Genomic DNA, 51,428 nt, shown 5'->3' with positions numbered 1-51,428 from the left:
ATAAATCTGCCTCGGATAAATCTACCCGAGATAAATTCGCTCCCTGTAGAGAGGTTCCAGCGAGTGAATGCAGAACCTCTTCCTCTAGTCCGGGCAAATGCAAATTGATATATGGCAGGTACAGATTGGGTAATACTTCCGGGTGGCGGGTCAAATGAATGCCGCCGTCTGCAAAAATGGCTTCCGTTAGGGCAACGGCTAAGGGGCTTTTAGCCAAATTTTTTTGCCGTTTTATATCCTGCTCATGGGGCTTGAACAATGCCAGCCAGGCACTGGTTAATAGGTTTAAAGCCGGTTTGCGGAATGCCTCGCCATGATGGCCGCAATAAAAGGGACGCAGCATTTGAACGGCGGCAATCTGCAAACCCACCGCGCCATCCTGACGGCTAAAGGTAGGCAAATGTTGCTTGGGATTTAATTGGCTAAACTCTCTAATCCTTTCATATTCATTTGGTTTGTCCCCATTACCCTCCCCATGATCTTCTCCCTCTTTTGAATTTGAATATTTCTCTTTTTCGGTGATTTTTTCTTCAACCAAATGCATGCCGCTGACCCATTCGGCAATTTTATGAAACTCTTTTAAGTTAACGTCTTTCCGTTGATTTTCTAACTGTTGAAGAGCGTTTTCATCACGAAACTTCCAAATAAAAAATGCAATGGGTGCGGAAATCATCAACACAACCAAGGTCCAAATGCCATTACCTTTAAAAATTGCTTTCCACGTTTCTTGTTCATGTAGAAACGCTAAGTCATTTATGAAAATTGGAATGAGTATAGACATTTCTAATAAGGCGACTAATAGGATAAGCCTTCCTCTAGATTCATATAGCCACGCAATAAATCTATTTTGATTTTTTGTTGATTCTGAAGGTTGTTTTTTGCTCATCGTATACTCTAATTGATTTAGTGTGATTAAGCGTTAGATCGGATTCTTGAATCCGATATTTTGCACCCTGCGCAGTATCGTAGTTCGAGCATTAATGCCCGACCTACCACCTCAATGCGCCTCTTCCCAATTCTCCCCCACGCCCACTTCGGCCACCAGCGGCACGTTTAATTGTCCACCGGCCACGCCTGCCATAATCTCAGGCAGTTTCTGTTTCACCAATTCCAGTTCCGATTCAACTACTTCCAACACCAATTCGTCGTGCACCTGCATAATCAGTTTGCTTTGCAGGCCGTCTGAAACGAGCCAGTTGCGCACGTCTATCATGGCGCGTTTGATCAGGTCGGAGGCGGTGCCCTGCATGGGGGCGTTGATGGCGGCGCGCTCGGCGCCGGCGCGTTGGTTGGCGTTGGCGGCGCGGATGTCGGGCAGGTAGAGGCGGCGGCCGAACAGGGTTTCGACATAACCTTGCGCGGCGGCCTGTTCTTTGGTGCGCTGCATATAGTCGGCCACGCCGGGGTAGCGGGAGAAGTAGCGGTCGATAAAGTTTTTGGCGGATAGGTTGTCGATGCCCAACGATTTGGCGAGGCCATATTGCCCCATGCCGTAGATCAGGCCGAAGTTGATGGTTTTGGCGTAGCGGCGCTGTTCGCTGCTGACGCTTTCGGGGGCGACGCCAAACACTTCGGCGGCGGTGCGGCGGTGTACGTCTTCGCCGTTTTGGAAGGCGGCGAGCAGGGTTTTGTCGCCGGAGAGGTGCGCCATAATGCGCAGTTCGATTTGCGAATAGTCGGCGGATACGATCACGCTGCCGGCGGGGGCGGTGAAGGCGCGGCGCACGCGGCGGCCTTCGGCGGTGCGGATGGGGATGTTTTGCAGGTTGGGGTTGTTGCTGGCAAGACGGCCGGTGATGGCGACGGCTTGGGCGTAGGTGGTGTGCACGCGGCCGGTTTGCGGGTTGATCATCTCGGGCAGTTTGTCGGTGTAGGTGGATTTGAGTTTGGCCAGGCCGCGGTTTTGCAGGATGATGTTGGGCAGCGGGTAGTCTGGCGCGAGCTGTTCGAGCACGGCTTCGTTGGTGGAAATGCCGCCGGAAGCGGTTTTTTTCAGCCCTTTGGTGGGGATGCCCATTTTGTCGAACAGGATTTCCTGCAATTGTTTGGGCGAGTTGAGGTTAAACGGCTGGCCGGCGATTTGGTAGGCCTGCTGCTCAAGCTGCAACAGTTCGCTGCCCAATTCGTGGCTTTGGCGGGCGAGTTCGTTTTTGTCGATTAATACACCGGTGCGCTCCATTTCAAACAGCACTTGGGCCACGGGCAGCTCCATGTTTTGATACATTTCCAGCTGTTTGGCGTCCATGCGCGCTTTAAGCCAGCTTTCGATGCGCAGGGCGAAATCGGCGTCTTGCGCGGCGTATTCGGTGGCCTGCTCCAGCGCCACGTCGGCAAAACTGATTTGCTTGGCGCCTTTGCCGCACAGGGATTCGTAGGTGATGGTGGGCAGAGCGAGCCAGCGTTCGGCTAATTCGTCGAGGCCGTGCCCCAAGTGGCTTTCGAGAATATACGAGGCGAGCATGGCGTCGCCGGCAATGCCGTTTAAGGCAATATCGTAATTGGCGAAAATGTGTTGGTCGTATTTGAGGTTTTGGCCGATTTTTTTCAGACAGGCATTTTCCAAATGCGGTTTCAGACGGCCTAATACTTCGTTTAAATCAAGCTGTTCGGGCGCGGCGGTGGGGGTGTGGCCGAGCGGGATATACACGGCATCGCCCGCGGCAAAGGCGATGCTGATGCCCACCAGCCGCGCTTCCATCGGGTTGAGCGAGGTGGTTTCGGTGTCGATGCCGACGGCTTCGGCTTGAGATAATCTCTCCAGCAGCGCGGCGAACTGCGCTTCGGTGGTAACCGCTTGGTAATTCAGCGCGGCGGGAGCGGGGGCGGTTTGCGGCAGGCCGTCTGAAACATTGTTCCCAAAGGGACTTCCTGCGGTCGCAGACAGGCTTTGTTCGGCCAATGCTGCCTGTTCGCCAATGTGCGCGGCGCCGAACAAATCGCCGTTGCCTTCATGCATGCGTTCTTCGGCTTCTTTCAGCCAGGTGCGGAAATTCAGGCGCTTGAATTCCACCGCCAGCTGCGACCATTTCGGCGTGCTGCGGCGCAGGCTTTCGAGGCCGTCTGAAAGTTCAGCGTGCAAATCGACATCGGTTTTAATGGTCACCAGTTGGTAAGACAAGGGCAGTTGAGGCAGCGCGGCTTGCAGGTTTTCGCCTACCTTGCCTTTGATTTCGCCCGCGTGTTCGATCACACCCTGCAAGGTGCCGTATTGTTCCAGCCATTTCACTGCGGTTTTCGGGCCGCATTTTTCCACGCCCGGTACGTTGTCCACTTTGTCGCCCATCAGCGTGAGGTAGTCGATGATTTGGTCGGGGCGCACGCCGAACTTGGCTTTTACGCCGTCGATATCGAGCTTTTCGTTGCTCATGGTGTTCACCAGCGTAACGTGCTCGCTCACCAGTTGCGCCATGTCTTTGTCGCCGGTGGACACCACCACGTTCCAGCCCGCCGCTTCGCCCTGTTTGGCCAGCGTGCCGATCACGTCGTCCGCTTCCACGTCGGGCACCACCAACACCGGCCAGCCCATCAGCCGCACCATTTCCGGCAGCATTTCCGCCTGCGGGCGCAAGTCGTCGGGCATCGGCGGGCGGGTGGCTTTGTAGTCGGGAAACATTTGGTGGCGGAAGTTTTTGCCTTTGGCGTCAAACACCACCGCGCAATAGTCGTGCACATAATCGGCGCGCAGGCGGCGCAGCATATTGAGCACGCCGTAAAGCGCACCGGTGGGCGTGCCGTCGGGCGCGGTTAAGGGCGCCATGGCGTGAAAAGCGCGGTAGAGATAGGAAGAGCCGTCAACGAGGAGCAGGGTTTGGGACATGGGAATGCCTGTCTGAAAACTGATTGGAGATGACGGGATTATAACGGGATAAGGCGGGCGGGGCATCTTTGGGCTAGGCCGGTGAGTTTGCGGTTGCGGCAAAGATGGCAAGATACTCGGGTCAAGCCCGAGTATGACAGGCATTGGGACGTAGGTCGGGCATTTATGCCCGACCTACCGTTGTTCTTTCACAATCAATATTTGCTTAATTTAGAAGAATGCCTGTCTGAAAAACAGATGGGCGGTTTTCAGACAGGCATTGAATGCGCTTTAAAACACCCGGGTTTCAAATACCTGCGGATTCGGTTCGTTCAAATCCATGTCGAAGTCGTCTACCGTAATCGCGATTTTGATGAGGCGGCGGGCTTGGCGCAGTTGCGCGGCTTCGTCTTCGCTGATCAGGTTCATCTCAACGGCTTCGCTGATGCGGGCGGCGGGGGTTTCTGCCGTCAGCTGCCCTTTGGCTTCGGCTTTGCGCAACAGTTGCTCCAGCTTGCCGGTTTGCCGCGCGGCTTCCAGCGCGGGTTTTAAAACGGCCAGCGGCTCGTATAAGTCGTCGGCTTCGGCTTGTGGTTTGAAGTGGAAGCGGGTGAGGCGCTCGAGTGTTTCATCGTGCCGCTGCATGTCGGCGGCCACTTGGTGCGCCAGTTTGTCGCTCGGTGCAGCTTCGCGTTTGCCGAGCGGGAACACGATCAGCCGCAAGAGGGCGGCCGCCCAGCGGTTGGGCAGGTTGGCAATCAGGCCGGAAAGTGAGGTTTCGGTTTCATGCAACGCCATGCGCACCGCATATTCGGCCAACGGCAAATCGGCACTTTGGCTGCTTTCGCGCTCGAAGCGTTTCAGACAGGCCGTGGCGATATAGAGGTTGGAAAAGGCATCGGCCAACCGGCCGGAGAGGCTTTCGCGCCGTTTCAAGTCGCCGCCCAGGCTGAGCATGGCGACGTCGGCGGCGAAGGCGAAAGCGGCGCTTAAACGGTTGAGCTTTTTATAGGCAAAAGCCAGTTTGCCGCGGGGGGCTTGGCCGCCGCCGTTGGTGATGCCGAAGACGAAGCTGCGGGCGGCATTGCCGGCGCTTTGGCGCAGGTGGCTGCAAAAGGCGCGGTCGAACGCCGCTATGTCATCGGCTTCCAGTGCGCGGATTTCCGACAAGACGTGATGGTGGCAGCGGAAAGCACCTTGTCCGAAAATCATCAGGCTGCGGGTTAAGATGTTGGCACCTTCCACCGTGATGCCGATGGGGATGGCGTTGTACATGGCCGCCAGATAGTTGCGCGGCCCGGTTACCACGGCGCGCCCGCCGTGGATATCCATCGCATCGTTGATGACTTTGCGCAGCCGCTCGGTATTGTTGAATTTCACCATGGCGGAGATCACCGAAGGGTTTTCACCCAGATCCAAGCCGGTTAAGGCCAAATCCTGCGTGGCTTCCATTTGGTAGGTATGGCCGCCGATGCGGGCCAGTGCGTCGGCCACGCCTTCGAATTTGCCGATGGGCAGGCCGAACTGCTGGCGGATGCCCGCCCAGGCGGAGGTGGTCCAGGCGGCGTGTTTGGCGTTGCCCACCGATTGCGAGGGCAGAGAGATGCAGCGGCCGATCGACAGGCATTCCATCAGCATCCGCCAGCCCTGGCCGGCATAGTCGCGCCCGCCGATAATCCATTCGAGCGGAAAGAAAATATCTTTGCCCCACACCGGGCCGTTCCAAAACGGCGTGCCGTTCGGATAATGCCGGCGGCGGTGGTGCAGCCCTTCCATGGCGGTCGGTAAGAGGGCGCAGGTGATGCCGATGTCGGTCTCACCGCCGAGCAGCCCTTCGGGGTCGCGCAGTTTGAACGCCAAGCCGATAACGGTGGCGATCGGCGCCATAGTGATCCAGCGCTTTTCAAAACTGACGCGTATGCCCAATACGTTTTCGTGAAAACTGCCGTCGCGCGGATCGGTATAGCTGCCGTAACACACGATGCCGGTATCCGGAATGGCGCCGGCGTCGGAACCCGCCCAAGGGCTGGTGAGCGCAAAACAGGGCATGTCTATGCCTTTGGCCAGGCGCGGCAGGTAGTAATCTTTTTGTTCGGCGGTGCCGTAATGTTGGATGAGTTCGGCCGGTCCCAGCGAATTGGGCAGCATGATCATGTAGGCTGCGGCCGGGCTGCGGCTGGCGATTTTGGTGGCGACTTTGGCATGGGCGTAATGCGAAAATGCCAGCCCGCCGTATGATTTTTCGATAATCATCGCGATAAAGCCTTTGTCTTTAACGTATTGCCACACTTCGGGCGGCAGGTCTTTATCGTGTTGGCTAAAGCGCCAGTCGTTGAGCATCTGGCAGAGGGTTTCGGTTTCGTTGTCCAGAAACGATTGCTCTTCGGGCGTGAGCTCTGGGTCGCGGTATTGCGACAGTTTCTGCCAATCCGGCCGTCCGTTGAAAATCTCGGCGTCCCACCAAACCGTACCGGCATCGATGGCGGCCTGCTCGGTGGCGGAGAGCGGCGGCAGAATGTTTTTAAACAGCCTGAACGCCGGCTGGCTCAGGAATTTGAGGCGCAGGGAATCGACGGCAAACAGCAGGCACAGCGCGGCCCACAATAAGCCCAGCCACCAAGGGAAAATTCCCGCAAGCGTTAATAAAGCGGCTAAGGCCAGCCAGAACGGCCAGGCGGCGCCGAAAAAAGCCAGTAATAAGAGGCCGGCCAAGGCGGCGATGATTGCCCACATAAGTTTTCTCCTTGTTGTTCTGGTTATATAGTGGCTTAAATTCAAAATGGTACAGCGTTGCCTTGCCTTGCCGTACTATCTGTACTGTCTGCGGCTCGTCGCCTTGTCCTATTTTTAATTTAAACCACTATAGTTGTGATGAATCATGCCTGTCTGAAAACGGTGGGAGCGGGGTTTCAGACAGGCATGGTTTTGACTTTATCCGCGCTGATTCAGGTTATCCAGCAGGCGCTGCAAGGTGGAGCGGAGCATCATGACATTCTCCGGCAGCAGCCCGACCAGCATCGTCCGTTCGAAAGCCTCGGCCTCGGCCATGCAGCGCTGGTAAACGGCCAAACCGGTTTCGGTTAAATCAATCAAGACCATTCTGCCGTGGTTGGGATCGTTTTGTTTGCTGACCCAGCCGTGCAGGATCATGGTGTTCACAATCTGGTTGGCGGCTTGCGGCGAAATAAACGAACGGGCGGCCAGCGAGGCGTTGGCCGTAGCGCCGCGCCGCGCCAGATGCGAGAGCATCGTAAACTGCGGCAGGCTGACCCCCAGCGGCTTGAGCGCCTCGCTCAGGTGCTGGCTGACCAATCGGTCCAAGCGCCCGAGGCTGTAGCTGACGGTAGGCAGATCGTTGTTGGCAAGCACCGTGTGCTCCATATTTTCCCTTTCGTTATTGGCTTTTCGTGCGGCTAAAGCGCAGCACCAATGTAAATGCGCTGATAAAGGCGATGGCGATCACCGGAATGGCGGCGGTAATCACGGCGCCGCTGGATTGGCCGGCGCCCAGAATCAAACCGGCCAGAATCGGGCCGGCGAAAGAGCCGGCGCAGCCGACGGCCACGGCGGTGCCGACGCCGGTGCCGCGGATGGCGGCAGGATAAAACATGCCCGCCAGCGCGTAAAGCGCGCCTTGGCCGCCGATAATAAAGATACCGCAGGCAGTGGTGGCCGCCACCAGTGCGCTTAAGGATGATCCTTCGGACAGGGCATACAGCGCCGCCAGCATGCCGACGTAAATCATAACGACCACTGCTTTGATGTTCAGCTTATCCAGCAGCAAGCCCAGCAGCAGGGTGCCCAATACGCCGCCGACGTTAAAGCCTATCTGAACGTAATTGATTTCTTCGCGGCTGAAATTTTGGTTGGCAAACAGGGTCGGCAGCCAGTTGAGCAATACATATAAAACAATCAGCGTGCAGAAAAAGCTGACCCACAACTGAAGCGAGCCGAACAGGCGGCCTTCGCCGAACAGAATATGCGGGATGGAATATTTGCGCTGCTCGGCTTCCAGCTTGCTTTGCAGATAGGCCTTCGATTCCGGCAGAAACAGCCAGATTACCGGCAACAGCAGCAGCGGGGCGAAACCGCCGACATAGAAAATCGACTGCCAACCGAATTGTTTGGCCATGGAAATCGCCACCACCGAGGTGAGGATGCCGCCGGCCGGTACGCCGCAATACATCACGCTCACCGCCGTGCCGCGCCATTTCGGGCTGACGGCTTCGGTGGCCATCGTAATTAAAATCGGCAAGGCGCCGCCCAGCCCCAGGCCGGTCAGGAAGCGGGCGCCGAGCAATAAGGGAAACGAAGCGGCATGGGCGGTTAACACGCTCATCAGGCCGAACAGGATGGTGTTGACGATCAGAATCGGCTTGCGGCCATACAGGTCGGCCATTTTGCCGGCCAGCAGTGCGCCGGGCAGGGTGCCCAGCGTGGCGGCGGAAAAGGCCATGCCCAGCTGGTTGGGCTCGAGGTGGAAGGCTTCGCGCATCATCGGAGCCGCCACGCCCATGGATTGCAGGTCGAAACCTTCCATCAGCGCGAGCAGGAAACACAGCGCCAATGTGATTTTGGCACTGTTTTGTATGGTTCTTCCCTCGGCAGTCATGATATTTCTCCTTGATTCCGTTTGTTATAGCAAATTTAATTAATTTTCGATACAAGGCAGCAAGCCGCAGGCAGTACAAATAGTACGGAAAGGCGCAGCAACGCCGTAGCGAAAGTTAAGTTAATCTGCTATATCGGCGCTGCCAACCGGCGGGGAAGGTACCATCGGTGTAAATGCCTGTCTGAAAAGGATTGCAGCGCGTTTTTTTATATTTTTACGGTGCCAGAAAACGCAGCGGATCCGCTTCTTCGCCGTATAAGGCGGCGATTTCTTGCCGGCGGTTGTTGCGCAGCAGGCGCTGGTTGAGGTTGCCTTTATCGGTTTTTTCGCCCAGTCCTGCGTCGGGTGCACGCTCCATCAGGTACAGGCGCGCGATGCGTTTCGAGCTGGCGTTGTAGCCTTGGTTGATTCGCGCCATAAATTGCCCGAACCAAGCCTGTACCGCCGGATGCAGCAACACTTCGCGCCAATCCGCCTGTTCAGACAGGCCGCTGATGCGGCGGGTAACGGTGGGCTTGGCGAAGGCCAATACGCCGATTTCGTATTTTCCCTCGCCCACCAGCACCACATCTTCGATCAATTCATTGCCTTGAATCAGAATGCGGCTGCGCAATTCGCCGACGTTGACGAAGGTGCCGGTGTTCAGTTTGAAGTCTTCGGCGATGCGCCCGTCGTATACCAGGCCGTCGGCGATATTTTGGGGATTGTGCAGGCGCACCGCATCGCCGGTGCAGTAAAACCCTTCTTCGTCGAAACTGGCGCGGCCGTCGTCGTGCCGCCAATAGCCGGGCATCACGTGCGGGCCGCGTACCCGCAGCTCGAGCTTGCCGTCTACCGGTACCAGCTTCACTTCGCAGCCGGGGGCGGGAAAGCCGACGAATCCGGCTTCCAGATTGGTCGGCCCGGTGGTGAAGGTGCAGGAAGGGGAAGTTTCGGTCATGCCCAGCCCGGCCATGATGCGGATGCGCTCGCCGCAATGGGCGTAGCTGATGTCGGAGAGTTTCTGCCACAAATCCTGCGACAGCGCCGCACCGGCGAAGAACAGCAGTTTCACCCGTTTGAAAAAGGTCTCGCGCAATTGGGCGTCTTCGGTCAGCGCGTTGGCCAGCGCCGCCCAGGCAACCGGTACGTTCAAATACAGGGTGGGCGAAATTTCTTTCAGGTTGCGGATGGTTTCGTGGAAGCGGTCGGGTGTCGGGCGGCCGTCGTCGATATAGAAGCTGCCGGCGTTATAGAGCACGATGCCCATGTTGTGGCTGCCGCCGAAGGTGTGGTGCCAGCTCATCCAGTCGACCAATACCGGCGGCTCCTCTTCCATTTGCGCCAGGGTTTGGCGCAGCATCTGCTGATTGCTGCACAGCATTTTGTGGGTGGTCGGTACCACTTTGGGCAGGGCGGTCGAGCCGGAGGTGAACATGAATTTGGCGATGTCGTCGGGGCGGATTTGCGCATGCCGCTGCTCGATGGCGTCGGTGGCCGGGGTGTTTAATAAATCGTTGAAATTCAGACAGGGCTTGCCGTCGATTTCGCCGGTGGTGGTCACAATCGGCTCTTCTGCCTGCCCGCAGGCGGCCAGATGTTTCAGAAAACCTTTACCGTCGCCGGCAAAAAACATGCCCGGCGTGAGCGTTTCGATAACGTGGCGCAATTTGTCGGGCGTTTCGGCCACCAGCGAATAGGCCGGGGCGACATAGGCGTAAGGTATGCCCGCCAGCATGGCGCCGAAATTCAGCAAAAACGCTTCCAGCGAGTTTTCCGAAAGTATCATCAGCGGGCGTTCGGCGGATAAATCGTAGGCAAGCAGCGCTTGGGCGATGTTGCGCGCCGCCGCCAGCGTTTGCGCGTAGGTGTAGCTTTGCCATTGGCCGTTATCGCCGCGCCTGGCGACAAACAGGCGGTCGGGGTGCTTTTCGGCGTTTTCGTACAAACGCTGCGACAATACTTCGGGATAGGGCTTTAAGGCTTCGACGGGGGTGATGTAGTAAACGCCGTCTGCTTCGTGCACGGTCACTTCATGACCGCCCAGCTTTACGTCGCGGACGGGATAGCCAAGATAGGATGTTTGAGTCATGCTGTTTCTCCTTTGCAGCATTTTCAGACAGGCATAGGCAGGGCATGGAGGGTTTTGTTTTTTGTTTTAATCAAATAATGCCTATCTGATGAAAGAAGGCTCGTTAAATCGGATAATGCTTGGGCGTACTGCGTACGGTTATCCAGCGTAATTCGGTAAACTCATGGATCGATGCCTGCGAGCCGAAACGCCCGTAACCGCTTTCTTTTACGCCGCCGAACGGCATCGGCGCTTCGTCGTCAACCGTGGCCGAATTGATGTGGCAGATGCCGCTTTCGATTCTTTGCGCCAAAGCCATGGCACGGCCGATGTCGCGGCTGAATACGGCGGCGGATAAACCGAATACCGAATCATTGGCTTTGCTTACTGCTTCATCATCGCTTTTCACCCGCTCCAGCGTACATACCGGGCCGAAAGATTCTTCGGTATAAAGCTGCATGCCCGGGGCAATGCCGTCGAGCAGAATCGGGCTGATGGCGGTGCCGTTCACGCGGTATTCGGTGATGGCGCGCGCGCCTTTGTCTTCCGCATCGCGCACCATAGACAGAATGCGGTCGGCAGCGCGGCGGCTTTCCACATGGGCGATGTGCACCTGTTCGCGCGGGTCGCCGGTAACGAAGCCGTCGATTTTGGCTTTCAAGCGCTCAATCAGCGCATCGGCCGCTTTTTCGTGCACCAGCACCCGCTCGGTACTCATGCAAATCTGCCCCTGATTGAAAAACGCGCCAAACGCAATCGCGTTGGCCGCTTCGTCCAAATCCGCGTCTTCGCACACGATAACCGGCGCTTTGCCGCCCAATTCCAATACCACCGGCTTCAGGTGTTCGGCACATTGTTTGGCGATGATTTTGCCGACATGGGTGGAACCGGTAAAATTCACACGCTTCACCGCCGGATGGGCGATCAGCGCCGCTACCACTTCGGGGGCATCTTCGGCGCTGTGGGTAACCAGATTCACCACGCCTTCGCCCAAACCCGCTTCGTTTAAGGTTTTCACCAAGAGCTCATGCGTGGCCGGACAGATTTCCGAAGCCTTGAGCACCACCGTGTTGCCGCAAGCCAGCGGCATGGCCAGCGCACGGGTCGCCAAAATCACCGGCGCATTCCACGGCGCCATGCCGACCACCACGCCGCAAGGCACGCGCACGGCCATTGCTATGCGTCCGGGCACGTCGCTCGGAATCACGTTGCCTTGAATCTGTGTGACCATGCCGGCGGCGTCGCGCAGCATATTGGCCGCCAGATGCACGTTAAAGCCGTACCACGCGCCGCTCGATCCCATCTCTTCGATGCCGATATTGATGAATGCCTCTGCGCGCGAAGCCAGTAAGTCCGCCGCTTTGAGCAGGCGGTTGCGCTTTTCGCCCGGCGGCAGCGCCGACCAGACGGGAAAAGCTTTCGCCGCCGCTTCCACCGCCGCCACCGCATCGGCCGCCTTACCCGCGGCGGCCTGGCTGACCGCATGGCCGCTCAAAGGGCCGAAACGCTCGAATACCGTACCGTCGGCAGCCGGTCGCGACTGGCCGCCAATCAGCAATTGCACTTGGTTCATTTTTTCTCCTCTCGATTTTTTAGCGGGCAAAGCTCCGTTTTTCGGTTTTCAGACAGGCATAGTGGTCTGGCTGTTTGCAAAAGCATTCTGCTTAGCGTTTATAGGTTTGCAGGCCCGGTTTGATGCTTTTTTCATCCAGAAATTGGCGCATGCCTTCCGCGCGGCCGCCTTCCGGATCGCGGAACAATGCCTGATCAAGCTTGGCGTACAGATAATCTTCGTTTTGATCCCAAGTCAGCTCGCGGCAGCGTTTGAAGCCGTTTTTTGCATAGCGCAGCACCACCGGATTTTTCTCCAGCAGGGTCAGGCACAGTTTTTCCACTTCCGCGCGCAAATCCGCCAAGGGTACGCTCTTGTTGACCAAACCCATTTCTGCGGCCTGTTTGCCGTTGAAGGTTTCGCCGGTCATGATGTAGTACAGCGACTGGCGGTGGCCGACCGTATCGGCCATTGCTTTGCTCACCAGATTACCCGGCGGAATGCCCCAGTTGATTTCCGACAAGCCGAACACCGCTTCATCGGCCGCAATCGCCAGATCGCAGGCCACCAGCGGTGAGAAAGCGCCGCCGAAGCACCAGCCGTTGACCATGGCAATGGTGGGTTTGGCATAAAAGCGTAGCATCTGCCACTGCCATTTGCATGCCTCGCGCCGTGCTTTTTCTTGGGCGATTTCCGGCAGACCGTCGGTTTCGCGGAAGTATTCCTTCAAATCCATGCCGGCCGTCCACGCGCTGCCCTCGCCGGTAATCACCACCACGCCGACGTCGGCATCCTGCTCCAAGGTTTCCAATACGTCGGCCATTTCGCGGTTTAAGGTCGGGCTCATGGCGTTGCGCTTTTCGGGGCGGTTGAGGAAGACCCAGGCGATTTGCTTGCTTACTTCCACTTTTACGGTTTGCCAGCGGTTTTCATAGGACATGTTTTCTCTCCTTCGTGTCAATTCGGCGGTTGCTTTGGGAATTAGTATAATATCAACCAAATTGATATATCAAGCAGGTTTGCTGGTAATGAGAATAATCAGCTGATATTTTTATTTAAATATATGATTTTTTTATAAAAAATATAATGAAACGAGAAAGGCTGTTTGGTTTAGCCGAATAGGGTTACCGTTTGGCGGCTGATCAGGGTTAAGCGCCCGTTTTTGTCCCACATTCTCGCTTCGCTGTGGCCGTAGCCCTCTGCGGCGTAATCGGTGGCGACTTGGTATTGCCAAAAGTCTTCCATGCCGATGTTTTCGGGCTCGTGCAGCAACTCCAGCGTCCAAGTCAGGCTGCTCATGGGGCGATATGTTTGAGCAGGACGGAGGGTGAGGGCGGGAAGCCGTCGGCTAGGGCGATCAGATGCGCCAGGGTGAATGCGCCTTGCTGGTTTTGAAAGCGCGTATAGGCGCCGAACGAGGCGTTTGGGGCGCCGGAAAAGGCTTCTGCGCCTTGTGCCCAGCGTAGGTCCAGATAGTGCAGAAACGGCAGCGGCAAGCCGTTTAAATCTTTTTTGGTAAGCAAGGTGCCGGGCGGCGGCCATTTCGGCGGCGGCGGTAAATCCGTCTGCAAGGCTTGCGAAGGGCGGGCTGCGCCGAAACTGGCCAGCATAACGGCCGCCGTTTCGCCGTTCTGCAATAAATGCACTTCGCCTTGTACCACCGATTTGCCCCGCCGCAGAATCCGGGCGTCTAATTCTACGGGCGAAGCGGCATCGATCGGAGCGACGAAATTGACCGTCATGCTGCGCAAACGGTGCGCTTGCGCGAGAACGTGTTGCAGTTTGGCAAACATCAGCGCAGCGGTTACGCCGCCGAACAGCGAGCGGCCTTGGAACCATATGGCGCCTACGGTGATTTGCTTGCTGTGTTTGAGTGTGGCGAATGCCTGATTTAAATCCATTTTCCGCTCCTTTTATAAAGAAGATTGATATTGTTATCATGTTTTTCTGCAAAAGAAAAGGTTGCCGGAAGCTGCTGACAAAATCGTTCTCTTTGAGCTATAGCAGATTAACTTAACTTTCGCTACGGCGTTGCTGCACCTTGCCGTACTACTTGTACTGTCTGCGGCTTGCTGCCTTGTATCGAAAATTAATTAAATCTGCTATAAGGCACAGCGGAGCCTTCGCGAAAGTTAAGTTAATCCGCTATAGCGTCATACTCGGGTCAACCCCGAATATGACGGGTGTAAAAAAGCCGGCGGTGTTCTGCCAAAGCGGCTGCGTGTAGGCAAATGCCTGTCTGAAAGCCTTTCAAGCCGTTTTCAGACAGGCATGGATACGGAACGGGTAAGGGTTTAAAGGCGTGCGGTCTTTTTCTCCGCTGCATCCAGCAGCAGGAAAACCGCCAGCGCCAGTGTCATCAAGACAAAAGAGAGCACCATGGCCTGATCGCGGTTGTCGGCGCCGGGCAGACCGAGGTGATGGTAGATTAAGGTGGTGAGGGTTTGCCATTCGGGGCGGGAGAGAAACAGGGTGGCGGCGAATTCGCCGATGCAGGTGGCGGCGGCCAGTGTTAACCCGCGGCGCAGGGCGGGCAGCAGCAGCGGGGCGGTAACGTAGATGCCTGTCTGAAAACGGCCGGCGCCCATGCTGCGGGCGGCGGCGGTATAAGAGGCGGGCAGCGCATCCCAGGCGGCGAGCAGGTCTTTGGTGATGAAGGGGTAGGCGAGCAGTGCGTAAGTGGCGATTAACAGCGGCAAGGAAGCGCTCCATTCGGGGTAAAGCAGCAGCACGCCGAAGGCTACGCACACGGGCGACACCATAAACGGCAGAAAGGTGATGCCGCGCACCCAAGGCAGACGGCGCGCCAGCGCGGCGTGCAGAATGCCGAGCAAGGAGGCCGCCAGCATGGCGCCGCCGGTAAAGCGTAAGGTGTTCCATAAAGCCGCCAGCGTTTCCGGCGCCGCCAGTACCCGCCAAGAGGCGCCGGCCATGGCGGCTTGCGCGGCGATGGCGGCCAGCGGCAGGGCGCAGCACAGGGTTAACAGAAGCAGCGAACAGGAGAGCAGTAGGCGTTGCGGCAGGTTGCGGCAGGGTTGGGGAACGGCGGCTTGCACCGATGCGGCGCTGACGGTGCGGCGGCTGATGAGGGCGTAAGCGCCGCCGGCCAAGCCGGTGATCGCCAGTACCAGCCACACCAGTACAGCGGCTTGTTCGATGTTGAGTTCCACTGCGATGAGGCGGTAAATGGCGACTTCGACGGTGGCGTAGCGGTTGCCGCCCAGCAAAAGGGCGAGGCCGAAGCCGGAGAAGCAGTAGAGAAACACCAGAGAGGCGCCGCCGGCCAGCCAAGGGCGTAATGCCGGCCATTCGACGTGCCGCCACCGCTGCCAGCCGCCGGCGCCCAGCGTTTGCGCGGCTTGCAGCCGGTGAGCCGGTACTTGTTGCAGGCCTTGGTAGGCGGCGCGCACCATTACCGGTAAGTTGAAAAACACATTGCCGTAAAGTAATAAATACGGTGTGTCCTGCCAGCCGGGCAACAGCAGGCCGCGGGCACCGAACAGCGCCAGCACGCCCATGGCGGCCACCAGTGTGGGCATTACGAAGGGCAGCATCAGCAGCCGCAAGATCAGGCGGCGGCCGCGAAACTCGATGCGTGCCAGTGTCCAGGCAATCGGCAGCGACAGCAGAAAGGTGAGTAGGCAGCTGATCAGCGCTTGGGTAAGCGTCCAGACAATGCGTTCGCGGATGTAGGGATCGGCCAAGGTTTCGCGCCATTGCGCACTGCCGCCGTAGTCGGCCAGCGCCCACAGGGGAGCGGCCACCATCACGCCGAGAAAGGCGAGCGGAATCAAGGCCAGCAGCAGGGTGGAGAGAAGGCGCATGGTGTGATGAATGCAAATAAAGGGAAGACAATGGCAGTATAGCAAAGAAACCGGGAATGCCTGTCTGAAAGCAAAACAAGCGGCTGTTTCGGCCGAATCGGCAAAAAGATAGATGAAATGCCTGTCTGAAACATTTTCAGACAGGCATTTCAGCGGTTCAAACCGCTCGGATCAATAATAGCCCAGCATTTTCCACCAAACCGCGCCGACGATCACGAATACCGCCAGATTGACCACGCTCATGATAAAACCGGCTTTCCACCATTCGGCCAGCGTGGTGTAACCCGAGCCGAAAATCACCGGCGAGGTGCCTGTGGCGTAATGGGTCAGCGTCATCATGATGCTGGAGGCGGCGGCCATCAGAAGGGCAAACAGCATCGGCGGCGCGCCCAGTGCCAGGCCGGCGGCGTAGAAGGCGCCGAACATGGCGGTGATGTGGGCGGTGGTGCTGGCAAACATATAGTGGGCATACATGTAGGCCAGCAACAATAAGGCCGAAGCGCCCATCCAGCCTATGCCCAAGTGTTCGATGCTGTTGCTGAGCATGGCGGAGAACCAAGTAATCAGACCCAGTTTGTTGAGAAAAGTGGCCATCATCACCAAGGCGGCGAACCAAGTAATGGTGTCCCAAGCGCTTTTTTCTTTCAGGATGTCGTCCCAAGTGAGCACGCCGGAGAGCAGCAGCAGGCTCAAGCCGATAAAGGCGGTGGTGGTGGCGTCAACCGCATAGGCTTTGCCAAACAGCATCGCCGGTACGCCCGCCCACAAAATCAGCAATATGGCGAAAATCGCCAGCATGATTTTTTCGCCGCGGCTCATCGGGCCTTGCTCGGCCAGTTTTTGTTTGGCAAATTCGGCGGCGTTCGGCGTTTGTTTGATTTCGGGCGGATAAAAGAAATACAGCACCAGCGGCATCAGCGCAATCGCCGCCAAGCCCGGCAATAACATCGCCAGCGCCCAAGTGCTCCAGCTTAAGTGGATATTGGTGTTGGTGGTTTTGGCCACGATGTCGACCACCAGCGGGTTGGGTGCGGTAGCGGTGATGAACATCGCCGAAGTAATCGGGTTGCTGTGGTAGTTGACCAGCGCCAGATATTTGCCCATGCGGCCTTGCGTGCCTTTTTCCGGGTCGGAATCGTAGCTTGAGGCAATCGCTTTCATCACCGGGTGGATGATGCCGCCGCCGCGCGCGGTGTTGCTCGGCGTAACCGGCGCCAGCAGCAGCTCGGATAAGGCCAGGCTGTAGCCGATGCCCAGCGTTTTCTTGCCGAACACCGAAATAAACAGATAACCGATGCGCGCGCCCAAGCCGGTTTTCAAAATACCGCGCGAAATCATGATGGCCACACCGATCAACCAAATCAGCGGGCTGGAGAAACTGCTCAAGGCGTCTTTCATCGCATCGGCCGGTTTGTCGGAGGTTACGCCGGTAATCGCCACCAGCATAATCGCGATAATCGAGATGGCGCCGATCGGCATTGCTTTGCCGATAATCGCGGCAATCACGCCGACAAACATCGCCAACAAATGCCAAGCTTGCGGGGTAACGCCCTCGGGCACCGGAATCACGAACCAAATCAACAGCGCCAAACCGAGGGCAATGGCGGCAGGCAAGGGCTTGAAACCTAATTTTTCTTCCATTTTTGAATACTCCGACGAGGTGGGTAAACAGCGGCTGTTCATGCGCAAATAATGGCCACAACTTTACCACGCATTCGCATACCGTATTCTGATATGGCACAAATAGGAAGATTGCCGACATTAAATTGCGGGGCGTAGCAAGAATTTGGTTGGGTTGGCAAGACGGGGCGGTTTTTGCTATGCCTGTCTGAAAAAATCTTCAGGCGTAAAGAGCTTAAATGTGCGATACCGTTCAGTAATAAAAAATACTCGGGGCGGCCCGAGTATTTTTTAGTATGAAACGCTTACAAATCAGGATGACCGTTTTGCTTAATGTTCCGAGCGCTTGAAGTCGCGCGGCCTAAAGCCCAAGGCCGCCAGCGAGCCGAAATACAGCACCACGCCCAGCGCAATCAGCCCGCTCAGTTGCAATACGCGCTGCCAGCCGTTGACTTGCGCCCATTGCAGTTGCAGATAATCCTGTACCAGCCACAATCCGCCGCCCATGATCACGAGCGCGGCGGCCAGTTTCAGCAGAAACGCACGCCAGCCCTTGCCCGGGCGGTATAAGCCTTTTTTGCGCAGCAGGATATAGAGCAAACCGGCGTTGAGGCAGGCGCCCAGCCCGATGGAAAGTGCCAGGCCGGCATGTTTGAACGGGCCGATAAAAGCCAGGTTCATCAGTTGGGTGGCCACCAGCGAGAAAATGGCGATTCGCACCGGCGTACGGATATCCTGGCTGGCGTAAAAACCGGGCGCCAGCACTTTCACCACAATCATGCCCAGCAGGCCGATGGAATAGGCAATCAGCGCGGTTTGCGTCATCTGCGCGTCAAACAGCGTAAATTGGCGGTACATAAACAGCGTGGCAATCAGCGGGAAAGACAATACCGCCAGCGCCACCGCCGCCGGCAGCGCCAGCAGCATGCAAAGGCGCAGGCCCCAATCGAGCAGGTTGGAAAATTCGGCAGTGTTTTTGCTGGCCACGTGTTTGGACAAAGTGGGCAGCAAAATGGTGCCCAGTGCCACGCCCAATACGCCGGTGGGCAACTCCATCAGGCGGTCGGCGTAATACATCCAAGATACGCTGCCCGATTGCAGGAACGAAGCGAAAATGGTGTTGATCACCAGCGAAATCTGCGCCACGCTCACGCCCAGCAGCGCCGGCGCCATCTGTTTCATCACGCGGTTAACCGCCGGATCATGAAAGCTTAACTTGGGCATTTTCAGAAAGCCCAATTTAAAGAGCCAAGGCAGTTGAAACACCAGTTGCAGCAAACCGCCGACAAACACCGCCCACGCCAGCGCCATCACCGGCGGATCGAAATAAGGCGCCAGCCACAGCGCAAACACGATAAACGAAATGTTCAGCAGCGTGGGGGTAAACGCCGGAATGCTGAATTTATGATAGGTGTTGAGTATCGAGCCGACGAAAGACGAGAGCGAAATCAGCAGGATATAAGGCCAAACCACCTTTAACAATTCAACGGAGAGCGCGAATTTGTCGGGATGTTTGAGAAAGCCCGCCGCCGATGCGGTGATGATCCACGGTGCCGCCAAAATACCGATGGCGGTGATGAGGGTGAGGGCGAAAGTGAGCATACCGGCTACATGCTGTACGAAAGCTTGGGTGGCTTCCGGCGAGCGGGTTTGCTTGTATTCCGCCAAAATCGGCACGAAGGCTTGCGAGAACGCCCCTTCGGCAAAAATCCGCCGCAACAGGTTGGGCAGCTTGAAGGCCACAAAAAACGCATCCGTCGCCATACCGGCACCGAAAGCGCGCGCAATAATAGCATCGCGGATAAAACCCAGTATCCGCGACACCATGGTGAGACTGCCGACTCTTGCCAGCGCACCGAGTAGATTCATAGTGTATTTCTTAAAATGATTTTATTTTTTCAGACAGGCATTATTTTTCAGACAGGCATCGGCCCGGTTTCGCCGTGGTTTAAAACGTAAAGCCCGTTTCCCGCTCTTCGTCGCCGACCAAGCTCAGCAGCAGCGCATAAAGCGGTGCCAACTCATGGTAGCGGCGCGAAGTGCGGCGCAGATAATTGAGGAAGCGCGGAATTTCCGGGCGGTATTTGTCTTTGCCGTCGCGGTGGTAGAGGCGGGCGAAAATACCGGCCACTTTCAAATGGCGTTGTACGCCCATCCATTCGAAGTTGCGGTAAAACTCATCGAAAGCATCGGGCACCGGCAAACCGGAGGCGCGCGCTTTTTCCCAATAGCGGATTACCAAATCCAGCACGAATTCTTCTTCCCACTCGATAAACGCATCGCGCAGCAGCGACACCAAATCATAGGAAACCGGGCCGTAGAGTGCATCCTGAAAATCCAATACGCCGGGGCGGCCGTTGGTCAGCATCAGATTGCGTACGATAAAATCGCGGTGTACATACACTTGCGGCTGCGCCAGCAAGGGCGGCAGCAGCGTATCGGCCGTTTGCCGCCACAAAGCATTTTGCGCCTCATTAAACGGCGTGCCCAATTCCTTGGCGGCAAACCATTCGGGAAAAAGGTTAATCTCGCGCAGCATCACTTCGTGATCATAGGGCGGCAATTGGCCGGGTCGGCTGGCGGTTTGCAAAACCACCAACTCGTCTATCGCTTCAAGGAGCAGGGTTTTATGCACTTCTTCGCGAGTGTCGAACTGCATGGCGGTTAGGAAAGTGGTGTTGCCCAAATCGGAGAGTGCCATAAAGCCGTCTGCTTCGTTTACCGCCAGAACTTGCGGCACGTTTACCATGTCAAACAGTTTTTGTACCTTCAGATAGGGCGCCACGCTCATTTTGTCCGGCGGCGCATCCATGCAGATTACGCTATGCCCGTCTGAAAAAGTCGCGCGGAAATAACGGCGGAAATCCGCATCGGCCGCCGCAAAGCTCAATTCGAAAGTCGCATCGGGATAAACGCTGTGCAACCAGCTTTTTAATTCGTTTTGTCGTTGCATGATTGGGTTTTCGGGTTAAAATAAACGCTATTTTAACTGGCAAAACCGATTTAAGGTGATATTTTGGCACGTTTGTTTAGATTAAAACCCGTGGTATGGGGGCTGGGCATCGCGTTCGGCGCACAAGCGGCATATGCCGATGACCTGTCGCTGGGCAGCACCTGCCTAAATTGCAATCCGGCCGAACTTTCGGCTGCGGCAGCCTCCGCGCCTACAGTGGAAACCAGCGGCGAAGCGGCGCTGCCGACCGACTACACCCGGATTACCGCCGATGAAGTCGGCGGACAGAGCAAAGTGAGCGTACGCGCCGAAGGAAATGTCATCATTGAGCGCAATAGTCAGGTGCTCAACGCACAGTGGGTGGATTACAACCAGCAAACCGAAACCGTTACCGCCGGCGATTCGTTCGTGCTGTATGACAACGGCAGCGTGGTAACCGGCGGCAAATTGGAATACAAACTGTCCGACAGCACCGGTAGCGGCGAAAACCTGCGGCTGGAAACCGAACACGAAGGCCGCCGCTTGCAGGCGGTGAGCGCGCAAGGCCAATTACAGGGTAAAAACCGTTACCACCTACAAGACACCAAATTCAACACCTGCCAGCGCGGTGACGCCAGTTGGTATATCCAGGCAGACAGCATCGAGGCGGATTATGAGCAAGGTGTAGGCGTGGCGAAAAATGCCAAGCTGGTGTTCGGCGGCGTACCGGTGCTCTACACGCCGTGGGCCGATTTCCCGCTCAACGGCAACCGCAAAAGCGGTTTGTTGGTGCCCACCGTCGGCCTCGGTTCAGACGGCCTCGAGCTGGATTTGCCCTATTATTTGAACCTCGCGCCCAATTACGACGCCACCATCACCCCCGGCGTTATCGGCAGCCGCGGTGCGCGTATCGGTGGACAATTCCGCTACCTGCAACCGAAATACGCCGGCCAGGTTGAAGGTACCTGGATGCCCGACGACCGCAAAAGCGAACACAACAACCGCTACCAGTTCAAGTTAAACCATAACCAGCAATTCACTTCGAAGCTCAGCGGCGGCATCGACTATAACCGCGTTTCCGACAACGACTACTACCGCGACTTCTACGGTCAAGACGACATCGCAGCCAACGTCAACCTCAACCGCCAAGTTTGGCTCAATTACAACGACACCCTGTGGGGCGGCGCACTCAACGGCCACTTCACCGTACAGAAATACCAAACACTGGCCAATATTTACGGCTATAAAGACGAACCCTATGCCATCTTGCCGCGCCTGCAAGGCACCTGGAACAAAAACATCGGCAACGCACAGGTAGATTTGTTCGGCCAGTTCACCCGTTTTGACCACGATAGCAAACAATCGGGTAACCGTGCGGTGTTCTATCCCAGCGTACGCTGGAATCTGCACAACGAATGGGGTTTTATCAGCCCCAAACTCGGTGTGCATTATACCTTCTACGATTTGGATGATTTTGAAAACAATCCGGGCCGCAGCGTCAGCCGCACCCTGCCGATTTTCAACATCGATGCTGGCATGACCTTCGAGCGGCAAACCCGTCTGTTCGGCCATGATTTTGTCCAAACACTGGAACCGCGCCTGTTTTATAACTACATTCCCACCAAGTCGCAAAACGATTTGCCCAATTTCGACTCTTCGGAAAACAGCTTCAGCTACGAGCAATTGTTCCGCGAGAACCTTTATTCGGGTAACGACCGCATCAATTCGGCCAACAGCCTCACCGCCGCTTTGCAAACCCGTTATCTCGATGATAAAACCGGTGCCGAGCGCCTGCGTGCCGGTATCGGCCAGAAATACTATTTCACCACCGATAATGTATTGCTCGACGGCAGCGTCAGCCGTTACCAACGCAACCGTTCCGACTGGATAGCCTTCGGGCAAGGCCAGATCAGCGAATCGGTCAGTGCACATGCGATCGTGCACTACAATCAAAACCTCCGTCGCTGGGAAAACTTGGATACCGGTCTGTTGTACAACCCCGAGCCGGGCAAGGCCTTGAGCGTTCGCTATAAATATGGCCGCAACGAGCCGATTTATCTGCAAGACGACGGTAACTATTATTACGACAAACTCAAGCAGATTGATATCGGCGCACAATGGCCGATTACCCGCCAGCTATCCGCCGTCGCCCGTTTCAATTACGACTTGGACGTAAAAAAGCCGCTGGAACAATTAGTCGGCTTGGAATACCGCAGCGGCTGCGGCTGCTGGAGCGCCAGCGTGGTCGGCCAGCGTTATGTCAACAGCCTGAATTCGTACAAAAACGGCGTGTTCTTTAATCTGCAATTGAAAGATTTGAGCAATATCGGCAACAATCCATCTGAAAAACTGCGTCTGGTCGTTCCAGGCTACAGCCCAACCCATGAGGTAATGAAAAAATGAATTCCATCAAAAAATTGATGCTGACAGCCGCCGCTTTGGCAGCTTTCAGCCACGTTTCCGCTGCCGAAGTCAAAGCGGTTGACAGCATAGCCGCCGTAGCCGACAACGAGATTATCACCCAGCGCCAGCTCAATGCTGCCGTGGCCCGGGTAGCCTCGGAAAAACCGAAAGGCATGACCGAATCCGATTTCCGCCGCCAAGTGCTCAACCAGATGATTAACCAATCATTGGTGGCGCAAGCCGGTAAACGCCGCAATATTCAGGCCAGCGATGCCGAAATCGATCAGGTTGTCGCACAAACCGCCGCCGCACGTAAAATGACGCCCGAGCAGTTTTACGCCGCTTCCGCCAAAAACGGGCTAAGTCGAGAAGCCACACGCAGCAGCGTAGCCGACAGCATCATCACCCGCAAAGTGCAGGAGCAAGTGATGATGGAAAACGCCCGCGTGAGCGATCAGGAAGTGGATGCCGCCATTGCGAAAGCGCAGGCGGCGGGGCAAGCGTTGCCGGAAGGTTCGCCGGTTTTGCAATACCGCGCACAGCATATCCTGATTCGCGAAGATGCTACCAACCCGCGCGCTACCCAAACCGAAGTGCGTAAAATCTGGGAACAGGCGCGCAGCGGCCAGAGTTTCGACCAATTGGCCCGCCAATATTCTGCCGACAACGGCAGCGCAGCCAACGGCGGCGATTTGGGATGGTTCAGCGACGGCCAGATGGTGCCCGATTTTGAAAACGCCGTGCACCAGCTCAAACCCGGCCAAGTCAGCGCACCGGTACGCAGCCAGTTCGGTTGGCACATCATTAAGCTGAACGAAATACGCGAAACCGGCACACCGCAAGAGAGAACGCGCAATGCCGTGCGCAGCCAATTGGCCGAGCAAAAATCCAATCAGGCCATTACCAATCTGTTGAAACAATTGCATCAAGGTGCTTATATCGACATCCGCTAAACCATGTCCATATAAACAACCATGCCTGTCTGAAAGCAAAATTTTCAGACAGGCATTTGTTTTACGCTAACCGTTATGTTAAGCACGTTCACGATCGCCGGGCTAAGTTCGGAAAAATTACATGAAGTTAACCGTATTAGCTTTAACAGCCGCAAATCATTACAACAAATCAAGCCGCTTTAACCTAGGAAATACCGCTGTTTACACAACATTTGGTTAATATAGCCTCCGTATTCGAACGATAACGGCCGAGGCTTTGGCAAAGGCGCTTAAATACAAAATACAACTATGCATAGAGAGCTCCCCCGCTTTTGCAGCACTCTTAATGCATTTCTAATGATAAAAACCAATGACCACAAAAGGATAAAACACATGAAAAAACTGATTGCCCTGACCGCTCTGGCTGCCACAGTAGGCCTGACTGCTTGCGCTTCCGACCGCCATGACAAAGACGGCCGGGACGGCGACCACCGCCAAGGTTCGGGAAAGAAAATGCACGGCGAACACAAACAAGGCCGCGACGGTTTGCCTTACGGTTTCGAGCGCCTAAATTTGAGCGATGCGCAGAAACAGCAAATCCAAACCATTTTAAACAATAACCGCCCGGCGCAAGCCGATCAAAACCAAGATGTGCGCCGCGCCGAGTTTGAACAACAGCGCGCCGCCGAGCAGGCGCTGATCAGCAGCCGAACCTTCGACGAAAATGCTGCCCGACAACTGATCGCCGGCCAGCAACAACGTCATGCCGATATGATGTTGCAACAAATGCGCGTGCGTCATCAGATTTTCCAAGTGCTCACACCCGAGCAGCAAAAACAATGGCAAGACATGAAGCAGGCGCGTGCCGAACAGCGCGGCGCTAAAGGCGAACGCGGCGAGCGTCGCGGCGGCGAACCACGCCCGGCTATGCCGGCCGCCGGCCAAGCTTCGCAGTAACCGAATCGGCCGATTATTTTTAGCAAATGCCTGTCTGAAAATATTTTCAGACAGGCATTTTGTTGATATGCGGGGCGGAACCATTTGTTTAACCTAATTTAAATCACTATAGCAAAATAAGCTGCTGCTATAATCGCCCACCTGATTGACCGTTCCATGCCTGTCTGAAACCATGTTGGATATCCTGCTGCAACACACCGATTTTGTGGTGATTAACAAACCCGCCGGATTATCGGTACACCGCGATCAGGCCGAACGCGGCCTCACCGAAACGCTGGCCCATCAGCTCGGCCTGCCGCAGGTTTGGCTGGTGCACCGGCTCGACAAACCCACCAGCGGCGTGTTGCTGCTGGCGCTCAATGCCCAAGCGGCATCCGAGCTGGCGCAGGCGTTTGCCAACCGCGAAGCGGCCAAAACTTATCTTGCGCTTAGCGATCGCAAACCCGCGAAAAAACAAGGCTGGATAAAAGGCGATATGGTACGCAGCCGCCAATCGGCCTGGAAGTTGACCCGCAGCATGGAAAATCCTGCACAAACCCGTTTTACCAGTCAAAGCGCCGGTACCGGTCGACGTTTGTTTGTGTTGCAGCCGCTTACCGGCAAAACCCACCAGTTGCGCGTCGCGATGAAAAGCATCGGCAGCCCGATAATCGGCGACACCCTCTACGGCGGTACACCGGCCGAGCGCCTGTATTTGCACGCTTGGCGTTTGGCTTTTCCTTTTCGCGGCGAAGTCTATAGCGTCGAAGCGCCGCCGGGTGATGCTTGGCCGTTGCCGGCGGATGGATAGTCGATCGATTTGCTGAAAACTCAAGGTGCCCGGGCATAGCGGGTTGTGTTACTCAGTAAGCCGAATACACCGCCTGAGGGCGGATTTCGTTTCAGACAGGCCTAGAGCTTATTGACTGAGACCTTTGCAAAAAACTTTTTAATCCTGAATTTATTGATATCTCGTCATACTCGGGCTTGACCCGAGTATCTGCTTTTTCTTTCAAAACAAAAAGATGATCGGGTCAAGCCCGAGCATGACGCAAGTGTTTTCAGTTATCGAAAAGAATTTTGCAAAGGCCCCTGACTGTTTGTAAACAGGGTTTTGTCAAACGGCTAATCCGTGTATCCTTAACGGATTTTCACGAAACGGAACCACAATATGCAAACGCTTATCCGGTTGAGCCAATTTGTCGGCAAGACCTTTGCGCTCTGGGCGGCCCTGCTGGCCGTACTGGGCTATCTGATGCCCGAAACCTTCAAAATGCTGCTGCCGCTGGTGCCTTGGCTGCTGGGCATCGTGATGTTCGGTATGGGGCTGACGCTGGCGCCGGCCGATTTCAAAATCCTCGGCCAGCATCCCAAAGCCGTGGTGGTGGGCGTGCTGGCGCAGTTTCTGGTTATGCCGTTTACCGCTTATGTTCTGGCGCTAGTTTTTAAGCTGCCGCCGGAGATTGCGGTGGGCGTGATATTGGTCGGTTCCTGCCCGGGCGGCACCGCTTCCAATGTGATTACCTATCTTGCGCGCGGCAACGTCGCGCTCTCGGTAGCAGTAACCTCCATTTCCACTTTGCTGGCGCCCGTCTTAACACCCGCCATTTTCTATCTGCTGGCTCATCAATGGCTGGATATTTCCGCCGGTAAAATGTTTATTTCGATTTTGCAGATGGTGTTGCTGCCCATTGTATTGGGTGTTGCCGCGCACATGTTTTTCAAAAAACAAACCGAAGCGGCGACCGGCATGCTGCCGTTGGTGTCCGTGGTATCGATTATCCTGATTATCGGCGCGGTGGTGGCGGGCAGTAAGCCCAAGCTGGCGGATAGCGGCCTGCTGATTTTTGCCGTGGTGATTTTGCACAACGGCATCGGCTACCTGTTGGGCTTTCTGGCGGCCAAATTCAGTAAGCTGCCTTATGATGCGCAAAAAACGCTGGCCATCGAAGTGGGTATGCAGAATTCAGGTCTCGGCGCCGCCCTTGCCGCCGCTTATTTCGGCCCGCTGGCCGCCGTACCCAGCGCCATTTTCAGCGTGTGGCACAATATCTCCGGCTCGCTGTTGGCTTCCTATTGGGCGGCCAAGGCGCAAAGGCAGTCAGCACCCGAATAAACGGATTTGCAAAAAAAAACAAATGCCTGTCTGAAAACGTTTTTATGTTTTCAGACAGGCATTTGGGTTTTTACAGCCAGCAGTTTTCCGTTGCCGGCCGTTAGCTGCGTTCGCTCTCTTCCAGAAACGAGAGCGGATGTTGCAGCTTGCGCAACTCTTCCACTTCGTCCAACAGCCGCATAATCAGTCCCAGCGCGGGCACGCTGGCTTCAAAATCGTGGCCGATGCGGTAGGCTTTGCGTACGCGTGCCATTTGGAAGCCGCTGAACTGCGCCTGCTCGGGCGAACCTTCGACAATAATCACTTCTTCTTCAATCAAGTCCAGCAGCCATTGGCGATCGGCGGAGCAGGTGGCCAGCAATTCTTCAAAACTCACATTAATATCAATATCTTGTTTCATGTCGTATTGTCCTTGTTCTGTATGGCGGATGGAGTTTAGCGTTCCGCATAGTGCGCGGCCAACGCTTCCCAGGCGGCGCGGTCGGCTTCGCTTTCTGCTTTGGGCACCGCAATGCGCAGGTTCAGATACAAATCACCCGGCTCGCGGGCGGGAATGCCTTTGCCTTTCAGGCGGATGCTTTTGCCGTGCTGGCTGTTGGCCGGCAGGTTGACCTGCAAACGGCCGCCGGCGGTCGGCACAATAATCTTGCCGCCCAATACCGCCTGCCAGGGCATCACGTCCAGCGTTTGATAAACGTCTTTTTTGTTTTGCACATAGAGTTCAGGGCGCTCGTGGAAACGGATTTTCAGATACAAATCACCGTTGGCACCGCCGTTGTAGCCCGCCAAGCCTTGCCCGGCCAGGCGGATTTGCTGGCCTTCGGCAATGCCTTGCGGAATTTTCACGTTCAGCGTTTTTTCTTGGTAGGAAACGCGGCCGTATTCGTCTACGCCGGGTACATTCAGGGTGAGCGTACGCTCGGCGCCGGTATAGGCCGCATAAATATCGATGCTCAGTTCCGCATGCTGGTCTTCGCCTTTGACCGGGCCGCTGCCCTGCGTGCGACGGGAGCCGCTGTGTTGCTGGCGGCCGAAGGCGGAAAACAAGTCTTCAAAATTGAAATCGCCTTGTCCGAACGGCTCACCGTCACCGAAGTCACCGCCGCTGCGGAATTCATAACGGCTGTAACCGTCGTTGCCAAAACCGCTGCGGCCGAAGCCACCGAAATCCTGTGCTCCGCCTTGGGTTTGACGGCCAAACGGATTGGCTAGCATTTCGTCGTATTCGGCACGTTTTTCAGCGTCCTTCAGCGTTTCGTAGGCCAGATTGATTTCGGCGGTTTTGTTAACTGCATCCGGGTCTTTGCTGACATCCGGATGGTATTTGCGCACCAGTTTGCGATACGCTTTTTTAATGGTGCCTTGGTCGGCATCCGGGGCAACGCCCAGTACCTCGTAATAATTTTTGTCTGCCATGGTTGTCCTCAATGTCATTTTATCGATGGGCGGCACTTGCTCAATGCTGTATGAAGCCGGTTAAAATCAGTCTGTTCGCCAGCGTTAAGTAGAAAGGTGGAGCAAGACGGGAAAGGGAGATACGTAGAAGCTTCTTATTGGTGATTTTATGGGGTGCCGGCGGTTAGCTTAACGGAATGGATATAGAGCCTTTGCACGGATTTTGCAATAGCCGGAACGTAAAAAATATGAATAATCACAGACGATAAAAAACAGGCCGGATTTTATTTCCGGCCTGTTTTTGAAACTGGTGGAGGTAAGCGGGATCGAACCGCTGACCTCTTGCATGCCATGCAAGCGCTCTACCAACTGAGCTATACCCCCAATTTGGTGGCGAATCAGGGACTCGAACCCCGGACACAAGGATTATGATTCCTCTGCTCTAACCGACTGAGCTAATTCGCCATGTGTTGAAGCGCGTACTATACTGTCGGCGACTGCGTTTGTCAAACGCAATTGCTGATCTATTTGTTTGGTATTTGATTTTTATCGGGATATTTCATAATGGTAAGAGGATGGTTTGTGACGGATGCCTGTCTGAAAAAATTCAGACAGGCATTTGTTCGGATGAGGTTTACAGTTTGTGGCAGATATCGCCGTAGGCAAACCCTTGCCAATCCACCTCTACGCCGCGTCCGAATGCAATCACTTTAAATAATTCGCCCATTTCGTGCTGGCCGATTAATTTGTGCAAAGCCGCCGCCTCACGCAGATAAGCGGTGCTGTCGCTGGCGCCGCAGGCTTCCAGCAAATCGGTGATACCTAAGTTCAGCAGAAAATTCGCCTGAGTAGCGTAGCCGATGAGATCAAGGCCGCCGTCGGTACCGGCTTGGGCAATATCGGTGAAGTTGACGTGGGCGGTCAGGTCGGTGAGCCCGGGGTAGAAAAACGGATCATGCACGGTATGGTGGCGGTAGTGGCCGATAAGGGTGCCTTGGTTGCGTTGCGGATGGTAATACTGGGCGGCATCAAAGCCGTAGTCAATCAGAATGATGGCCCCGCGCACCAATTTTCCCGCCAAGGTACGGACAAAAGCGTGTTGCGCCGGATGCAACTCGCTGGTGTAGCCGGACAGGGGCGGCAGATAAGCGGCAGCGGTGGCCAATAAAGCCGTATCGGCCAGCGGGCGGTAAGCCCATTCGAAATACCTGTCTGAAACGTTCAACGATACGCCGGCCTGCTCGAAGCCGTTTTCACCGTAACGCACGACTTCGCAAGGCATGGCGTCGAGCACTTCGTTGCCGATGATGATGCCGTCGAAGGTATCAGGCAGCTCGGTTAGGTGTATCACTTTGTCGGCCCATTCGGGAATGCTTTGCCGTATCCGTTGGCGCTGGCGCTCGGCCAGCTCGGGTGAAACTTCGATAATGCAGTAGTGTTGCAAACCGCCGTTAACCAATTGCGGCAGCAGGGTTGCGGCCAGCTCGCCGGTGCCTGCGCCGAATTCATAAACCGTTCCGGCTGTTTGAGGAAGTAAATCATTGATTTGTTTGGCGAGAGATCGGCCAAACAGGGGGCTTAGAGCCGGTGCGGTAATGAAGTCGCCAGCGGCGCCGATTTTGTGGGATCCGCCGGTGTAATAACCGTAAACCGGTGCGTACAGCGCCAATTCCATAAAGCGCGAAAAAGGAACCCATCCACCATATTTGTCAATTTCGTTGCGTATTAAATTTTGCAGAAAAAGGCTGGCGGATTGGGCATCTGCTGGCGGATTGGGAAGTACGGGATTCATGTGTTATAAAATGTAAAAATTTATTGATTTAATTATATTATAGCCTGTCCGACTGCTTTGCGGGCAGGCTTGTTTTTGTTTGGACTACCTCTGCTTTTTTTCTGTATGTTCTGATGAACATTGGATTTTCTGGTTTGTATGTGGTGTTTCTCTATATTTTTTGTGCCGTTTTTTCTGGTTAAGTGCTTGTCTGTACGGTTGTTTTTTACGATTGGCGCGTTTGACCGGGTCGGCAAAATTTTTTATAGTGTGAACATGTGGGGCAAAGTGTGTCAAAGTGCATAGATTTCCCAAAAAAGATTAATCAGGCAGAAAAACCATCAAGGAGCGGATATTTTGTTTGGCGGCGTTCACGAACTCAGCATAGACGGCAAAGGGCGATTGGCTATACCGGCCAAGTTTCGCGAGCTGCTGCTGCGCCGCTATACGCCTGCGATTGTGGTAACGCTGGATTCGCGCAGCCGTCTGCTGATGTATCCCGAAAGCGTTTGGGAAAAAGTAGCTGAGCAGCTGCTGGCATTGCCTGTTGCCGGCAAGCCGGTGTTGCAGCGTTATCAGAACCTGCTGCTGCACAATGCGGATACGTTGGAATTGGATGGTGCGGGCAGGGTGCTGCTGCCGGCCAATCTGCGTAAACGGGTGGATTTCGATAAGGAAGTGACATTGGTCGGTCGCGCCAACCGGCTGGAGCTTTGGGGCCGTGAACATTGGGAAGCTGAAATGGATCAGGCCTTGGATATGGATCCGGAAGATTTGGAAATGGAATTGGCGCAAACGGATTTGCAGTTATGAGTGGGGAAGGCTACCAGCATATTACGGTGCTGCTTCATGAAGCAGTGGATGCTCTCGGGATACGCGAAAACGGAATTTATGTAGACGGTACTTTCGGTAGGGGAGGGCACTCCCGACTGATTTTATCTAAGCTCGGTAGGGAAGGGCGCTTGGTGGTGTTCGATAAAGACCCGCAGGCTATTGCAGTTGCCGAACGGTTGGCTCAGCAGGATGCGCGGGTGAGTGTGGTGCACGACGGGTTTTCCGCTTTTAATCGGGCTTTGGATGACTTGGGCATCGGCAAAATAGACGGTGCATTGTTTGACTTGGGTATTTCTTCGCCGCAAATAGATGAAGGAACGCGCGGTTTCAGTTTCCGCTTTGATGCACCTTTGGATATGCGGATGGATCCTACGCGCGGTATATCGGCGGCAGAGTGGTTGGCAGTGGCCGATGAAAAAGAATTGAATGAGGTAATCAAAAATTATGGTGAAGAGCGGTTTAGTCGCCAGATTGCGCGCGCCATTGTGTCGCAACGCGAAACGGAGCCCATTGATACAACCGGCAAGCTGGCGAAGCTCGTGGCTCAAGCCGTCCGTACTCGTGAGCGCGGTCAAGACCCGGCGACCCGGACGTTCCAGGCCGTTCGGATCTTCATCAACCGTGAGCTTGAAGAAATAAAGGCCGTATTGCCGCAAGTAGTAGGGCGTTTGAATGAAAATGGCAGGTTGGCGGTAATCGCTTTTCATTCACTGGAAGACCGTATCGTTAAACAGTTTATCCGACGGTATTCGCAGGCGGAACCGCTACCAAAATGGGCGGCGGTAAGAGAAGCAGACAGGCCTGTGCCACCGCTGCAACAGGAGGGTAAGGCGCAAAAAGCATCGGCAGAAGAGGTGTCAGCTAATCCCCGTGCCCGATCCGCAGTGTTGCGGGTTGCCAGCAGGACGGCAGGCAGCTTTGAGATAGCAGAAAAAGATGAATAAAGGTCATTAGAGTAAAGCACTCTGGTTGTAAAATACCTGCCCGAAAAATTATGAATAAATTAAACGTTGTGTTGCTGTTATTGTCCCTTGCTTCGGGTTTGGCTGTGGTTACGGTGCAGAATCAGTCGCGGCAATACTATATTGCTTTGGACAAGGCGGAAAAAATCAAAATCTCGTTGGATCAGGACTATGCCCGTTTGAAGTTGGAACAGGCGCGCTTGGCCAACCACAAGCTGATTAAAGCAGCGGCGGAGGCGCAGAAACTGCGCGCGCCTTCGGCAGAAAATACGCAGATTATCGAAGTGAAGTAATTGAGAAGTGTGGTATGTTAATTAAAAACGAATACAAACCTCAGATGAAGCCTCGGGAGGCGAAAGAAAAAAAGCCCAGCCCGACCAGCAGTAATGAGCGCATCATATTGGTGTTGGGCTGCTTGGCTGTGGCGTTTGCTGCGCTGATTTTCCGAGGTGTATACATTCAAACCAGCGAACACGCCTTTTTGAAAGATCAGGGTGATCGTCGTTTTGTACGCACGCTTTCCTTGCCGGCTTCGCGCGGTACGATTACCGATCGTAACGGTGCTACCTTGGCTTTGAGCGCTCCCACCGAATCACTGTATGCCATCCCCTCTGCTATGGATGAATTGCCCAGCCATGAGCAATTGATCAAACTGGCGAAGCTGACCGGTGTGCCGGAAGGTGAGTTGGAAGAAAAGCTGCTGAAGAAAGAGAAAGATTTTATCTATCTGAAACGGCAGTTGCCTAAGGAAGTGGCAGATCAAATTACTGCCTTGGGTATTAAAGGCTTGGCATTCCAAAAAGAGTCGAAACGCCATTATCCGATGGGCAATCTGTTTTCGCATGTGATCGGTTTTACCAATATCGACGGCAAGGGCCAAGAAGGCTTGGAGTTGTCACGCGAGGATGCCTTGCGCGGTACCAACGGAGCCAAAGTGGTTTTGCGCGATAACAAAGGCAATATTGTTGACAGTTTAGATTCGCCGCGCAACAGTGATCCGAAAAACGGTCAAGACATGGTGCTGTCGCTGGATCAACGTATCCAAACCTTGGCTTACGATGAATTGAACAAAGCAATTGGCTATCACAAAGCCAAAGCAGGCAGCGCGGTCGTACTGGATGCCAAAACCGGTGAAATTCTGGCTTTAGTCAACAGCCCGGCTTATGACCCGAACCAACCCGGTCAGGCAGGCGGCGAGCAGCGGCGCAACCGTGCAGTAACCGATATGCTGGAACCGGGTTCGGCCATGAAGCCGTTTACCATCGCCAAAGCGCTGGATTCAGGCAAAGTGACCGAGAATATGGTGTTTAACACCCAGCCGTACAGTATTTACGGCAATATCGTGCGCGATACCCATACTTATCCGACGCTGAGCCTGCGCGGCATTATGCAAAAATCTTCTAACGTCGGTACCAGTAAACTCTCCGCGATGTTTACTCCGCAAGAGATGTATGACTTTTACAGCAGCGTAGGCGTAGGCCACCGCATGCATTCCGGTTTCCCGGGCGAAACGGCCGGTATTTTGCACAACTGGAAAAAATGGCGCCCGTTCAATCAAGCAACCATGTCGTTCGGTTACGGTTTGCAGGTGAGCCTGCTGCAACTGGCGCGTTCCTATACCATCTTTACCGCCGACGGTCGCTTGTTGCCGGTAAGTTTCGAGAAACAGCTGACCGTTCCGAAAGGCGAACAGGTGATTAAACCGGAAACCGCACGTATCGTGCGCAATCTGATGGTTTCGGTTACCGAACCGGGCGGTACCGGTACCGCCGGTGCCGTACCGGGCTTCCATGTGGCGGCCAAAACCGGTACCGCACGCAAACTGGTGAACGGCCGTTATGCCGACAACAAACACTTGGCTTCGTTCGTCGGTTTCGCACCGGCGGAAAACCCGCGGGTGATTGTGGCGGTTGCTGTCGATGAACCGAGCGTCAACGGTTATTACGGCGGTACGGTTGCCGGCCCGGTATTCAAAGGCATTACAGCCGGCAGCCTGAATATTTTAGGCGTTGCTCCTACGACTGCATTAAACCATACCACTACCATCCGCGCTTCCCGCTAAACACGCAGAATGATGGAGTGGTGAATACGGAGACCTGAATGTTCAGCGAACTTGTACCCCTGTCTGAAACTTCATTAACGCCCCTGCTGTGCGAAAGCGCAGCAGGGCGTTTGCTGCATTCGGACAGCCGGAAAATCCAACCCGGCGACATCTTCGTCGCCTGCCAAGGCGAATACACCGACGGGCGCAGCTTTATCCCCGCCGCCATCGCCAACGGTGCTTCTTTTGTGTTCTGGGACGACGACGGTGATTTCGTTTGGAATCCCGAATGGCGCGTGCCCAACCAAGGTATCAAAGATTTGAAACACCGCGCCGGCATACTGGCCGCCGAAGTGTACGGCAATGTTTCAGACAGGCATTCAAACGGCCTCGCCATCTGGAGTGTTACCGGCACCAACGGTAAAACCTCGATAACCCAATGGCTCGCACAAGCCGCCGACATACTCGAAGGCCGTCTGAAAAGCTGCGCCGTTATCGGCACCGTCGGCAACGGCTTTTGGGGCGAGTTGGTGGAAGCCACCCACACCACCCCCGATCCCGTTTCCGTACAAACCCTGCTTCACCGATTCAAACAACAAGGCGCGCGCGCCGTGGCGATGGAAGTGTCCAGCCACGGCCTCGACCAAGCGCGCGTTAACGGCGTGCCCTTTCAGACGGCCGTGTTCACCAACCTCACCCGCGACCACCTCGACTACCACGGCAGCATGGAAGCCTACGGCGAAATCAAATCGCGCCTGTTTTACTGGCAGGGCCTGCAACACGCCGTGATTAATGCAGACGACGGATACGGCGCCGAACTGGCAGGCCGTCTGAAAACCGAACGCCCCGGCCTGGCCGTTTATCGCTACGGCTTTGCCGAAGATGCCGACATCCGCATTACCGGCTTTAGCGCCACATCCGGCGGCATGACGGTTACGCTTGACACCCCGTGGGGCGCGGGCAAATGCCAAACCCGCCTGCTCGGTCGCTTCAACGCCCAAAACCTCGCCGCCTGCGTGGGCGTGTTGTGCGCCGCAGGCTACCCGCTGCAACCGGTATTAAACGCACTCGCCCGCATCCGCCCCGCCACCGGCCGCATGGACTGCATCATGAACCCCGGCAAACCGCTGGTGGTGGTCGATTACGCCCACACGCCGGACGCCCTCGAAAAAGCGCTCGCCACCTTGCAGGAAATCAAACCGCAAGGAGCGAGCCTTTGGTGCGTGTTCGGCTGCGGCGGCAACCGCGACAAAGGCAAACGCCCGCTGATGGGTGCCGCCGCCGTTGCGGGCGCCGACAAAGTGGTGGTTACCAGCGACAACCCGCGCATGGAAGAGCCGCAGGCCATTATCGACGACATCCTTCCCGCCGTACCCAACCACGAACACATCGAAGCCGACCGCCGCGCCGCCATCGGCTATGCAGTCAAACATGCCGCGGCAGACGATATTATCCTGATTGCCGGCAAAGGCCACGAAACCTATCAGGACGTGCAGGGCGAGAAGCATCATTTTTCCGATTTCGAAGAAGCGGAAAAAGCGCTGGCGCAAAGATAACGGCATAGGGCGTATTGTTTGGAGTAAGGTATGGGTCGGCGGTTACTACCGGTTTTGCTTGTTGTCGGCATTTTGTTGTGGGGAACGCAAGCGTATTGGCTGCCATTTGTGCGACTGGTCTACTTACAAACTAAGTCGGCACCGACAGCGGACAGTCTGCCCAACCCGGTGGAGGGGCATCGCTTTACCGACACTTGGGGTGCGGTGCGCAGCGGCGGCCGCAAACACGAGGGTGTGGATATTTTCGCTCCGCGCGGCACACCGGTTACCAGTACCACACCCGGCATGATTCTGCGTATTGGAGAAAACAGTTTGGGCGGCAGAACCGTCGGCATACAAGGTCCGGGCCGCACTTGGCATTATTACGCCCATTTGGAAAGCTATGCCGACATCCGCGTTTACCAATGGGTGGAGGTGGGTACGATAATCGGTTATGTTGGCGACAGCGGTAACGCCAAAGATACGCCACCGCATTTGCATTACGGTATATACACCCTGCACGGCGCGGTGAATCCCTATCCGTTAATCAATCAGGATAAATAGGCCGTCTGAAACAGGTAGGGCGGGTGTTAACCCACCATTTTGAGCAAGGGTAACAACGGTGGGTTTACGCCCACCTTAAGCGGCATTTTAGATAGAAAAGAAAACAGAAATTAACATGAAACCCCTAACTCTGAATTTTATCCGCCAAGCCCTAAACCTGCCTCAGCCGTCTGAAAGCGGCGATGCCGAAGTCAAGCGCATCGTAACCGACAGCCGCGATATCCGAAGCGGCGACGTATTTTTCGCCTTGGCCGGCGAGCGTTTCGACGCGCATGATTTTGCGGCGGATGTGCTGGCCAAAGGCGCGGCGGCGGTTGTGGTGTCGCGCGAAGATTGCGCCGCGCTTCCCGGCGCGTTGAAAGTGGACGACACGCTGGCCGCGCTGCAAACGCTGGCCGCAGCTTGGCGCAACGAGATCAACCCGTTTGTGTTCGGCATCACCGGCTCCAGCGGCAAAACCACCGTGAAAGAAATGCTGGCGGGGATACTGCGCCACCGTTTCGGCGAAGATGCCGTGCTGGCGACGGCGGGCAATTTCAACAACCATATCGGCCTGCCGCTCACTCTGCTCAAGCTCACGCCCGCGCACCGTTATGCCGTGATCGAAATGGGCATGAACCACTTCGGCGAGCTGACCGCGCTCACGCGGATTGCCCGCCCCGACGTGGCGCTGGTCAACAACGCCCTGCGTGCGCACGTCGGCTGCGGTTTCGACGGCGTGGGCGATATTGCCAAAGCCAAAAGCGAGATTTACCAAGGCCTGTCTGAAAACGGATTGGCGCTGGTGCCGGCCGAAGACGCCCATGCCGCCGTGTTTCAGACGGCCGCACAAGGTTTGAAACAGCAGACTTTCGGCGCGCAAAGCGGCGATATCCATGCCGAAAACATCGTGTTGAAGCCGCTGTCGTGCGAATTCGATTTGGTGTGCGGCAACGCGCGCGCCGCCGTAAAACTGCCGGTGCCGGGGCGGCACAATGTGGCCAACGCCGCCGCCGCCGCCGCGCTGGCCTTGGCCGCCGGCTTGAGCCTGCAAGAGGTTTCAGACGGCCTTTCCGGCTTTGCCAATATCAAAGGCCGTCTGAACGTGAAACGCGGTATCAAAGGCGCCACCGTGTTGGACGACACCTACAACGCCAATCCCGACAGCATGAAGGCCGCGCTCGATGTGCTCGCCCAACTCCCCGCCCCGCGCGTGTTCGTGATGGGCGACATCGGCGAATTGGGCGAAGACGAATCGGCCGCCATGCACGCCGAAGTGGGCGCATACGCCCGTAGTAAAGGCATCGAATCCGCTTATTTCGTCGGCGATTACAGCGCTTCGGCGGCGGAAGCCTTCGGCGGCAACGGGTTATGGTTTGCCGATAAAGACCCGCTGATTCAAGTGTTGGCGCATGATTTGCCGCAAGGCGCGAATGTGTTGGTGAAAGGCTCGCGCTTTATGAAGATGGAAGAAGTGGCTGAAGCGTTGTTGGAAAAGCCTGTCTGAAAAAAGAGCGCTATACCGGCGGGCCGTAACGAACGCCGTAGGAGAGATGGATGGACAAGCAAAAACTAAACACCTATCTGGGCAGCCTGAATGTGCCTGAACCGCTGCCGCCCACGCTTGAGAGCCTGCGGCATTTGCAGGCGGCTCACTTGGCGCGTTATGCGTTCCAAAGTTTAAGCACGGTATTGGGCGAGCCGGTTTCTTTGGCTGAAGACGATACCTTCCGCAAAACGGTTCAAGAGAACCGGGGTGGTTATTGTTATGAACTGAATCTGTTATTTGCCGCGCTGCTGCAATCATTGGGGTTTGTCGTGCGCCCGCTAACCGGCAGCATTGTGCACGACAACCGGCCGGATATGCCGCACGCGCGTACGCATATGATGCTGGAAGTTAAAGTGGCGGGCGATGCTTGGCTGGTCGATGTCGGCTTCGGCGGCCTGAATCCGACGGCGCCTTTGCGCTTGGATGATAGAGGCAGCCAGCTCACGCCGCACGGTGCTTACCGTATCGAAGAGCACGCCGGCAGCTTGGTTTTAAGTGCGCAAACCGGACAAGAATGGCGGATGCTCTACCGTTTCGATTTGCAGCCGCAATTCATGCCGGATTTGGAAGTGGGCAACTGGTATGTTTCGACCCACCCGAAATCGCCGTTTCGCACCCGGCTGATGGCGGCGCGCGCCACGCCAAACGGCGAGCGCCATACCTTGCTTAACCGGCGTTATACCGTGCGCCGCGCCGACGGCAGTGCCGAGCATGCCGAATTGCCCGACGCCCGCGCAGTATTGGCTGTTTTGCACGAGCAGTTCCTTCTTGCGGCGGACCGTTTGGCAGAACCGAAGCTGCAAGTTTTTTTGGACAGCTTGGAGCAAGCGTCCAAAGCATAAAGCTCGGTAAAACTGAAGATTTGAAAACTACCCGTCCGCCGTTCTGTTTTAAAATAACGGGTTCGGAAATACGACAAATTAATTAAAGAGGCCGTCTGAAACGGTTTCAGACGGCCTGAAACCTTTGCAAAAAGCCGATTCGAACCTAAAAATGTTGGTATCCCGTCATACTCGGGCTTAACCCGGGTATTTGCTGTTTCTTTCGCAACGATAAGATGGCCGGGTTAAGCCCGGGCATGACGCAGATGTTTTTTAAGATGCAGGCAGAAAGCCCAATAATAAACAACAACACCAAAATCAAACAAAAAGGAAGTAAACCCCATGCTTTTATGGTTAGCCCACTTCAGCGACTGGTTTTCCGCGCTGAACGTTTTCCAATACACCACCTTCCGCGCCGTGATGGCAGCCCTGACCGCGCTGGCGTTTTCGCTGCTGTTGGGGCCGTGGACGATACGCAAGCTCACCGAGCTGAAAGTCGGCCAGGCCGTGCGCCACGACGGGCCGCAAACCCACCTGATCAAAACCGGCACGCCCACCATGGGCGGCTCGCTGATTCTCACCGCCATCACCGTTTCCACCCTGCTGTGGGGCAATCTGGCCAACCCCTATATCTGGATTCTGCTGCTGGTGCTGCTCGCCACCGGCGCGTTGGGCTTCTACGACGACTGGCGCAAAGTGGTTTATAAAGACCCCAACGGCGTGTCGGCGCGCTTCAAAATGGTGTGGCAGTCGGGCGTGGCGCTGGCGGCGGGGCTGCTGCTGTTTTATGTGGCGCAGAACTCGGCCAACAATATCCTGATCGTGCCGTTTTTCAAACAAGTGGCCCTGCCGCTGGGCGTGTTCGGCTTTGTGGTGCTGGCCTACCTTACCATCGTCGGCACCTCCAACGCGGTCAACCTCACCGACGGTTTGGACGGCCTGGCCGCCTTCCCCGTGGTGCTGGTGGCGGGCGGTTTGGCGATTTTCGCCTATGCCAGCGGCCACGCACAGTTCGCCCAATACCTGCAACTGCCCCATGTGGCCGGTGCCAACGAAGTGGTGATTTTCTGTACCGCCATGTGCGGCGCCTGCTTGGGCTTTTTGTGGTTCAACGCCTATCCCGCGCAAGTATTTATGGGCGACGTGGGCGCGCTGGCCTTGGGCGCGGCCTTGGGCACGGTGGCGGTGATTGTGCGCCAAGAGCTGGTGCTGGTGATTATGGGCGGCCTGTTTGTGGTGGAGGCCATTTCCGTGATGTTGCAGGTAGGCTGGTATAAGAAAACCAAAAAACGCATCTTCCTGATGGCGCCCATCCACCACCATTACGAACAAAAAGGCTGGAAAGAAACGCAGGTGGTGGTGCGGTTTTGGATTATCACCATCGTGCTGGTGCTGGTGGGCTTAAGCTCGCTGAAAATCCGCTGATGCCTGTCTGAAAAGCAAAGGCCGTCTGAAAAGCATAACCGATTGCCGTCATACTCGGGCTTGACCCGAGTATCTCCCAGAGATACCGATTAAAGTTTCAGACGGCGTCAGAAACCACATAAAACAGAAAACATGACACAGCAAACGATGTATGCCCTATTGGGCGGCGAAGCGGGCATAGAAGCACTAACCGGTCGCTTCTACGACTTGATGGAGTTGGAACCGCAATACGCCGAACTGCGCGCGCAACACGGCGAAACGCTCGATTACGCCCGCGAACGCCTGTTCCAATTCCTAAGCGGCTGGCTCGGCGGCCCGCCGCTGTATGAGCAGGCACACGGCCACCCGCGCCTGCGCCAGCGGCATTTCCCCTTCGCCGTTGCCATGCAGACGCGCAACCAATGGATCGCCTGCTTCGCCCAAGCGCTGCACGAATCGGCGGTTGCCCCCGATTTGGCCGAACCGCTGCTGCTGCGCCTGTTTGCGCTGGCCGACTGGATGCGCAACCAACACGAACCCGAACACGCCCCGCCGCTGCCGCCGATGTCGGCCGAACCGGAAGCGCGCTTGCCGGAATTGGCGGCGGTGTTGGAAGAATATGGGGTGGAAGGGTTTTTTGAGGCCGCCTGAAAAATAAATATAAATTGCCGTCATACTCGGGCTTGACCCGAGTATCTCCCGGAGATACCGATTAAAGTTTCAGACGGCCTCTATAAAAAAAGCAAGATACCCTGGTCAAGCCCGGGTATGGCGGGCAAAGTCAGCGGTTTTCAGAAGAAGCAAACCGAAACAAGGGATTAAGGGGGAAATAAACATGAAACAACCCGCCGTTTACATGATGAGTAACCGAAAAAACGGCGTATTGTATTTGGGTGTTACGTCTAACCTGATACAGCGTGCTTACCAACACCGACAGCATATTGCCAAAGGGTTTACCGACCGCTATAACTTAGAAAGCTTGGTATGGTATGAACTGCACGAAACGATGGAAAGCGCCATTCGGCGCGAACATACCATGAAGCATTGGCGGCGGCAGTGGAAAATCGACTTAATCGAGAACACCAATCCCGAATGGCGGGATTTATGGCAGGAAATAGTCGGATAGTGCCGGCGCATGGTGGAAAGCGCAAATTTGAACCACCGCCGTCATACTCGGGCTTGACCCGAGTATCTCCCGAGAATAACCGGAAAAGTTTTTCAGACAGGCATTTGAAGCTTCTACAGAATATTTAAGTGAGAATCGAGATATGGCAGTTTAAAATAATGTCTTCGGACGACTTTTTTTCTGAAAATCATTGAAAATCAACCGAAATGAATTGGCTTAAAACACTGTTCGGTATTCCGGACGAAAATCGAACTGTGCGCTTGTTGTTGGGTAATCCCGATGTTGAAATATGGTTGTCTGTAAATCTGACGGGCGAAAGGATTACCGATTTAAAAGCAGTACGCAAAACATTTGGTCTGTCGTTGGCACAAGCAGTGGCTTTGCTGGAAGAGTACGATAAGTTGAAGCGAGACAGATAGAATGGTCTCCGGCAAGCGTATCAAAAAACTGCCGTCATACTCGGGCTTGACCCGAGTATCTCCCAAGAATAACCGGAAAAGTTTTTCAGACAGGCATGGTGGAAAGGCCGACAAGATACTCGGGTCAAGCCCGAGTATGACGAAATATTCGAAAATGACAAAATATTGATGAGCAACAACATGAACTGGCAAAACCAAAAAATCCTCGTCGCCGGACTCGGCGGCACCGGCGTTTCCATGATTGCCTATCTGCGCCGCGCCGGCGCGCAGGTGGCGGCTTACGATGCCGATTTGAAACCCGAGCGCGAAGCGCAGCTTACGCAGCTTTTCAAAGGTTTGAACTGCCACACAGGCCGTCTGAAAGACGCGTTGGCGCAGGGTTTCGACGTGCTGGCGCTCAGCCCCGGTATCAGCGAGCGCGCGCCGGAAATCGTCGAATTCAAACAAAACGGCGGCAGGGTGGTCGGGGACATCGAAATCCTCGCCCATATAGTGAAAGCGCGCGGCGACAAAGTGATCGCCATCACCGGCAGCAACGGCAAAACCACCGTAACCAGCCTAGTCGGATATTTGTGCGTCAAATGCGGGCTGGACACCGTGGTGGCCGGCAACATCGGCACGCCCGTGCTCGAAGCCGAATTGCAGCGCGAAGGCAAAAAAGCCGATGTGTGGGTGCTCGAACTTTCCAGCTTCCAGCTCGAAAACACCGAAAGCCTCACCCCCGATGCCGCCGTGGTGCTGAATATTTCCGAAGACCACCTCGACCGCTACGACGACCTGCTCGACTACGCCCACGCCAAAGACAAAATCTTCCGCGGCAGCGGCGTGCAGGTGCTCAACGCCGACGATGCGCTGTGCCGCGCCATGAAGCGCAACGGCCGCCAAGTGAAATGGTTTTCGCTGGAAAACGAAACCGATTATTGGGCGGATGTGCAGACAGGCCGTCTGAAAGCGGGCGGTAACGGTTTGCTCGACACCGCCGCCGTGCCGCTGCAAGGCCTGCACAACGCCGCCAACGTACTCGCCGCGCTTGCCCTGTGCGAAAGCATCGGCCTGCCGCGAACCGAGCTGCTGCAACACATTCAAACCTTCAAGGGGCTGCCGCACCGCGTGGAAAAAGTGGGCGAGAAAAACGGCATCACTTTTATCGACGACAGCAAAGGCACCAACGTCGGTGCCACCGTGGCGGCCATTTCCGGCCTGCAAAGCCCGATTGTGCTGATTGTCGGCGGGCAGGGCAAAGGGCAGGATTTCACCCCACTGCGCGCCGCGCTGCAAAACAAAGCCCGCGCGGTGCTGCTAATCGGCGTCGACGCGCCGCAAATCCGCCGCGATTTGGGCGGCTGCGGCGTGGAGATGATTGATTGCGAAACCCTGCCCGAAGCCGTTCAAACGGCCTACCGGCTCGCGCAAAGCGGCGACATCGTGCTGCTTTCCCCCGCCTGCGCCAGCTTCGATATGTTTAAAGGTTACGCGCATCGGGCGCAAGTGTTCGTCGAAGCGTTTGAAGCGTTGTAGGGGGATTGTTTCAGACAGGCATGGTTGTTGCACAATGCCTGTCTGAAAGAAAAGATAGAAAGATAAACTTAATCAATACTCTGCCTGTCTGAAAAAAAACAGGCAGGTAACGTTTGGGCGGGAAGCCTGATATTTATTTTCAGACAGGCATGGTGGCTAAAAATGTCTGTTCGAATCACCAACGATTGCAAAACCGAAGTTGTATTTACATGATTACCGAATCCAAATTACTAGACCGTAAAATCCTCAAAAGCGGCCATAACTACGACCAGAATTTAATCTGGGTGGTGTTGCTGATGACGGCGTTCAGCCTGATGATGATTTATTCGGCTTCTATCGCGTATGCCGGCCACGACGGCGGCAGCCCGTGGTTTTACCTCAGCCGCCAAGCGATTTTTGTTGCCATCGGCGGTATGGCGGCGCTTGTCGTTTCCAAAGTGCCGATGAAGGTGTGGAAAAAAGCCACGCCTTACATATTGGGCTTCAGCGGATTTTTGCTGGTGGCGGTGTTGTTCGGCAGGGAAGTGAACGGTGCCAAACGCTGGATTGCCATTGGGCCGTTTAATATTCAGCCTTCGGAAGTATTCAAATTGGCGGCAATTTTCTATCTCTCCAGTTTTTTTACCCGCCGGGCCGATATTCTGAAAAATCTGAAAAAAGTCTGGTATGTCGGTATACCTATCGGTATCGGGTTGGGTTTGTTGATGTTGGAGCCGGATTTCGGCTCGACGGTGGTGGTGACGGTTATTTTTCTGGGATTAGTGTATCTGGCCGGTTTACCCGCACGCTGGTTTGCCATCATCATCACGTTTTGCGTAGCGGCGCTGGGCGCCCTGATTTTGGTTGCGCCTTACCGTATGGCCAGGATGACTTCTTTTCTTGATCCCTTTAAAGATCCGATGGGAAAGGGTTACCAGCTCTCGCATGCTTTGATGGCGATTGCGCGCGGCGAATGGTTTGGCGTGGGTTTGGGTGCAAGCTTGGAGAAGCGGTTTTATTTGCCCGAGGCACATACCGATTTTATTTTTGCCGTGATTGCCGAAGAATTTGGTTTTGTCGGTATGCTGGCGCTGATTTTGTGTTATGCCTGGTTGGTGTGGCGGGCGTTTTCCATCGGCAAGCAGGCGCGTGATCTGGATTTGTATTTCAGCGCTTTTGTGGCTAAAGGCATCGGTATTTGGCTGGGCATCCAGAGTTTCTTCAATATTGGAGTGAACATCGGCTTGCTGCCGACCAAAGGCTTAACCTTGCCGCTAATGTCTTACGGCGGCTCGGCGGTGATTGTGATGCTATGCTGTATGGCGATATTGGTGCGTATCGATTATGAAAACCGCCGTAAAAAACGTGGATACGAAGTAGAGTAAAAGGATAATAAAAGAATCATGAGCGGAAAGAATTTTTTAATCATGGCCGGCGGTACCGGCGGCCATATTTTCCCGGCATTGGCAGTGGCGGAGTCTTTGCGCAGACGCGGCCATAAAGTGGTGTGGCTGGGCAGCGAAGGGGCGATGGAAACACAGATTGTGCCCAAACATAATATTCACTTGGAAACACTGTCGATTAAGGGGGTGCGCGGCAACGGCTTGAAACGTAAGCTGACGCTGCCGTTTATTTTGATGAAGACCGTTGCAGCGGCCAAAGCCGTTATCCGCCGCCATCAGATACATTGTGTAATCGGTTTCGGCGGTTTTGTGACTTTCCCCGGCGGAGTGGCGGCCAAATTGATGAATGTGCCCTTGGTCATACACGAGCAAAACGCAGTGGCGGGTTTGGCTAATAAAGCTTTGTCGCGCTGGGCGCGTCGTGTTCTGTATGCTTTCCCGAAAGCTTTTGATGCACCTGATGGTTTGGTGGGTAACCCGGTTCGCGCCGATATCGCTGCTTTGCCACAGCCTGCCGAGCGCTTTGCTTCGCGTAAAGGACGGTTGAAAGTATTGGTAATGGGTGGCAGCTTGGGTGCGCAAGTGCTAAACCAAACTGTACCGGCGGCTTTGGCGATGTTGCCGCAAGATAAGCGTCCGATCGTGTATCATCAGTCCGGCCGCAATAAATTGGATGATTTAAAAGCCGCTTACGGTAAGGCCGGCGTAAAAGCGTATTGCACCGAGTTTATCGATGACATGGTGAAAGTATACGGTCATGCCGATGTGGTAATCTGCCGCGCCGGTGCGCTGACGGTTGCCGAATTGACTGCGGCCGGTGTGGGCGCTTTGCTGGTGCCCTATCCGCAAGCGGTGGACGACCACCAAACCGCCAACGCCCGTTTCATGGTTAAAGCCGACGCAGGCTTGCTTTTGCCGCAGAAAGAACTGACGCCTGAAAAACTGGCTGGGATTCTCGAAAGTATTGACCGCAAACAATGTTTGTTCTGGGCGGAAAACGCCCGCTTGTTGGCGCTGCCGCGCAGTGCGGACGATGTGGCGGATATTGCCGTTCAGGTTGCGAAGTAAACCCTCGTTGCAGCAAGAAAACAATGGCGCCAAACGGCGCTTGCCTTTAAAATAAGCGCTTTTGGTAAGAGCCGCCTGTAGGCGGCTATGCCTGTCTGAAAAAGGGCGGACAGAGAGAAACAGGTAATGATGAAAAACAGAGTAAAACACATTCATTTTGTCGGTATCGGCGGAGCAGGTATGTGCGGAATCGCTGAGGTTCTGCATAACCTTGGCTTTACTGTTTCTGGTTCCGATCAGGCAAAAAGCGCAGTTACCCGGCATTTGGATGATTCCGGAATCCGCGTTTATCCGGGTCATGCCGCCGAGCACATTCATGGCGCGGATGTAGTGGTGACTTCCACTGCAATTAATAAAGACAATCCCGAAGTAGTGGAAGCCAATGCGCGTAAAATCCCCGTGATTCCGCGCGCGCTGATGCTGGCCGAGCTGATGCGTTTCCGCGACGGCATCGCCATCGCCGGCACCCACGGCAAAACCACCACCACCAGCCTCACCGCTTCCATTCTAGCGGCGGCGGGCATGGATCCGACCTTCGTTATCGGCGGCAAACTCACTGCCGCCGGTACCAACGCCCGCTTGGGCAAAGGCGAATATCTGGTGGCCGAGGCCGACGAATCCGATGCTTCGTTTCTACACCTTACGCCCATTATGTCGGTGGTAACCAATATCGATACCGACCATATGGACACCTACGATCACAGTGTCGAAAAACTGCATCAGGCGTTCGTATCGTTTATCCACCGTATGCCGTTTTACGGTAAAGCATTTTTATGTATCGACAGCGAACATGTCCGCGCTATTCTGCCGGCAATCAGCAGGCCGTTTGCTACTTACGGGTTGGACGATACCGCCGATATTTACGCTTCCGATTTGCGTACCGATGGTGCGCAAATGCAGTTTACCGTGCATCTGAAAAACGGCGAAATCGAACCGTTTGAAGTTAAGCTCAATATGCCCGGCCGCCATAATGTATTGAATGCACTGGCTGCCATTGGTGTTGCGCTGGAATGCGGCGCAGAAGTCGAAGCCATCCAGCGCGGCCTGCAGGGTTTTGCCGGTGTAGGCCGTCGTTTCCAAAGTTATGGCGAGATCCGGCTGCCATCCGGCGGCAGCGCACTGGTCATTGACGATTACGGGCACCACCCGGTTGAAATGGCTGCAACTTTGTCTGCCGCACGCGGTGCTTTCCCAGACAAACGCCTGTTGTTGGCCTTTCAGCCGCACCGTTATACCCGTACCCGCGATTTGTTTGAAGATTTTGTTGATGTTTTGGCTACGGCAGACGGTTTGATTCTCACCGATGTTTACGCTGCCGGCGAAGAACCTATCGAAGCGGCGAATTCACGCGCCTTGGCGAATGCTATCCGTGCACGGGGAAAAGTCGATCCGATTTATTGCGAAGATGTTAATGGATTGCCCGCTACTTTGCTGAATATATTAAGAGATGGCGATGTGGTTTTGAATATGGGTGCCGGCAATATTAATAAAGTACCTCAGGCTTTAGTGGAACTAAGCAAGCAGTAGACGGCGATAAATGCCTGTCTGAAAATATTAAAGGGCGTTTAGGTGTAAATGTTCGTCTGAATAGGAAACAGAAAGTAGATATGCAGAATTTCGGTAAAGTGGCCGTATTGATGGGTGGTTTTTCCAGCGAACGGGAAGTGTCGCTCAGCAGCGGCAAAGGCATTGTGGAGGCCTTGCGTAGTAAAGGGGTTGATGCGCACCCTTTTGATCCGAAAGAAACCGCATTGAGCGAATTGAAGGTTCAAGGTTTTCAGACGGCCTTCAACATCTTGCACGGCACGTACGGGGAAGACGGCGCGGTACAAGGTGCGCTGGAACTGATGGGTATTCCGTATACCGGCAGCGGTGTTGCCGCTTCTGCATTGGGAATGGATAAATACCGTTGCAAATTAATATGGAGCGCATTGGGTTTGCCTGTGCCGGAGTTTGCCGTATTACACGAAGATAGTGATTTTGAGGCCGTCGAAGCTGAATTGGGCCTGCCGATGTTTGTAAAACCGGCAAACGAGGGCAGTAGCGTCGGTGTGGTTAAGGTGAAAGAAGCAGGCAGCCTGAAAACGGTATACGATCAGTTGAAACATATGCGCGGCGAAATTATTGCCGAACGCTTTATCGGCGGCGGCGAATATTCCTGCCCGGTGCTCAATAACAAAGGTTTGCCCAGTATTCTGATTATCCCGGCCACTGAGTTTTATGATTATGAAGCCAAGTATTTACGTGACGATACGGTTTACCAGTGCCCTTCGGATTTAAGTGATGCTGATGAAGCTTTGATACGCAGTTTGGCAGTGCGTGCCGCCGAAGCCATCGGTGCCTACGGGTGCTCGCGTGTTGACTTTTTAAAAGATGAAACGGGCAAACTATATATTTTGGAGGTTAACACGCTGCCGGGGATGACCAGTCACAGTCTGGTTCCTAAAGCCGCTGCTCAGGTAGGCATGACTTATGCCGATGTTTGCATAGAAATCTTGAAAACAGCCCATGTTGGATAATGTTAAAGCCTTAAAAAAACTAAGCGGCTGGTTGTATGTTGTCGTTACCTTGCTGATAATCGGATCGGTAATTGCAGGGTTGTATAATTCGAACTATTTTCCGATTAAACAGGTTAAAATAGAAGGTAGCTTGGCACATACCGACAGCGATTCCTTGCAGAAAATCGCTGCCCATTATGTGCGCGGTAATATCTTCAAGGCTGACTTAAACGGCGCCCAGCATGCTTTCGAGCAGCTGCCGTGGATAGAAGCCGCGATTGTACGCCGCCGTTTGCCCAATACGGTTGAAATCAGCCTGACCGAGCACGAGCCGTTGGCCAGATGGAAAGACGGCAGCTTAGTCGACAGCAAAGGTCAGCTTTTTAAGGCGCGTTATGATGAAAAACTGCCCGCCTTCGAAGGTGAGTCCGGCACCGAAAAAGTAATGGCCGAACATTATCAGAAATTTGGTCAGCAATTAAAACCGCTTAATCTCACCATCGACAAGCTGGTATACAGCCCGCGTTCGGCATGGTCAGTGGTATTGGACAATAAAATTACCGTTTATTTGGGACGTGAGTATGAAAACGAGCGGCTCAATCGCTTTGCAGAGGTGTGGCGCAGCATACTTAAGCCCCAGCAAGCGTCATTGGAATATGTGGATATGCGTTATAAAGACGGCTTTGCCATCCGTCAACGTCCGATAGCGGAGCGACAAGAAACAATATCTGCAGAAAAGACAGCAAAACAGCAACCGTAAAGATTAAAAAGAATGGAAAATCATGGTTAACAAACAATATATCAGTGCATTGGATATTGGTACCTCTAAGGTAATTGCACTTATCGGTGAAATAGGCGAGGATAACGAAATTCATATTGTCGGTCTTGGTCAAGCACCGTCACGCGGCTTGCGTGCCGGTATGGTGACCAATATCGATGCCACCGCCCAAGCCATTCGCCAAGCCATGGACGAAGCCGAACGGATGGCTGATTGCAAGGTCGACAGTGTCACCACCGGCATAGCCGGTAATCATATCCGCAGCCTCAATTCGCAAGGCGTCGTAAAAATTAAAGACGGCGAAGTATCCCAAGCGGATATCGATCGCGCTATCGAAACCGCCAAAGCCGTCAACATCCCGCCCGACCATAATATTCTGCACACCGTGGTGCAAGAATACATCATCGACAACCAGCCCGGCGTTAAAGAACCCATCGGCATGAGCGGCGTGCGCCTAGATACCCGCGTACACATCATCACCGGTGCGATTACCGCCCTGCAAAATATTCAAAAATGTGTTAACCGCTGCGGCCTGCATATGGAGCAGATTATGCTGCAACCGCTGGCGAGCGGACAGGCAGTCTTAACCGAAGACGAAAAAGACTTGGGCGTGTGCGTCATCGATATCGGCGGCGGCACCACCGACATCGCCGTTTATACCAACGGCGCCATCCGTCATACCGCAGTAATTCCGGTTGCCGGTGATTTGATTACCAGTGATATTGCCCATGCGTTGCGTACCCCTTATGTTCATGCGGAATATATTAAGGTACATCACGGCTTAGCTATCGTTGATGCTGATATGGAAGATGAAATGGTAGAAGTGCCGAGTGTAGGCGACCGCCCGATGCGCCAAGTACCGCGCAGTGTATTGGCGCAAGTGATCGGCCCGCGCGTAGAAGAAATTTTGGAATTAACCTTGCACGAATTGCGTCGGTCCGGTTTCCCGGAAGAAGTGCTCAATTCGGGAGTGGTTTTGACCGGCGGTGCCTCACTGTTGCCGGGCATGTTGGATTTGGCTGAAGAAATCTTTAATGTACCCGCCCGTATCGGCGTGCCGCAAGATGTTCCGGGTGTTTCCGAGCGTGTCCGCAATCCGCGTTATGCGACCGCAATCGGCTTGCTGCAAGCCGCGCGCAGCGAGGCGGAAGGTAAGGTGGTAGGCGGTGCGGTTGTGGTGGGCGGGCCGCACGAAAGTATTTGGGCTAAGTTACGAGAATGGTTTAAAAATTTTTGACAGATTTTGATGGGATATTATCAAGAACGCTTTTGCCAATTGTAAAAGAGTTCTTTATAATATCGAAATCTTTAAAAATTTTTTATGCGGTCTTGCTTTGAACGATCGCATGTGCCGAGGAGCATATAAATGGATTTGGTTTACGACGTGGTGGAGTCTGCCGCATCACCGGCTGTAATTAAAGTCATCGGTATCGGTGGCGGTGGCTGCAATGCCATCAATAATATGATTCGAAACTCTATTGCGGGTGTGGAATTTATCAGTGCCAATACCGATGCTCAAGCTTTGGGTAAAAGCCAAGCACCTAAACGCATCCAGTTGGGTACCAATTTAACGCGTGGTTTGGGCGCAGGTGCCAATCCTGAAGTGGGTCGTGCTGCTGCACAAGAAGACCGCGAAGCCATTGCCGATGCCATTCGCGGTGCCAATATGCTGTTTATTACTACCGGTATGGGCGGCGGTACCGGCACCGGTGCTGCGCCGGTTGTGGCGGAAATCGCCAGAGAGCTCGGCATTTTGACCGTGGCCGTGGTAACCCGTCCGTTTGAGCATGAAGGCAAACGTATTAATATTGCCGCACAAGGTATTGATCAGCTGAAAAGCCAAGTGGATTCGTTGATCGTGATTCCGAACGATAAACTGATGACTGCTTTGGGCGAAGATGTCACCTTACGCGAAGCCTTCCAAGAAGCAGATAACGTGTTGCATGCTGCCGTTGCGGGTATTTCCGAAGTGGTAACCCGAGGGGGTATAATCAATTTGGACTTTGCTGATGTGAAAAATGTAATGAGCATCACTGGCATGGCGATGATGGGGACGGGTAATGCCCAAGGTGTGGATCGTGCACGTTTGGCTGCCGAGAATGCGATTGCCAGTCCGCTCTTGGATAATGTCACCTTAGACGGTGCGCGCGGTGTATTAGTTAATATTACTACTGCCCCAGGCTGCCTGAAAATGTCTGAATTTCGTGAAATTATGCGAATAGTAAATGAATACGCCCATCCGGATTCAGAGCGTAAATATGGTACCACCGAGGATGATGATATGCCGGAAGATGCTATCCGCGTAACCATCATTGCTACCGGCTTGAAAGAGAGTTTCCATTCGGCTGCCCCTCAAGCCGGCAGTATGCGCCAAGCCGCACGTGCCCAGCAACACGGTGGGCGCCAAGGGGGTTACAGTGCTGCTGAATTTGATGCGTTAGCAGCCGCAGCTGCTGCGTTTGATGAACGTGACCGTCAACAGCATTATCCCAATAATATCGATAATGTCATCCGTTCCGGTCGTGGTGCACGTAATATGAATCTGTCAGCTGCTGACTTTGCTGATAAAAATTTCTTGGATGATCTAGAAATCCCAGCTATGCTACGCCGCAAGCAGAATAACAACCATGAATAAGTTTTGATAGATAGAAATAAAATACAGCCGAAAAGATAGTTTCAGTTGTATTTTTTACTACAGCGGATTTATTACTTCTATACAAGGTAACAAGCCGCGTGACAGTACTTTACACGTACGAACCGATTCTGTTGCTGCTTTAGCTGGCTAACAAAATCGTTCTCTTCAAGCTAAGGCGCAGCAACGCTATATCGACGAAAGTTAATTTGCTATTTATGTTATAGCGGATTAATTTAACTCGCTATGGCGTTTGCGCCTTGCTGTATTGCGTGTCCTCTCTGCGGCTTGTTACCTTGCATAGAAATAATTGAATCCGCTATACTATAGTCAATTAAAATAAGAACTCCGTAGCAATGCAGTCATAAAATCTCCCACG

At 54.7% G+C, this 51,428-nt stretch carries 42 protein-coding genes, 2 tRNA genes and 1 pseudogene; 25 read left to right on the top strand and 20 right to left on the bottom strand.

Annotated elements, in window-relative coordinates:
* From Q4C79_RS05535 to amgK, 15 genes and pseudogenes are all read right to left on the bottom strand, one after another.
* Window positions 1-886: pentapeptide repeat-containing protein (locus tag Q4C79_RS05535; RefSeq protein ID WP_368492212.1), on the bottom strand; the 886-nt coding region annotated here is incomplete at its 3' end.
* 111 nt (window positions 887-997) lie between these two features.
* Window positions 998-3,817: a DNA polymerase I gene (gene polA, locus Q4C79_RS05530; protein WP_303090022.1), complete on the bottom strand. Its 2,820-nt coding sequence runs from the start codon at window positions 3,815-3,817 to the stop codon at window positions 998-1,000.
* A gap of 270 nt (window positions 3,818-4,087) precedes the next feature.
* Window positions 4,088-6,529, bottom strand: a complete 2,442-nt coding sequence (locus tag Q4C79_RS05525; protein WP_303090021.1) for an acyl-CoA dehydrogenase — start codon at window positions 6,527-6,529, stop codon at window positions 4,088-4,090.
* Window positions 6,530-6,554: 25 nt separating this feature from the next.
* A pseudogene (locus Q4C79_RS05520) lies at window positions 6,555-6,661 on the bottom strand (IS5/IS1182 family transposase); the annotation flags it as partial.
* A 66-nt stretch (window positions 6,662-6,727) separates the two neighbouring features.
* Window positions 6,728-7,177, bottom strand: coding sequence for a MarR family winged helix-turn-helix transcriptional regulator (locus tag Q4C79_RS05515; RefSeq protein WP_303090020.1), 450 nt, complete (start codon window positions 7,175-7,177; stop codon window positions 6,728-6,730).
* Between the two features lie 13 nt (window positions 7,178-7,190).
* Window positions 7,191-8,408, bottom strand: a complete 1,218-nt coding sequence (gene mhpT / locus Q4C79_RS05510) for a 3-(3-hydroxy-phenyl)propionate transporter MhpT (RefSeq protein ID WP_303090019.1) — start codon at window positions 8,406-8,408, stop codon at window positions 7,191-7,193.
* 214 nt (window positions 8,409-8,622) lie between these two features.
* Window positions 8,623-10,479 (bottom strand): feruloyl-CoA synthase, encoded by a 1,857-nt coding sequence (locus tag Q4C79_RS05505; protein WP_303090018.1) that lies wholly within the window; start codon window positions 10,477-10,479, stop codon window positions 8,623-8,625.
* Between the two features lie 103 nt (window positions 10,480-10,582).
* Window positions 10,583-12,031, bottom strand: coding sequence for an aldehyde dehydrogenase (locus Q4C79_RS05500; RefSeq protein WP_303090017.1), 1,449 nt, complete (start codon window positions 12,029-12,031; stop codon window positions 10,583-10,585).
* A 91-nt stretch (window positions 12,032-12,122) separates the two neighbouring features.
* A complete protein-coding gene (locus Q4C79_RS05495) occupies window positions 12,123-12,950 on the bottom strand; it encodes a p-hydroxycinnamoyl CoA hydratase/lyase (RefSeq protein ID WP_303090016.1) in 828 nt (275 codons plus the stop codon).
* Between the two features lie 170 nt (window positions 12,951-13,120).
* Window positions 13,121-13,387, bottom strand: coding sequence for a hypothetical protein (locus tag Q4C79_RS13200; protein WP_368492213.1), 267 nt, complete (start codon window positions 13,385-13,387; stop codon window positions 13,121-13,123).
* Window positions 13,306-13,911 (bottom strand): thioesterase family protein, encoded by a 606-nt coding sequence (locus Q4C79_RS13195; protein ID WP_368492211.1) that lies wholly within the window; start codon window positions 13,909-13,911, stop codon window positions 13,306-13,308. The genes Q4C79_RS13200 and Q4C79_RS13195 overlap by 82 nt, the downstream gene beginning before the upstream one ends.
* Before the next feature lie 393 nt (window positions 13,912-14,304).
* On the bottom strand, window positions 14,305-15,834 hold the full coding sequence (locus tag Q4C79_RS05480) for an iron ABC transporter permease (RefSeq protein ID WP_303090014.1): 1,530 nt from the start codon (window positions 15,832-15,834) through the stop codon (window positions 14,305-14,307).
* A gap of 171 nt (window positions 15,835-16,005) precedes the next feature.
* The gene (locus Q4C79_RS05475; protein WP_303090013.1) at window positions 16,006-17,475 is read right to left on the bottom strand and encodes a DASS family sodium-coupled anion symporter; all 1,470 of its coding nucleotides are present in this window, start codon (window positions 17,473-17,475) and stop codon (window positions 16,006-16,008) included.
* A 309-nt stretch (window positions 17,476-17,784) separates the two neighbouring features.
* The gene (murJ, locus tag Q4C79_RS05470; protein WP_303090012.1) at window positions 17,785-19,323 is read right to left on the bottom strand and encodes a murein biosynthesis integral membrane protein MurJ; all 1,539 of its coding nucleotides are present in this window, start codon (window positions 19,321-19,323) and stop codon (window positions 17,785-17,787) included.
* A 79-nt stretch (window positions 19,324-19,402) separates the two neighbouring features.
* Entirely contained in the window at window positions 19,403-20,407 is a 1,005-nt protein-coding gene (gene amgK, locus Q4C79_RS05465) for an N-acetylmuramate/N-acetylglucosamine kinase AmgK (protein WP_303090011.1), read from the bottom strand.
* Between the two features lie 63 nt (window positions 20,408-20,470).
* Here amgK and Q4C79_RS05460 point away from each other — a divergent pair, with 63 nt between their 5' ends.
* The 5 genes from Q4C79_RS05460 to Q4C79_RS05440 all read left to right on the top strand — a co-directional run bounded on the left by Q4C79_RS05460 (window position 20,471) and on the right by Q4C79_RS05440 (window position 26,773).
* Window positions 20,471-22,789: an LPS-assembly protein LptD gene (locus Q4C79_RS05460; RefSeq protein WP_303090010.1), complete on the top strand. Its 2,319-nt coding sequence runs from the start codon at window positions 20,471-20,473 to the stop codon at window positions 22,787-22,789.
* Window positions 22,786-23,742: a peptidylprolyl isomerase gene (locus Q4C79_RS05455; protein WP_303090009.1), complete on the top strand. Its 957-nt coding sequence runs from the start codon at window positions 22,786-22,788 to the stop codon at window positions 23,740-23,742. Before Q4C79_RS05460 ends, Q4C79_RS05455 begins: the two co-directional genes overlap by 4 nt.
* Window positions 23,743-24,114: 372 nt before the next feature.
* On the top strand, window positions 24,115-24,678 hold the full coding sequence (locus tag Q4C79_RS05450; RefSeq protein ID WP_303090008.1) for a Spy/CpxP family protein refolding chaperone: 564 nt from the start codon (window positions 24,115-24,117) through the stop codon (window positions 24,676-24,678).
* A gap of 172 nt (window positions 24,679-24,850) precedes the next feature.
* The gene (locus Q4C79_RS05445) at window positions 24,851-25,468 is read left to right on the top strand and encodes a TIGR01621 family pseudouridine synthase (RefSeq protein WP_303090025.1); all 618 of its coding nucleotides are present in this window, start codon (window positions 24,851-24,853) and stop codon (window positions 25,466-25,468) included.
* A gap of 360 nt (window positions 25,469-25,828) precedes the next feature.
* Window positions 25,829-26,773 (top strand): bile acid:sodium symporter family protein, encoded by a 945-nt coding sequence (locus tag Q4C79_RS05440; protein WP_303090007.1) that lies wholly within the window; start codon window positions 25,829-25,831, stop codon window positions 26,771-26,773.
* Window positions 26,774-26,873: 100 nt separating this feature from the next.
* Here the strand turns inward: Q4C79_RS05440 and Q4C79_RS05435 are convergent, their stop codons facing one another.
* From Q4C79_RS05435 to Q4C79_RS05415, 5 genes are all read right to left on the bottom strand, one after another.
* On the bottom strand, window positions 26,874-27,173 hold the full coding sequence (locus tag Q4C79_RS05435; protein WP_303090006.1) for a chaperone modulator CbpM: 300 nt from the start codon (window positions 27,171-27,173) through the stop codon (window positions 26,874-26,876).
* 35 nt (window positions 27,174-27,208) lie between these two features.
* Window positions 27,209-28,189 (bottom strand): DnaJ C-terminal domain-containing protein, encoded by a 981-nt coding sequence (locus Q4C79_RS05430; protein WP_303090005.1) that lies wholly within the window; start codon window positions 28,187-28,189, stop codon window positions 27,209-27,211.
* A gap of 287 nt (window positions 28,190-28,476) precedes the next feature.
* Window positions 28,477-28,552: transfer RNA gene (locus Q4C79_RS05425), tRNA-Ala, on the bottom strand.
* A 4-nt stretch (window positions 28,553-28,556) separates the two neighbouring features.
* Window positions 28,557-28,633 (bottom strand) — tRNA-Met (locus tag Q4C79_RS05420).
* A 169-nt stretch (window positions 28,634-28,802) separates the two neighbouring features.
* Entirely contained in the window at window positions 28,803-29,960 is a 1,158-nt protein-coding gene (locus Q4C79_RS05415) for a class I SAM-dependent methyltransferase (RefSeq protein WP_303090004.1), read from the bottom strand.
* Between the two features lie 336 nt (window positions 29,961-30,296).
* Here Q4C79_RS05415 and mraZ point away from each other — a divergent pair, with 336 nt between their 5' ends.
* From mraZ to ftsZ, 20 genes are all read left to right on the top strand, one after another.
* Window positions 30,297-30,752 carry a division/cell wall cluster transcriptional repressor MraZ gene (gene mraZ / locus Q4C79_RS05410; protein WP_303090003.1) on the top strand — a complete coding sequence of 152 codons (456 nt, stop codon included), beginning with the start codon at window positions 30,297-30,299 and terminating at the stop codon, window positions 30,750-30,752.
* The gene (gene rsmH / locus Q4C79_RS05405) at window positions 30,749-31,717 is read left to right on the top strand and encodes a 16S rRNA (cytosine(1402)-N(4))-methyltransferase RsmH (protein ID WP_303090002.1); all 969 of its coding nucleotides are present in this window, start codon (window positions 30,749-30,751) and stop codon (window positions 31,715-31,717) included. The genes mraZ and rsmH overlap by 4 nt, the downstream gene beginning before the upstream one ends.
* A 50-nt stretch (window positions 31,718-31,767) precedes the next feature.
* Complete coding sequence (gene ftsL / locus Q4C79_RS05400; RefSeq protein WP_303090001.1) at window positions 31,768-32,028, top strand: cell division protein FtsL; 261 nt, start codon at window positions 31,768-31,770, stop codon at window positions 32,026-32,028.
* Window positions 32,029-32,042: 14 nt separating this feature from the next.
* Window positions 32,043-33,797, top strand: coding sequence for a penicillin-binding protein 2 (locus Q4C79_RS05395; RefSeq protein ID WP_303090000.1), 1,755 nt, complete (start codon window positions 32,043-32,045; stop codon window positions 33,795-33,797).
* A 38-nt stretch (window positions 33,798-33,835) separates the two neighbouring features.
* On the top strand, window positions 33,836-35,332 hold the full coding sequence (locus tag Q4C79_RS05390) for a UDP-N-acetylmuramoyl-L-alanyl-D-glutamate--2,6-diaminopimelate ligase (protein WP_303089999.1): 1,497 nt from the start codon (window positions 33,836-33,838) through the stop codon (window positions 35,330-35,332).
* Window positions 35,333-35,362: 30 nt separating this feature from the next.
* Window positions 35,363-35,875 (top strand): M23 family metallopeptidase, encoded by a 513-nt coding sequence (locus Q4C79_RS05385; RefSeq protein WP_303089998.1) that lies wholly within the window; start codon window positions 35,363-35,365, stop codon window positions 35,873-35,875.
* A gap of 115 nt (window positions 35,876-35,990) precedes the next feature.
* Window positions 35,991-37,361 (top strand): UDP-N-acetylmuramoyl-tripeptide--D-alanyl-D-alanine ligase, encoded by a 1,371-nt coding sequence (murF, locus tag Q4C79_RS05380; protein ID WP_303089997.1) that lies wholly within the window; start codon window positions 35,991-35,993, stop codon window positions 37,359-37,361.
* 50 nt (window positions 37,362-37,411) lie between these two features.
* Window positions 37,412-38,245 (top strand): arylamine N-acetyltransferase, encoded by an 834-nt coding sequence (locus Q4C79_RS05375; RefSeq protein ID WP_303089996.1) that lies wholly within the window; start codon window positions 37,412-37,414, stop codon window positions 38,243-38,245.
* Between the two features lie 321 nt (window positions 38,246-38,566).
* On the top strand, window positions 38,567-39,649 hold the full coding sequence (gene mraY, locus Q4C79_RS05370; RefSeq protein ID WP_085366575.1) for a phospho-N-acetylmuramoyl-pentapeptide-transferase: 1,083 nt from the start codon (window positions 38,567-38,569) through the stop codon (window positions 39,647-39,649).
* A gap of 147 nt (window positions 39,650-39,796) precedes the next feature.
* Window positions 39,797-40,279 carry a group II truncated hemoglobin gene (locus Q4C79_RS05365; RefSeq protein WP_303090024.1) on the top strand — a complete coding sequence of 161 codons (483 nt, stop codon included), beginning with the start codon at window positions 39,797-39,799 and terminating at the stop codon, window positions 40,277-40,279.
* Window positions 40,280-40,463: 184 nt separating this feature from the next.
* Window positions 40,464-40,754 carry a GIY-YIG nuclease family protein gene (locus Q4C79_RS05360; RefSeq protein ID WP_085366577.1) on the top strand — a complete coding sequence of 97 codons (291 nt, stop codon included), beginning with the start codon at window positions 40,464-40,466 and terminating at the stop codon, window positions 40,752-40,754.
* Between the two features lie 206 nt (window positions 40,755-40,960).
* Window positions 40,961-41,173 carry a hypothetical protein gene (locus Q4C79_RS05355; RefSeq protein ID WP_303089995.1) on the top strand — a complete coding sequence of 71 codons (213 nt, stop codon included), beginning with the start codon at window positions 40,961-40,963 and terminating at the stop codon, window positions 41,171-41,173.
* A 180-nt stretch (window positions 41,174-41,353) separates the two neighbouring features.
* Complete coding sequence (murD, locus tag Q4C79_RS05350) at window positions 41,354-42,691, top strand: UDP-N-acetylmuramoyl-L-alanine--D-glutamate ligase (RefSeq protein ID WP_303090023.1); 1,338 nt, start codon at window positions 41,354-41,356, stop codon at window positions 42,689-42,691.
* 209 nt (window positions 42,692-42,900) lie between these two features.
* Complete coding sequence (gene ftsW, locus Q4C79_RS05345) at window positions 42,901-44,055, top strand: putative lipid II flippase FtsW (RefSeq protein WP_303089994.1); 1,155 nt, start codon at window positions 42,901-42,903, stop codon at window positions 44,053-44,055.
* A gap of 18 nt (window positions 44,056-44,073) precedes the next feature.
* Window positions 44,074-45,141, top strand: coding sequence for an undecaprenyldiphospho-muramoylpentapeptide beta-N-acetylglucosaminyltransferase (gene murG / locus Q4C79_RS05340; RefSeq protein ID WP_303089993.1), 1,068 nt, complete (start codon window positions 44,074-44,076; stop codon window positions 45,139-45,141).
* 126 nt (window positions 45,142-45,267) lie between these two features.
* A complete protein-coding gene (gene murC, locus Q4C79_RS05335; RefSeq protein WP_303089992.1) occupies window positions 45,268-46,668 on the top strand; it encodes a UDP-N-acetylmuramate--L-alanine ligase in 1,401 nt (466 codons plus the stop codon).
* A gap of 80 nt (window positions 46,669-46,748) precedes the next feature.
* Window positions 46,749-47,660, top strand: coding sequence for a D-alanine--D-alanine ligase (locus tag Q4C79_RS05330; RefSeq protein ID WP_303089991.1), 912 nt, complete (start codon window positions 46,749-46,751; stop codon window positions 47,658-47,660).
* Complete coding sequence (locus Q4C79_RS05325; RefSeq protein WP_303089990.1) at window positions 47,650-48,399, top strand: cell division protein FtsQ/DivIB; 750 nt, start codon at window positions 47,650-47,652, stop codon at window positions 48,397-48,399. Before Q4C79_RS05330 ends, Q4C79_RS05325 begins: the two co-directional genes overlap by 11 nt.
* 22 nt (window positions 48,400-48,421) lie before the next feature.
* Window positions 48,422-49,654, top strand: a complete 1,233-nt coding sequence (gene ftsA, locus Q4C79_RS05320; protein ID WP_303089989.1) for a cell division protein FtsA — start codon at window positions 48,422-48,424, stop codon at window positions 49,652-49,654.
* Between the two features lie 129 nt (window positions 49,655-49,783).
* A complete protein-coding gene (ftsZ, locus tag Q4C79_RS05315) occupies window positions 49,784-51,052 on the top strand; it encodes a cell division protein FtsZ (protein ID WP_303089988.1) in 1,269 nt (422 codons plus the stop codon).
* Window positions 51,053-51,428 lie beyond the last annotated feature (376 nt).

The organism is Neisseria sp. (genome assembly GCF_030523955.1).
Lineage (GTDB): Bacteria > Pseudomonadota > Gammaproteobacteria > Burkholderiales > Neisseriaceae > Neisseria.
The sequence above is the reverse complement of the archived record's forward strand: the minus strand, read 5'-3'. Positions and strand labels throughout refer to the sequence as shown.

Coding starts and splice junctions, on each gene's coding strand:
- polA (WP_303090022.1), bottom strand. CDS start 3,817: ATGTCCCAAACCCTGCTCCTCGTTGACGGCTCTTCCTATCTCTACCGC.
- Q4C79_RS05525 (WP_303090021.1), bottom strand. CDS start 6,529: ATGTGGGCAATCATCGCCGCCTTGGCCGGCCTCTTATTACTGGCTTTT.
- Q4C79_RS05515 (WP_303090020.1), bottom strand. CDS start 7,177: ATGGAGCACACGGTGCTTGCCAACAACGATCTGCCTACCGTCAGCTAC.
- mhpT (WP_303090019.1), bottom strand. CDS start 8,408: ATGACTGCCGAGGGAAGAACCATACAAAACAGTGCCAAAATCACATTG.
- Q4C79_RS05505 (WP_303090018.1), bottom strand. CDS start 10,479: ATGACTCAAACATCCTATCTTGGCTATCCCGTCCGCGACGTAAAGCTG.
- Q4C79_RS05500 (WP_303090017.1), bottom strand. CDS start 12,031: ATGAACCAAGTGCAATTGCTGATTGGCGGCCAGTCGCGACCGGCTGCC.
- Q4C79_RS05495 (WP_303090016.1), bottom strand. CDS start 12,950: ATGTCCTATGAAAACCGCTGGCAAACCGTAAAAGTGGAAGTAAGCAAG.
- Q4C79_RS13195 (WP_368492211.1), bottom strand. CDS start 13,911: ATGGATTTAAATCAGGCATTCGCCACACTCAAACACAGCAAGCAAATC.
- Q4C79_RS05480 (WP_303090014.1), bottom strand. CDS start 15,834: ATGCGCCTTCTCTCCACCCTGCTGCTGGCCTTGATTCCGCTCGCCTTT.
- Q4C79_RS05475 (WP_303090013.1), bottom strand. CDS start 17,475: ATGGAAGAAAAATTAGGTTTCAAGCCCTTGCCTGCCGCCATTGCCCTC.
- murJ (WP_303090012.1), bottom strand. CDS start 19,323: ATGAATCTACTCGGTGCGCTGGCAAGAGTCGGCAGTCTCACCATGGTG.
- amgK (WP_303090011.1), bottom strand. CDS start 20,407: ATGCAACGACAAAACGAATTAAAAAGCTGGTTGCACAGCGTTTATCCC.
- Q4C79_RS05455 (WP_303090009.1), top strand. CDS start 22,786: ATGAATTCCATCAAAAAATTGATGCTGACAGCCGCCGCTTTGGCAGCT.
- Q4C79_RS05450 (WP_303090008.1), top strand. CDS start 24,115: ATGAAAAAACTGATTGCCCTGACCGCTCTGGCTGCCACAGTAGGCCTG.
- Q4C79_RS05445 (WP_303090025.1), top strand. CDS start 24,851: ATGTTGGATATCCTGCTGCAACACACCGATTTTGTGGTGATTAACAAA.
- Q4C79_RS05440 (WP_303090007.1), top strand. CDS start 25,829: ATGCAAACGCTTATCCGGTTGAGCCAATTTGTCGGCAAGACCTTTGCG.
- Q4C79_RS05435 (WP_303090006.1), bottom strand. CDS start 27,173: ATGAAACAAGATATTGATATTAATGTGAGTTTTGAAGAATTGCTGGCC.
- Q4C79_RS05430 (WP_303090005.1), bottom strand. CDS start 28,189: ATGGCAGACAAAAATTATTACGAGGTACTGGGCGTTGCCCCGGATGCC.
- Q4C79_RS05415 (WP_303090004.1), bottom strand. CDS start 29,960: ATGAATCCCGTACTTCCCAATCCGCCAGCAGATGCCCAATCCGCCAGC.
- rsmH (WP_303090002.1), top strand. CDS start 30,749: ATGAGTGGGGAAGGCTACCAGCATATTACGGTGCTGCTTCATGAAGCA.
- ftsL (WP_303090001.1), top strand. CDS start 31,768: ATGAATAAATTAAACGTTGTGTTGCTGTTATTGTCCCTTGCTTCGGGT.
- Q4C79_RS05395 (WP_303090000.1), top strand. CDS start 32,043: ATGTTAATTAAAAACGAATACAAACCTCAGATGAAGCCTCGGGAGGCG.
- Q4C79_RS05390 (WP_303089999.1), top strand. CDS start 33,836: ATGTTCAGCGAACTTGTACCCCTGTCTGAAACTTCATTAACGCCCCTG.
- Q4C79_RS05385 (WP_303089998.1), top strand. CDS start 35,363: ATGGGTCGGCGGTTACTACCGGTTTTGCTTGTTGTCGGCATTTTGTTG.
- murF (WP_303089997.1), top strand. CDS start 35,991: ATGAAACCCCTAACTCTGAATTTTATCCGCCAAGCCCTAAACCTGCCT.
- Q4C79_RS05375 (WP_303089996.1), top strand. CDS start 37,412: ATGGACAAGCAAAAACTAAACACCTATCTGGGCAGCCTGAATGTGCCT.
- mraY (WP_085366575.1), top strand. CDS start 38,567: ATGCTTTTATGGTTAGCCCACTTCAGCGACTGGTTTTCCGCGCTGAAC.
- Q4C79_RS05365 (WP_303090024.1), top strand. CDS start 39,797: ATGTATGCCCTATTGGGCGGCGAAGCGGGCATAGAAGCACTAACCGGT.
- Q4C79_RS05360 (WP_085366577.1), top strand. CDS start 40,464: ATGAAACAACCCGCCGTTTACATGATGAGTAACCGAAAAAACGGCGTA.
- Q4C79_RS05355 (WP_303089995.1), top strand. CDS start 40,961: ATGAATTGGCTTAAAACACTGTTCGGTATTCCGGACGAAAATCGAACT.
- murD (WP_303090023.1), top strand. CDS start 41,354: ATGAACTGGCAAAACCAAAAAATCCTCGTCGCCGGACTCGGCGGCACC.
- ftsW (WP_303089994.1), top strand. CDS start 42,901: ATGATTACCGAATCCAAATTACTAGACCGTAAAATCCTCAAAAGCGGC.
- murG (WP_303089993.1), top strand. CDS start 44,074: ATGAGCGGAAAGAATTTTTTAATCATGGCCGGCGGTACCGGCGGCCAT.
- murC (WP_303089992.1), top strand. CDS start 45,268: ATGATGAAAAACAGAGTAAAACACATTCATTTTGTCGGTATCGGCGGA.
- Q4C79_RS05330 (WP_303089991.1), top strand. CDS start 46,749: ATGCAGAATTTCGGTAAAGTGGCCGTATTGATGGGTGGTTTTTCCAGC.
- Q4C79_RS05325 (WP_303089990.1), top strand. CDS start 47,650: ATGTTGGATAATGTTAAAGCCTTAAAAAAACTAAGCGGCTGGTTGTAT.
- ftsA (WP_303089989.1), top strand. CDS start 48,422: ATGGTTAACAAACAATATATCAGTGCATTGGATATTGGTACCTCTAAG.
- ftsZ (WP_303089988.1), top strand. CDS start 49,784: ATGGATTTGGTTTACGACGTGGTGGAGTCTGCCGCATCACCGGCTGTA.